A 54,463-nucleotide genomic window follows, 5' to 3' on the forward strand; every position below is an offset into this window, starting at 1 on the left:
CCCGGCTCCCCGATCCTCTGCGAAACGGGACGTCCCCGCGGACCCCGCCCCCCGATCCACCCCCACCGGAGTCCAGTCCGACACCCAGGCCATCCCCCTCCTCCGCCCCACGCTCCCCGCCCTGGTCCCCGGAGTCCTCCGCGCCGTGCGGGCCGAGTTCCGGCACGACTCCCCGGTCACCCGCCACGCGATCCGCGTCACCGCCGTGGCCTGTGCCGGCTACCTCCTTGGCCACTGGCTCCCCTTCGGGCACGGCTACTGGGCCCCCATGGCCTCGGTCATGGTGATGCGGCCGGACTTCTCCCAGACGTACTCCCGCGCCGTGGCCCGCTTCGGCGGCACCCTCGTGGGCGTCGCGCTCGCCACGGCTGTGGTCCAGCTCGCCGACCCCGGCACCGGCCTGTCCGCCGCGCTCGCCGTGCTCTGCGCCGGAATGATGTACCTGCTGATGCGCACCGGCCAGGTGGCAGCGCAGGCCTGCGTCGCCGCGTACGTCGTGTTCCTGCTCGGCATGGGCGGCCAGCAGTGGACGCAGACGGTCCCGGAACGCGTGGTCCTGACCCTGCTCGGCGGCGTCCTCGCGATGATCGCGTACGCGGTCTACCCCGCGTGGGAGACCCCGCGCCTGCGCACCCGCCTCGCCGACTGGCTGGCGGCGGACGGCCGTTACGCCGCCGCGGTCGTCGACCACTACGCCCACCCGGCGGGCAAGACCTGCCCCGACGTGCGCGAGGCCCTGCTCGAAGCCCGCGACGCCCGCATCGCCTGGCAGGAGGCGGCGAGCCGCGCCAAGAACGAACCGGTGCGCCACCGGGGCCTGTCCCGCGCCGCGGCCGCCGACGCCGAGGAGACGCTGGCCCAACTGGGCCGCGTCGCCATGCTGATGGAGGCCCACCTCCCCGACCGCGACGCGACCCCCGTGCCCGCGGCGGCCCGCCTGGCACAGGCCCTGCGCACGTCGACGGAGCAGGGCGCGAAGGCGGTACGGGAACGCCGCGTCCCGCGCTGGGACGCGGTCCGCAAGGCCCTGGAGGAGTGGGACGGCGAGGGCGTACCCGACCGCGTGGTCCGCAGGGGAGCGGGCCTGCTCCTGGAGACCCTGGACGAACTGTCCGACGCCCTGGACACGACACCGCCACCGATGCTGGTCGACGGCTCGGCCACGAAGAGCCCGGACGCGGACGGGCCGCGGAACCGGAAAGGTCCCGCGGCCCGCTGACGAAATACGCCCGAAGGCGATGCCCGAAGGCCCCCAAGGCCCGAAGGCTCCCAAGGCCCGAAGGCTCCCAAGGCCCCAAGGCCCCAAGGCCCCAAGGCCCGAAGGCGATGCCCGACGCCGAGGCTCAGGACTGCGGCAACCCCGCGGTCGGCAGCCCTTCGGGCAGCTTCCCGCCCTCGGTCTTCAGGAACTCGTCCTTGCCGGCCCCTTCCCAGGCGACCTTCATCGACTTGCCGTCCACGGACTCGACCCGCCCCATCGTGCGGTCCGAATTCCCCTTCGGGCACTTGAGGTTGATCATCTGCGAGCCCATCTCGTCCCCCGCGGTGCCATTGCACAGCACGTCCTCGCCGAGCAGCGTCGCCGTCTTGCCGGTGACGGCGAGGGCGAGCGGCTTCCCGTCGGCGGTGGCGACCCACGTGCCTTCGAGGCTGCCGCCCTTGGCGCCGGAGTCGGAGCCTCCGGTCGAGCCGCCCTCGTCCGACGCGTCGGAGCCACCGGACGCGGACCCGGAGGACCCGTCGGCCGACCCCCGGTCCTTCTTGCCGCCACCGTCCCCGTCACTGCTGCACCCGGTCAGCGCGAGCGCGGCGGCGAGCCCCACCACCGCGACACCGACCCGCACACGACGGACACTACGGACGTACGTACGCACTTGAAGTCCCCCTAAAAGGCCTGGCGTTGCCGGAGTCGCCCCAAGTCGACGCCCCGGCCAAATCGCGCGCCAAGCTACCAGGAGGACTTGCGCACACCCGGCAGGTATCCGGCGTGCGCTTGCTCACGCAACCGCACCCTCGACAACCCGAACGCCCCCACGTATCCGCGCGGACGCCCGTCCACGCCGTCCCGGTTCCGCACCCGCGTCGCACTGGCGTCACGCGGCTGCCGCGCCAACTCCCGCTGTGCGGCGAGCCGTTCGGCGTCACTGCTGCCGCCCCGTCGGATGATCTCCTTCAGCACGGCCCGTCGCGCGGCGTACCGCGCGACGACCAGGCGCCGCTTCTCGTTCTTGGCGATCTTGCTCTTCTTGGCCATTGTTTTCCCTTCGAGGCCTTCGGCCTCCCTTTGGTTTCCCCTTCAGACCTTCACGCCACGGGCACGGATCCTGGCGACGGCCGCCTCGATCCCGATGCTGTCGACGGTCCTGATCCCCTTCGTGCTCAGCCGCAGCCGCACGTACCGCCCCTCGCTCGGCAGCCAGTACCGCTTGCGCTGGACGTTGGGGTCGAAGCGGCGGGACGTCCGCCGGTGGGAGTGGGAGATGTGGTTGCCGAAGCCGGGCTTCGCGCCGGTCAGCTGGCAGTGGGCGGACAAGGTGACGCACCTCTCGGTCGTAGGGACGGCCCCCCAATTGAAAACGGGAGTCATTTTCATATACTAGCCACATGGCCCGCAACGAACTCCGCCCCGTCATCAAGCTCCGGTCCACGGCCGGCACCGGATTCACCTACGTCACCCGCAAGAACCGCCGCAACGACCCCGACCGCCTCACGCTGCGCAAGTACGACCCGGTCGCGGGCCGCCACGTCGACTTCCGAGAGGAGCGCTGACCCATGCGCAAGGACATCCACCCGCCGTACGGCCCCGTCGTCTTCCGCGACAAGGCCGCGGGCTTCGCCTTCCTCACCCGGTCCACCGCGAGCAGTGCCAGGACGATCGAGTGGGAGGACGGCCGCACGTACCCCGTCATCGACGTCGAGGTCTCGTCCGCGAGCCACCCCTTCTACACGGGCACCGCCCGCGTGATGGACACCGCAGGCCGCGTCGAGCGCTTCGAGCGCCGCTTCGGGAAGCGCCGATGAGCGAGGGGACCGCGCTGGACGTCGTGATCGTCGGCGGCCTCCACGCGGACGCCCGCAAGGCGGCCGTCGACGCCCTCCTGGCCACCACACCCGGCAGCGTGGCCCTCCACCACGACCTGTCGACCGCCGTGCGGGGCACCGTCGTGCGCACCGTGCGTGACGCCACCGAGGTGCTCTCCGCCGGCGAGGCCCCGCTGGTCGACGACTGCGCCTGCTGCGCGCTCCGCGAGGACCTGGTGCCCGAGCTGCGGCGCCTCGCGGACGCGGGCCTGGCCGGGCCGGCGGTCGTAGAGCTGTGGGACTCGGTCGAGCCCAAGGCCATGGCGGAGGTGATCGCCGCGCACGGCGGCGAAGGCATCCGGCTCTGCGGTGTCGTCACGGCCGTCGACCCCGCCCTGCTCCTGCCCTACCTCGGCAACGGCGACGACCTCATGGAGGCCGGGCTCGCCGCCGCCCCCACCGACCAGCGCACCGTCGCCGACACCTGGGCACGCCAGCTGGAGTACGCCCCCGTGCTCGCCGTCGCGGACTCGGCCGAGGCCGACGACGAGGACCGCGCCCTGCTCGCCCAGCTCCACCCGACGGCGCGCCAAGTCCCGATCGGCGGCGACGACTTGGCGGTGGCCGCGCGCGTCGGCTTCGACGTCGAGGCCGCGGCCGCCGCGCAGCACCCCGCCTGTGCGCTGCTGCCCGCGGAGGCCGACGCGTGCGGGGTCTCCACCCTCGTATGGCATCGGGAGCGGCCCTTCCACCCGGGGCGGCTCTACGACGCCCTGGAGGACCTGACCTGCGCGGCGGCCCGCAGCCGGGGCCGGTTCTGGCTGGCCGACCACCCGGACACGCTGCTCGGCTGGGACGCGGCGGGCGGCGCGCTCTGCGTCGAGAGCGCCGGGCCGTGGCTGGCCTCGCTGCCGGACGCCGCGTGGGAGATGGTCCCGCCGGTGCGCCGCGCGGCCGCCGCCCTGGACTGGCACCCGGAGCACGGCGACTGCTGCAACCACCTGGTGTTCACCTCGCCGGGCCTGGACCGCGAAGGGCTCGAACGGGTCCTGGAGTCCTGCCTGCTGACGGACGAGGAGTACGCCGCCGGGCGCGACGCCTGGAAACACCTGCCCCCTGCCTTCGACACCCTCCTGGAGGTCTGACCCGTGTCCCCGCGCAAGTCCGCCGCCCGCCCGCAGAAGCCGAAGCCCAACCCCCTGGACGCCGCAGGCATCACGTACATCGACTACAAGGACACCGATCTGCTGCGGAAGTTCATCTCGGACCGCGGCAAGATTCGCAGCCGCCGGGTCACGCGGGTGACCGTGCGCCAGCAGCGCAGGATCGCCGCGGCGATCAAGAACGCCAGGGAGATGGCCCTGCTGCCGTACGGAGCTTCTCGCTGACGGAACCCCTTCCTCCCTCCCCCTTAGCGCACCGCGCCCGTTTTTTCCGGCACTTGGACGGAACATAAACGGGGCGGTGCGCGTCTGTTCCTAGAGCACGGCGGATTCGGCCCGGACGGCGAACCGGACGTAATGACAGACCTGCAATCGACGTACTGACAGATCTGTAACCAAGGGAACACCCCGCGTGCACGTGCATCTGCCCATGCATCGGCATGTGAACACAGCTATGATCCGGGACAGTTGACCACTGCATCTAGAGCCACATCCAGAGCCACCGACGGCACTGCACCACCGGGGAGCGATCTGTGCACCACGCGTTTAACGGCATGGCGGCCACGGAGCTTCACGGGGTGGTCTGGCAGAAGAGCAGACACAGCAACTCGCAGGGCTCGTGCGTGGAGTTCGCGAAGCTGCCGGGCGGCGACGTCGCCGTGCGCAACTCGCGCTTCCCGGACGGTCCGGCGCTCGTCTATACGCGCGCGGAGATAGAAGCGATGCTGCTGGGGATGAAGGACGGCGAGTTCGACCACCTCATAGGCGGCTAGTCCGCCGGGTGGACTCGGCCCGCCCGCGGGCCACGTCGTACCGGCGGACTCAACCCAGGCGGAACAGCGCCCAGACCACCTTGCCGCGCAGCGTGCCGGCGAGCGGGTGCCAGCCCCAGCCGTCGCTGAAGGAGTCCACCAGGAACAGGCCCCTGCCCGACTCCGCCGAGAAGTCGTCGTCGGTGTCGCGCGCGACCGGACTCTCGTCGCTGGGGTCGCGCACCGCGCACACCAGACGAGAGGCCCAGCGCATCAAGTGCAGCCGCACGGGCGGGTCCTGGCGTTCGCGCGGGGTGTCCGCGGGCAGCGCGTGCCGCAGGGCGTTGGTGACGAGCTCGGAGACGACGAGGGCGATGTCGTCGAATCTCTCCTCGAGATCCCACTGATCCAGCGTCGTGCGGGTGAACTGCCGTGCGCTGCCCACCGCTTCGTAACGGGCGGGGAGGGCGACGGACGCCGCGCTGGAGACCGCGGAGGGGTCGAGTGGGGGTAGCCCCTGCCGTAACGGCTCGAGCATGGTCGATCCATTCGTCCCCATGCGAGGCACTCCCCGGTTTCGCGGTACGTAGCGATGGAGCGGTGGCGCGGTCGGTCGCCGATGGTGCGTACAGCGGTGGCGCGCGGACCATGGTTCCGAATGCGTACAGCAGATGCAAGGGCAGATGCACGTGCACGCGCCGGACTTGGTCGCTCCCGTGCGCTTCTTGCCCATTTCTTCCTACGACTTCTTGTGGAGAGCTTTCGGAGCCTTTCCATTTCTGTAACCGGACGTGTACGGCCCGAAGCGTTTAATGGCAGACTGCTGGCTTCCAGTCGATGGGGAGGATTGAGCGAAGTGACCGCAGGGGAGTCGAGCGGCTCGGTGGTACGGCGCATCCTGCTGGGGTCGCAGCTGAGGCGCCTCAGGGAATCCCGCGGCATCACCCGCGAAGCGGCCGGATACTCCATCCGCGCCTCCGAATCGAAGATCAGCCGCATGGAGTTGGGACGGGTGAGCTTCAAGTCCAGGGACGTCGAGGACCTCCTGACGCTCTACGGCGTCACGGACGAAGCCGAGCGCGGCGCGCTCCTCTCCCTCGCCAAGGAGGCCAACCTCACGGGCTGGTGGCACAGTTACTCGGACGTCCTGCCCGGCTGGTTCCAGACATATATCGGTCTGGAGGGCGCGGCCTCGCTCATCCGCGTCTATGAAGTCCAGTTCGTCAACGGCCTGTTGCAGACCGAGGCGTACGCCCACGCGGTCGTCGCGCGCGGTATGAAGGGCGCGAGCAAGGCGGAGATCGAACGGCGCGTCGCGCTGCGCCTGGAGCGCCAGAAGCTCCTCGCCTCCGAGCACGCGCCCCGCTTCCACTGCGTCCTGGACGAGGCGGCGCTCCGACGCCCTTACGGCGACCGGGAGGTGATGAGGGGTCAGATCCAGCACCTCATCGAGATCTCCGAGCGCCCGAACGTCACGCTCCAGGTGATGCCGTTCAGCTTCGGCGGCCACTCCGGCGAGAGCGGCGCCTTCACCATGCTGAGCTTCCCCGAGTCCGACCTCTCGGACGTCGTGTACGTGGAGCAGCTCACCGGCGCGCTCTATCTCGACAAGGCGGAGGAAGTCGCCCAGTACGAACGGGTGGTGGCCCAGCTGCACAAGGACAGCCCGGATCCCGCGGACAGCCGAGACCTTCTCCGTGGTCTACTCCAACTCACCTGAAACATAAGTACTATGACGTGAGATCAGGTGTCTGCTTCCGTTTGCTTCCGTCTGCTGCCGCGGCAAGGGGTCCGTCTCATGTCCTTCTTCACTGACCTGGCTCATCAGTACATCGACGGTGAGTGGAAGGCCGGGTCCGGTTCCTGGGACATCATCGACTTCAATCCGTACGACGGGGAGAAGCTGGCGTCCATCACCGTCGCCACCGCCGACGAGGTCGACCAGGCCTACCGCGCCGCCGAGCGCGCGCAGAAGGAGTGGGCCCAGACCAACCCCTATGCCAGGCGTGCCGTGTTCGAGCGCGCCCTGCGGATCATCGAGGACCGCGAGGAGGAGATCACCGAGGCGATCATCGCCGAGCTGGGCGGCACCCGGCTCAAGGCGGCCTTCGAGATCCACCTCACCAAGGAGTTCCTGCGCGAGGCGGTCCATCTGGCGCTGAGTCCGGAGGGGCGGATCCTGCCGTCACCGGACGACGGCAAGGAGAACCGGCTGTACCGCGTCCCGGTGGGCGTGGTCGGTGTCATCAGCCCCTTCAACTTCCCGTTCCTGCTGTCGATCAAGTCGGTCGCCCCGGCGCTCGCGCTCGGCAACGCGGTGGTGCTCAAGCCGCACCAGAACGCCCCGGTGCTCGGCGGCAGCCTGGTGGCCAGGGTGTTCGAGGACGCCGGCCTGCCCGCCGGGCTGCTGAACGTCGTGATCACGGACATAGCCGAGATCGGCGACGCGCTCATAGAGCACCCGGTGCCGAGCGTCATCTCCTTCACCGGCTCGGACGCGGTCGGCCGCCATGTCGCCACGGTCTGTGCCGCGCACTTCAAGCGGTCGATCCTCGAACTGGGCGGCAACAGCGCCCTGATCGTCCTCGACGACGCCGACATCGACTACGCCGTGGACGCGGCGGTCTTCAGCCGCTTCGTCCACCAGGGGCAGGTCTGCATGGCCGCCAACCGCATCCTGGTGGACCGCTCGGTGGAGGCGGAGTTCACCGAGAAGTTCGTCGCCAAGGTCGCGACGCTCAAGGTCGGCGACCCGGCCGACCCGGCCACCCAGATCGGCCCGCTCATCAACTCCTCCCAGGCGGAGGGTGTCGCGACGCTCGTCGAGCAGACGGTCGAGGCGGGCGCGACGGCGCTGCTGCACGGCCGCACCGACGGGAACCTCGTGGCGCCTTCGGTGCTGACGGGCCTGCCCGCCGACTCCCCGGTGCTGAACCAGGAGATCTTCGGTCCCGTGGCGCTCCTGCTGCCCTTCGACGGCGAGGACGAGGCCGTACGCATCGCCAACGCCACTCCCTACGGCCTGAGCGGCGCCCTGCACACCGGCGACGTCGAGCGCGGCGTACGGCTCGCGAAGCGCATCGACACCGGCATGATCCACATCAATGACGGCACGGTGCACGACGAGCCGATCGTGCCGTTCGGCGGCGAGAAGCACTCCGGTGTCGGGCGGCTGAACGGCGAGGCGACGGTGGACGCCTTCACCACGCAGAAGTGGATCTCGGTGCAGCACGGCAGGTCGCGCTTCCCGTTCTGAGGATCTTCGCGCTGAGGATCTTCGCGCCCCCGAGCCCTTGCGGACAGAAGCTGACCGCAAGGGCTCGTAGCTTGTGGGTGTCGGCGGGAGAACCCGGCGGACATCGACTCCCTTGGGGAAAGGCGGACACCATGGTCACGCACGTGAACGCGGAAGCCCGTGGCGACGAGCGCGGCGCCCTCATCGCTTTCGTGGAGGCCCAGCGCGGCGGCATCCGCCGCTCGGTCATCGGCCTGACCGACGAGCAGGCGAACGCCCGCCCCAGCGCCAGCGAGCTGACCCTCGGGGGCCTGGTGAAGCACGTCGCCGAGACGGAGCTGAACTGGCTGCGCATGGCCCAGCAGAAGCCCAACGAGAGGGCCCGCACCCAGGAGACCTGGGCGGACAGCTTCCGCCTCGTGGAGGGCGAGACCCTCGCCGAGACGCTCGCCTTCTGGGAGCAAGTGGCCCGGGAGACCGAGGAGTTCATCCGTGCGGTGCCGAGCCTCGACGACACCTTCCCGCTGCCCGATGCGCCCTGGTTCCCCAAGGACGGCGCGGTGTCGATGCGCTGGCTGATGCTGCACCTGGTCGAGGAGATCGGGCGGCACGCGGGCCACGCCGACATCGTCCGCGAGTCCCTGGACGGGAAGACGGCCTTCGAGCTGGTGGCGCTGGAGCAGGGATACCCTAGTCAAAGTTGATGACCAGGGGGCTGAGGGAAGGGCGCGGTACATGTCGGCGATCCGGCTTCTGGTTCTGGGGGCCGTGCGCATGCACGGCCGCGCCCACGGCTATCAGGTCCGCAACGACCTGGAGTACTGGGGCGCCCACGAGTGGTCCAACGCCAAGCCGGGCTCGATCTACCACGCGCTGAAGCAGCTGGCCAAGCAGGGTCTGCTGCACGCCCACGAGGTCGCCCCGTCCACGGCCGGCGGCCCGCCCCGCACGGAGTACGAACTCACGGAGCAGGGCACGGAGGAGTACCTCTCCCTGCTCCGCGAGGCGCTGACCAAGTACGACCAGCGGCCCGACATCCTCACGGCGGGGCTCGGCTTCATGGTGGACCTGCCGCGCGAGGAGGTCGTCGGCCTGCTCAAGGAGCGGGCGCGGCGCATGGAGGAGTGGCGGGCCTCCGTCACCGAGTACTACATCCCCGAGGACGGCCCCGAACAGCTGGGCCACATCGGCGAGATCATGAACTACTGGGTGCACACGGCCGACACAGGCGCGGAGTGGACCAAGAGCCTCGCGGCCCGCATCGAGGGCGGCGCGTACACCTTCTCGGGCGAGGGCGAGCCCTTCGTGGGCGTGCTCGCCGAGGACCAGGAGAACCCGTACGCGACGGGGGAGCGGCACGCGGGCGACGACCGCTGAGTCGGTCCCGGACGACCGCCGACCCGGTCCGGAGGGCATCGGCCCGGTCCGGAAGGGGCGCTAATCAAGTTTGACGAATGGCTTCGGCTTGGCTATCTTCGCCCATCTAGTCAAGTTTGACTAAGTGGTCAGCGAGGGGAGCCGGATGACGGACGCGATCGTCGTCGAGGGTGCGCACAAGGCGTACAAGGAGAAGAAGGCGCTGGACGGCCTCGACCTGAGGGTCGGCTGCGGCACGGTGCACGGCGTGCTCGGACCGAACGGCGCGGGCAAGACCACGGCGGTACGGGTGCTCGCCACCCTGCTGCGCGCCGACGAGGGGCGCGTGGAGGTCGCGGGCCACGACGTGCGCCGCAGGCCCGACGAGGTGCGCAGGCGCATCGGTCTGCTGGGCCAGCACGCCGCCGTGGACGAGGAGTTGAGCGGTCGCCAGAACCTGGACATGTTCGGGCGGCTGCATCATCTGGGCGCCCGCCACGCGCGCGTGCGGGCGGATGAGCTCCTGGAGCGCTTCGGCCTCACGGACACGGGCCGCAAGGCGGTCAAGCAGTACAGCGGCGGCATGCGGCGCCGCCTGGACCTCGCGGCCTCCCTCATCACCGACCCCGAGGTGCTGTTCCTGGACGAGCCCACCACGGGCCTGGACCCGCGGGGCCGCGCGGAGGTGTGGGAGTCGGTGCGCTCGCTGGTCGGCGGCGGCACCACCGTGCTCCTGACCACGCAGTACCTGGAGGAGGCCGATCAGCTGGCCGACCGCATCTCGGTGATCGACGGCGGCCGTGTCATCGCGGACGGCACGGCGGACGACCTCAAGGCGAAGCTGGGCGGCGACCGGATCGACGTGGTGGTGCGTGACGCCTCCCAACTCGCCCGCGCGGCCGAGCTGTTGCCGTACGGCGCCACGGTGGACGCGGACCGCCGCATGGCCTCCGCGCCCGTGACGGACCGCATGGAGGCCCTCACGGGCGTCGTACGGGCCCTGCAGGACGCCGGCATCGAGGCCGAGGACGTGGCGCTGCGCAGGCCCACGCTGGACGAGGTGTTCCTGAGCCTGACGGGACGCACGGACGAGGCCGCACCCCGCGAACGTACGAAGGAGGGCGTGTGAGTACGTCGATGAGCTGGGCCGTCACGGACTCCTGGACCATGACCCGGCGCGAACTGGCCCACTGGGCGCGCCAGCCGGTGCAGGTGGTCGTCGGGCTCGCCTTCCCGGTGATGTTGTTGCTGATGTTCAACTACCTGATCGGTGGCGGCAAGGGCATCGAGGGGAATTACGCCGAGTTCCTGGTGCCCGGCATGTTCGCGCTGACCATGGCCTTCGGTCTGGACGCGACGATGGTCGCGGTCACGCAGGACCTGAACAAGGGCGTGATCGACCGTTTCCGCTCGATGCCGATGACCAACGGCGCGGTCCTGGTGGGGCGTTCGGTCGCGGACATGCTGCAGTCCTTCGCCGCGCTCCTGGTCATGATCGGGGTCGGGCTCGCCATCGGCTGGCGCTGGCACGGCTCGTTCGGCGCGGCCCTCGGCGCGGTCGGGCTGCTCCTGCTGCTGCGCTTCGCGATGCTGTGGATCGGCATCCACCTCGCGATGGTCGTGGGCCGTCCCGAGCTGGTGACGGCCGTGCAGATCCTGGTCTGGCCGGTCGGCTTCTTCTCGAACGCCTTCACGGTGCCGCAGAACATGCCGGCCTGGCTGGGCGCCGCCGTCGAATGGAACCCGATGTCGGCGACGGCCACGGCCGTGCGTGACCTGTTCGGCAACGACCCCGGCGTGGTGAACACCTCCTGGGCGGCGGAACACGCGGGGCTCCTCGCGGTGCTGTGGCCCGTGGCGCTGGTGGCGGTATTCCTGCCGTTGGCGGTGCGCAGGTTCGGGGCGCTGAGCAAGTAGCGACAGCGGCCTCCGGGCACGGGCTTGCACCTCACGCAACGTGAGGACGCAGGCTGGGGCGCGTACGACGAAGAGAGGGCGGAAGCCATGAGCTACTCGGTGGGACAGGTCGCCGGTTTCGCCGGAGTGACGGTGCGCACCCTGCACCACTACGACGAGATCGGCCTGCTCGCCCCCGGCGGGCGCAGCCACGCGGGCCACCGGCGCTACAGCGAGGCCGACCTGGACCGGCTGCAGCAGATCCTGTTCTACCGGGAGCTCGGCTTCCCCCTCGACGAGGTGTCGGCCCTCCTGGACGACCCGGAAGCGGACCCGCGCGCGCACCTGCGCCGCCAGCACGAGCTGCTGACTGCCCGGATCGAGAAGCTCCAGAAGATGGCCGCCGCCGTCGAGACGGCCATGGAGGCGAGAAAGATGGGCATCAACCTCACGCCCGAGGAGAAGTTCGAGGTCTTCGGCGACCAGGACCCCGACCAGTACGCAGAAGAGGTCCAGGACCGCTGGGGCAACACCGAGGCGTACCGCGAGTCGCAGCGCAGGTCCGCCTCGTACACCAAGGACGACTGGAAGCGGATCAACGACGAGTTCTCCGCGATCCACGCCCACATGGGTGACCTGCTCGACCAGGGGGTCGCGGCCGACTCCCAGGAGGCGATGGACGGCGCCGAGGAGCACCGCCTGTTCATCTGCCGGAACCACTACGAGTGCGCGCACGAACTGCACACCTGCCTCGGCGAGATGTACGTCTCCGACGAGCGGTTCACGGCCTTCTACGAGGCCATCCGGCCGGGGCTCGCGGTGTTCATGAGGGACGCGATCCTGGCGAACGCGGCGCGCGTGGGCCAGGGGAGCGTTTAGGCGGCCGCGACCTCGTGACAGGACGGGGCGGCGGGCCGACACTGCGGGTACGCACCGATTCCATGCGGATGCGCACCGATTCCTGGAGGCGTCATGTCCGGACTGCTCTCCCGCGTCACGAAGTTCGCCCGTAGTCCCGAGGGGCGGCGGGCCGTGCGTGAGGCCCGCCGCGCGTCCGCCGACCCCAAGCGCCGGGCGGACACCAAGCGGCTCATCGGCCGGCTGCGGAGCGGAAAGCACGGCAGGAAGTAGCGGGCTCCTGCGGAAGTGGCGGGCTCCTGCGGAGGCGGTGGGCCCCTGAGGAGGTGGCGGGCCCCCGGGTGGCGCTAGGGCTGCTGCTCGATCACCGCCGCGGTCCCGTACGCGCAGACCTCCGCCGCCCCGTCCATCGCCTCCGTCACGTCGAAGCGGAACATCAGGACGGCGTTGGCGCCACGCGCGCGTGCCTGCTCGATGAGGCGCTCCATGGCCTGGTTCCTGGTCTCCACGAGCGTCTTGGTCAGACCCTTCAGCTCGCCGCCGATCATGGACTTCAGGCCCGCGCCGATCTGGCTGCCGAGGTGGCGGGAGCGGACGGTGAGGCCGAAGACCTCGCCGATCACACGTGTCACGCGGAACCCGGGCACATCGTTGGTGGTCACGACGAGGACGTCGGACTGAGGATTGAGGCCGCCGCCGAAATCTTCGATACCCATGCCTCACAGCTTTGTCCTGGTTGGCCGGGAGTGCACCCTGGGAAGTGTGCGGTGCTCCTCGCAGGCGGGAAGGTGGAACCTGCCCGGGGTACCTCGCGTTGATAACTTTGGGCGGCTGCACCCGCCGCCGCACCGCCCCCTCACCCTCAGGAGCCCGGAACCGTGACGACGCTTGCGCTCGGACCAAGCTGGCTGGATCCGGATTACCTGCTCAACCAGTTCGGTCTCTGGGGCCTGCTGCTGATCGTCTTCGCCGAGTCGGGCCTGCTCATCGGCTTCTTCCTGCCCGGTGACTCGCTGCTGTTCACCACCGGCCTGCTGATCACCACGAACAAGCTGGACACCCCGCTGTGGCTGGCCTGCGTGCTGATCTGCCTCGCCGCGATCCTCGGCGACCAGGCGGGCTATCTCTTCGGCAAGAAGGTCGGCCCCGCGCTCTTCAACCGCCCGGACTCCAAGCTCTTCAAGCAGGAGAACGTGGTCAAGGCCCACGACTTCTTCGAGAAGTACGGCCCGAAGTCCCTGGTCCTCGCCCGCTTCGTGCCGATCGTGCGCACCTTCACGCCGATCATCGCCGGCGTCTCCGGCATGCGGTACCGCTCGTTCATCACGTTCAACATCATCGGCGGCGTCCTGTGGGGCGCGGGCGTCACGCTGCTCGGTGCCTGGCTCGGCAACATCGAGTTCGTCCACAAGAACATCGAGGCGATCCTCATCCTGATCGTCCTCATCTCGGTGGTGCCGATCATCATCGAGTTCCTGCGGGCGCGCGGGAAGTCCAAGAAGGCCGCGGCCGAGGGCGGCGCCCCGGGCCCGGCCCCGGCCCAGCGCGGCCGCCACGCGAAGCGCTGACCCCGGCCTCGTACGCCTAGAAGCCGCGCGTCCGCTTGGCCGCGCGGCGGTTCGCTGCAGACGTCGCGCCCGGCACCTTCAGGATCAGCCGGGAGACCTCGCTCCCCAGGTTCACGCCGATCGCGATGGCCAGCGCCGTAGCGACGGCCTTGGTGAGCGAGTTGATGCCCGTGTTCAGGTCGTTCTGCGCCAGCGCGAGCAGCCCGAAGTACGTCGCGCTACCGGGCAGCAGCGGACCGATCGCCGCAGTCACGTACGGCAGTGAGGACGCGAACCGGTAGCGCGAGAAGAGCTGCCCGAAGAGCCCCACCAGACCGGCCGCGACGGCCGTCGCGGCCACGGGCGACAGCTCCAGCGGGGTGTGCGCCAGGGCACCGAACATCACCCAGGCGATGCCGCCGTTGAGGGTCACGATCAGTACGGTGTGACGTTCCTGCTGGAGCAGGATCGCGAAGGCCAGGCTCAGCGCCATGGACGCCAGGATCTGGATCACGGGACGCGTCGAGGAGACGCCGAACTTCGTCTCCGGAGTCAGGTTCGTGGCGTCGAGCATCACGCCGAGCGACAGCACGAGCAGCACGCCGCAGACGATGCCCACGATGAGGTACATGACCTCCAGGAGGCGCGCGGCCGCGGTGATGTAGTAGCCGGTCAGGCCGTCCTGCACGCCCGCCACCAGGGCCCGCCCGGGGATCAGCGCGAAGAGGCCACCGGTGATGACCGCGGAGGCCATCGACGCCTCGGTGTGGACGAAGCTGAGCGCCACGCCCATCAGGGCGGGCGGCATCGCGGCGCCCACGAACTGGTAGAACTCCGGCAGCCCGCGCCCCGCGCACAGCCAGGCGAGCCGGTCGCCGAGCATCGCGCCGACGGCGGCCACCAGGAAGACCAGCGCGCCACCGCCGACCAGCACGGACGCGGCGCCCGCGAGCAGCCCGCTGGCGGCCGTGAGGGCCCAGCCGGGGTAGGGGTGGCGGTTGCGTCGGATGCCCGCGAGACGGCGGTAGGCCTCCTCAAGGGAGACGTCGATCTCCGGGTCGCTGATGTCGTCCACCAGGTGGAAGACGGCCGCGAGACGCGTGTAGTCCGTGCCCCGGCGGCGCACCGTCCTGGAGGCCGTGACGGGGTCGTCCACCAGCGAGGGCTGGTGCGAGATCGACAGGAGCGTGAACGTCACGTTGGGCTCGCAGCGGTCGAGGCCGTACGAACGGCAGACCGCGAACATGGCCGCCTCGACGTCCTCGGCGCCCTCACCGCCCGCGAGCAGCAGCTCGCCGATACGCAGCGTCAGGTCGAGCACGCGGGGCACGGCGGGCCCGGACTCGTCCTCCTGCTTCTGCGCGGCCTCGGGCGCGGGCCGCTCGGCGACCGGCATGCGCAGCATCGTGCGCATCTGGTCCTGCCAGGGCACGTCCTTGGTGAGCCGCACCAGGGGGATGCCCTGGGCGGGCGTGAAGGCCTGCGGGGCGTTGCGCGCGCTGTAGGTGTGGGGGGTCGTGAACGCCGACTTCTCGGTCTCCTGGGTCGTCGACGACGGCGTCGCGAGCCCCGTGGGGATGGCGAACTCGGACGTGGTCGACGACTCGTCCTCAGGCGCCGGCGGCTGCGTGGCCACCCCGCTGGGCTGCGCGAACGCACTGCGGGCCTCGTCCGACTGCGGCTTGCGGTCCTCGGCCTCCTGCTCGGCCACTGATGCCCTCACTTCTCATACGACGCCTACGCACCCTCCGTATGGCCAGTATGGGCACAGATACACGAACGGGCCGCGTGACCCCCATGGGTCACGCGGCCCGCCCGGGGCGAGAGGCTCAGTGACCGCCCTCGTCCTTGAAGCGCTTGTACGAACGCTCGATCTCGGCCTCGGCGTCCGCGCGGCCGACCCAGTCGGCGCCCTCGACGGACTTGCCGGGCTCCAGGTCCTTGTAGACCTCGAAGAAGTGCTGGATCTCCAGGCGGTCGAACTCGGAGACGTGGTGGATGTCGCGCAGGTGCTCCACGCGCGGGTCCGAGGCCGGGACGCAGAGCAGCTTGTCGTCGCCGCCCGCCTCGTCGGTCATCCGGAACATGCCGATCGCGCGGCACTTGATGAGGCAGCCCGGGAAGGTCGGCTCGTCCAGGATGACGAGGGCGTCCAGCGGGTCACCGTCCTCGCCGAGGGTGTTCTCGACGAAGCCGTAGTCCGCGGGGTAGCTGGTCGACGTGAAGAGGCGACGGTCCAGACGGATCCGGCCGGTCTCGTGGTCCACCTCGTACTTGTTCCGCGAACCCTTCGGAATCTCGATGGTGACGTCGAACTCCACGGGTGGCTCCTCCATGATCAGCACATACTTCGGGTGATTAAGTGTCCCTCACGCAGATGTGTGATCGCGAAAGGGGCTGGTCGTCGTGCCGGAGCTCAAGCCTTGGCAGCGGCCTCGACAGCTGGTGAGACAGCTGTCCAAGCCTTCTGCCGCCAAGCTTCTCGGGGTATCCGCGAAGCTCGGGACCTGGCAACTCACGGCGGGTGCCGCCACCCTCGGCCTCGTTGTCGCGGCCGGGGCTGTGGCCGCGGCCGGCCCTTGGGACTCCTCCGGCCAGCGTACGGCCGAGCGGGAGTGGGCCGCTTCTCAGGAGGCCGAGGGTGGCGCAGATCACGGCGGGCGTACGCCGGGCGGCGTGCCCGAATCGGCCCCGAGCGCCCCTTCTGTGCTCGCGGGGCTCGGCGCACCCGCGGGGACGGCTCCGGCGCCCACCGACGGCGCCCTCGCGGACGTGCTCGACCCGCTCCTGAAGGACCCGGCGCTCGGCCCTGAGCGCTCGGCCGTCGTGCTGGACGCGGTGACCGGGAAGCGGCTCTACGGCAAGGGCGCGGGCGACGCGCTGACCCCGGCCTCCACGACCAAGATCGCCACAGCGGTCGCGGCGCTGTCCGCGGCGGGTCCCGACCACCGGATCGCCACGAAGACGGTCATCGAGCCCGACTCCGAGGACGTCGTCCTGGTCGGCGGCGGCGACCCCACGCTGACCGCCCGCAAGGAGGGCAGGTACGTCGACACCGCGGCGAGCCTGCGCACCCTGGCCGAGGAGACGGCCCGCGCCCTGAAGGCCCGTGGCGTGGACGAGGTGAGGCTCTCGTACGACACCTCGCTGTACTCGGGGCCGCCGCGGCACCCCATCGGGCGCAACGAGAACCTCACCCTGGTGAGCCCCCTGATGGCCGACGAGGGGCGCCTCGACGACTCCTCCAGCGGGACCGCCGACCGCACGGACGACCCGGCGGGCGACGCGGCGAGGAAGTTCGCGGGCTTCCTGAAGGACCACGGCGTCAAGACCAAGGCCAAGGGCGACCCGGGCCCCTCCAAGGCCTCGGACCGCGCGGAGTCGCTCGCGAAGGTCGAGTCGCCGCCGCTCTCGGCCCTGGTCGAGCGGATGCTGACGCACAGCGACAACGACATCGCCGAGGCCCTGGCCCGCCAGACGGCCATCGCCGCGAAGGAACCGGCGAGCTTCGACGGCGCCGACAAGGCGGTCCGTGACCAGCTCGCCGAGCTCGAACTCCCCCTCACCGGCGCGAAGTTCGCGGACGGCAGCGGCCTGGACCGCGCCGACCGCATCTCCGGCGAACTCCTCGCGGCCCTCCTGGACCGCGCCGCCGACCCGGCCCACCCCGAACTGCGCTCCGTGGTGACGGGCCTGCCCGTCGCGGGCTTCACCGGCACGCTCGTCGACCGCTACCCCAAGGACTCCCCGGGCACCGGCGTCGTACGTGCCAAGACCGGCACCCTGTCGGGCGTGAACACCCTGGCCGGCACGGTGGTGGACGCGGACGGCCGCCTCCTGGTCTTCGCCTTCATGACCACGGGTACGACGGACCCCGACGCGGCCCAGGCGGCCCTGGACCGTATGGCTTCGACAGTGGCGAACTGCGGCTGCCGCTGAGCACCATCTGCGACTCCGCCGCGTGGGCGCGACCGTTCACTGTTGGCGTGTACCTCCGTGCCCCGTTGAGGGGCGCGGGGAACTGCGCGACAAGCCACAGCGGACGCGCAGCCGAACAGCGACCAGCTCTGCCCCGTCCGCGTACCGGGCCCGCAGGGGCTGCGCCCCGTCAGGGGCGCGGGGAACTGCGCGAGCGGCCGCCTGCGGCCCGCAGCCGCATCGAGACCAGCCCCGCCCCACCCGCACAACAGGCCCCCTAGGGGCCGAGCTCCCGGGCAACGTCAGGGGTGCAAGCCCCTCCGCAGGAGGGAGCGACCACGTACCGTTGACGCATGACGAGCATCGGTGGTGCGGAGATGGTCGACTGGAATCTCGCGGTGGCGACCGCGACCCGGCTCGTGAGGCCGGGGCCAGAGGTGAGCCGGGACGAGGCGCGGGCCGTCGTCGCCGAGCTCCGTCGGCACGCCAAGTCCTCGGAGGAACACGTCCGTTCCTTCACGAAGATGGGCACGGAGGAGACCCACGACACCCCGGTCCTCGTGGTCGACAGAGCAGGCTGGGTCCGGGCCAACGTGGCGGGCTTCAGGGAGATCCTCAAGCCCCTCCTGGACAAGATGCAGGACCGCAGGGGCAGCGGTCCCGGCGGCGCCGTCCTCGGCGCGGTCGGCGGCAAGGTCACCGGCGTGGAGCTGGGCATGCTGCTCTCCTTCCTCGCCTCCCGCGTCCTCGGGCAGTACGAGACCTTCGCCCCGGCCACCCGCGACCTCCCCGCGGGGGCGAACGGCGGCGGCAGGCTCCTCCTCGTCGCCCCGAACATCGTGCACGTCGAGCGCGAACTGGACGTCGACCCCCACGACTTCAGGCTCTGGGTCTGCCTCCACGAGGAGACCCACCGCACCCAGTTCACCGCCGTGCCCTGGCTGCGCGACCACCTCGAAGGCGAGATCCAGTCGTTCCTCGGCGAGACCGAGGTCGACCCGATGACCGTCCTGGAGCGCGTCAGGGAGGCCGCCCAGTCGCTCGCGGGAGGCCGCCCCGAGGGCGAGGAGGACGACGGCGGCCGCTCCCTCGTCGAGATCGTCCAGACCCCCGCCCAGCGCGAGATCCTCGCCCGCCTGACAGCCGTGATGTCCCTCCTGGAAGGCCACGCGGACTTCGTGATGGACGGCGTGGGCCCGGCCGTGGTGCCCTCCGTGGGCGAGATCCGCGAGAAGTTCAAGGAGCGCAGGGCCCGCGGCGCGAGCCGCCTGGACCAGGCGCTGCGCAAGCTCCTGGGGCTCGACGCGAAATTGCGCCAATATCGCGACGGCGAGCGCTTCGTGCGCGCGGTGGTGGACGAGGTCGGCATGGACGGCTTCAACCGCGTCTGGACGTCCCCGAACACGCTGCCCACTAAGGCGGAGATCGCCAAACCGGCGGACTGGGTCGCGAGGGTGCACCGTAAGGGAGACTGAGGGACCGGATGCGGCCGACGGCAGGAGAACGCCCCCGCAATCACCCGTCCGAGGGACCGTAGGCGATGGGTAGGCGTGCAATGCTCGGGGAACGGCTCGGCTCTGTCACCATCGACACACTCTGAGTGACTGAAACTCGGGATTCCGAGGTCTGGCGAAGACCAGGCCCGGTCTCCGGAGTGGGTCCTGAGTGATTGGTCCGAGGCTCACCCCCCGAACTTCATGAAGGGAACCGGACATGGGTCCCCATCCTGCGGTCGCGGCGATACGCCTGGCGGTCCGCCGCGTACTCCACGACGTACTGACCGACGTACAGCGCAGCTCCGAGAACGACCCCCCACACGAGCAGGCCCCGCCGCCGCTCGTGCTCGTCGCATGCTCCGGCGGCGCCGACTCCATGGCGCTCGCCTCCGCCCTCGCCTTCGAGGCCCCCAAACTCGGTGTCCGCGCCGGCGGCATCACCGTCGACCACGGCCTGCAGCCCGGCTCGGACCTGCGCGCCGCCGAGGTCGTCGTGCGCCTCACGGCCCTCGGCCTGACCCCGGTCGAGTCCGTCGCCGTGGACGTGGGCCGCGACGGAGGCCCCGAGGCCGCCGCCCGCGACGCCCGCTACGCCGCCCTGGATGCCGCCGCCGAACGGCATTCAGCGGCCGCGGTCCTGCTCGGCCACACCCGCGACGACCAGGCCGAGACCGTCCTGCTCGGCCTCGCCCGCGGCTCCGGGATCCGCTCCCTCTCCGGAATGGCCGCGATCTCGGGGGTCGCGGGCCGTTACCGCCGTCCCTTCCTGCACATCGACCGGCAGACGGCCCGCAAGGCCTGCATGGTCCAGTCGCTGCCCGTCTGGGACGACCCGCACAACACCGACCCGGCGTACACCCGCTCCCGGCTGCGCCACGAGGGCCTGCCCGCCCTGGAGAAGGCGCTCGGCAAGGGTGTCGTCGAGGCGCTCGCCCGGACGGCCCAGCTGTCCCGTGACGACGCCGACGCCCTCGACTCGTGGGCCACCCAGGCCGAGGCGACCGTGCGCGACGCCGCGGGCCTCCTGGAGTGCGCCAAGCTCTACGCCCTGCCGCCCGCCGTGCGCCGCCGCATCGTGCGCAGGGCGGCCATCGACGCCGGGGCGCCCGCCGGATCGCTGTTCGCCCGGCACATCGAAGAGGTCGACCGTCTGATCACCGGCTGGCGCGGCCAGGGAGCCATCAATCTCCCGGGCAAAGTCGTGGCTCAGCGACAGGGTGGCAGACTGGTGATCCGGCAAGGCTGACGAGAGGCCACGTTCACCGTGGGCCCTGTGCGGCCGGTGGGACGACCGAAAGTGATGCGGGTGGACGCGAAAGACATGGGCACCGACCTCAAGTCGGTGCTCATCACCAAGGAAGAGATCGACGCGAAGCTGGCCGAGCTGGCCGCGAAGGTCGACGCGGAGTACGCGGGCAAGGACCTGCTGATCGTCGGTGTCCTCAAGGGCGCCGTGATGGTCATGGCGGACCTGGCGCGCGCGCTGTCCACCCCCGTCACGATGGACTGGATGGCCGTGTCCTCGTACGGCGCGGGCACCCAGTCCTCCGGCGTCGTACGGATCCTCAAGGACCTGGACACCGACATCAAGGGCAAGCACGTCCTGATCGTCGAGGACATCATCGACTCCGGTCTGACGCTGTCCTGGCTGCTCTCCAACCTCGGCTCGCGCGAGCCCGCCTCCCTCGAGGTGTGCACGCTCCTTCGCAAGCCGGAGGCGGCGAAGGTCGCGATCGACGTGAAGTGGATCGGCTTCGACATCCCGAACGAGTTCGTCGTGGGCTACGGCCTCGACTTCGCGGAGAAGTACCGCAACCTCCCGTTTGTCGGAACGCTCGCTCCGCACGTCTACGGAGGCTGACGCTCCGTAAGGCCGTGCACGGCGCCGGGGAACCCTCACCCGTTTCCCCGCGTTGGAGCATGCGAAGGCGGGATTGCCAGCCGTCCCGTGCGGCTTCGGGTCACAATGCTGGGGTACCGTCCGAAGAACAGTCTTTATCAAACTCACTATGGCAGGAGGGACGGGGCGTCATCGCTCCGTATGGATGGACGTGAAGCGATACTTCCGTGGGCCAGTCATGTGGATCGTGCTGGCCGTCCTTGCCGTGGTCGTGTTGATGCAGGTCGTCGGCTCGTCCGGTGGCTACAAGACGGTGGACACCGGCCAGGTCGTCCAGGCGATCAACGAGAACAAGGTCGAGTCGGCCAAGCTCACCACCGGTGACGAGCAGATCATCAAGGTCGAGCTCAAGGACGGCCAGAAGGTCAAGGACAGCAGCAAGATCCAGGCGAGCTACATCGGCGACCAGGGCGTCGAGCTGGCCAAGACCCTGCAGTCCAAGTACCAGACCAAGGACATCCCGGACGGTTATACCGTCTCGCCGTCGAAGCAGAACCCGTTCGTCGGCATCCTGCTCTCGCTGCTCCCCTTCGTCCTCATCGTCGTTGTCTTCCTGTTCCTGATGAATCAGATGCAGGGCGGCGGCTCCCGGGTCATGAACTTCGGGAAGTCCAAGGCCAAGCTGATCACCAAGGACACCCCGAAGACGACCTTCGCCGATGTGGCGGGGTCCGACGAGGCAGTCGAGGAGCTCCACGAGATCAAGGAGTTCCTGCAGGAGCCGGCGAAGTTCCAGGCCGTCGGCGCCAAGATCCCCAAGGGCGTGCTCCTCTACGGCCCGCCCGGTACCGGTAAGACGCTGCTCGCGCGTGCCGTCGCCGGTGAGGCCGGGGTTCCGTTCTACTCGATCTCCGGTTCCGACTTCGTCGAGATGTTCGTCGGTGTCGGTGCCTCCCGTGTGCGTGACCTCTTCGAGCAGGCCAAGGCGAACGCCCCGGCGATCGTCTTCGTCGACGAGATCGACGCGGTGGGCCGCCACCGTGGTGCCGGTCTCGGCGGTGGTCACGACGAGCGCGAGCAGACGCTGAACCAGCTGCTCGTCGAGATGGACGGCTTCGACGTGAAGGGCGGCGTCATCCTGATCGCCGCCACGAACCGGCCCGACATCCTCGACCCGGCGCTGCTGCGTCCCGGCCGCTTCGACCGGCAGATCGCCGTCGACCGCCCGGACATGCAGGGCCGTCTGGAGATCCTCAAGGTTCACCAGAAGGGCAAGCCGGTCGCTCCGGACGTCGACCTGTCGGCGGTCGCGCGGCGCACGCCGGGCTTCACCGGCGCGGACCTGAGCAACGTCCTCAACGAGGCCGCGCTCCTGACCGCCCGCAGCGACAAGAAGCTGATCGACAACCTCATGCTGGACGAGGCGATCGACCGTGTCGTGGCCGGCCCGCAGAAGCGGACCCGGATCATGTCCGACAAGGAGAAGAAGATCACCGCGTACCACGAGGGCGGACACGCCCTGGTCGCGGCGGCCTCGCCGAACTCGGACCCGGTCCACAAGGTCACGATCCTGTCGCGCGGCCGGGCCCTGGGTTACACCATGGTCCTGCCCGACGAGGACAAGTACTCCACCACGCGCAACGAAATGCTCGACCAGCTGGCATACATGCTGGGCGGGCGCGCGGCCGAGGAGCTCGTCTTCCACGACCCGACCACGGGCGCGGCGAACGACATCGAGAAGGCCACGGCCACCGCTCGCGCGATGGTCACGCAGTACGGCATGACCGAGCGTCTCGGCGCGATCAAGTTCGGCGGGGACAACACCGAGCCGTTCCTCGGGCGCGAGATGTCGCACCAGCGGGACTACTCGGAAGAGGTCGCCGCGCTGGTCGACGAAGAGGTCAAGAAGCTCATCGAGACCGCGCACAACGAAGCGTGGGAGATCCTCGTCGAGAACCGCGACATCCTCGACAACCTGGTTCTCCAGCTCCTCGAGAAGGAGACCCTCGGCAAGGAGCAGATCGCCGAGGTCTTCGCCGGAATCGTGAAGCGCCCGGCCCGCCCGGCGTGGACCGGCTCCTCGCGGCGTACGCCCTCGACCCGCCCGCCGGTGCTCTCCCCCAAGGAGCTGTCGCTGACGAACGGTGCGAACGGCGCCACCCCCGCGATCACCACGAGCAAGGAGCAGCCCATCGAGGTGGCCCCGGAGGACCGCCCCGAGAGCTGACCCCCTGCGCCTCATCAGGCCCGGAATGGATGCCGCGCCCCCCAGGTTCTAGCCTGGGGGGCGCGGCATTTTCGTACGCCCGCGCGAGACGCACAGGAACGAGGCAAGAGATGACCGACCCGGTGACGCTGGACGGCGAGGGCTCGATCGGTGAGTTCGACGAGAAGCGTGCCGAGAACGCCGTGCGTGAGCTGCTGATCGCCGTGGGGGAGGACCCCGACCGTGAGGGCCTCCTGGAGACCCCGGCGCGCGTCGCGCGGGCGTACCGGGAGATATTCGCGGGCCTGTGGCAGAAGCCCGAGGACGTCCTGACGACGACGTTCGACCTGGGGCACGACGAGATGGTCCTGGTGAAGGACATCGAGGTGATGAGCTCCTGCGAGCACCACCTGGTGCCGTTCGTGGGCGTCGCCCACGTCGGGTACATCCCGTCCTCCGACGGCAAGATCACCGGCCTGTCGAAGCTGGCCCGCCTCGTGGACGTGTACGCGCGCCGCCCCCAGGTCCAGGAGCGCCTGACCACGCAGATCGCCGACTCCCTGATGGAGATCCTGGAGCCGCGCGGCGTCATCGTGGTCGTGGAGTGCGAGCACATGTGCATGACGATGCGCGGCGTACGCAAGCCCGGCGCCAAGACGATCACCTCGGCGGTCCGCGGCCAGCTGAGGGACCCCGCGACGCGCAATGAGGCGATGAGCCTGATCATGGCCCGCTGACCGGGGTCGATTTCGGATCAGCGTCTCAACTTGCCGTCCGCGGTCGGTGGTTGAGGCGCCATGTGTGGGACACGGGCCCGAGCCGGGCTGAAGGCTGCGTGCACGGCACATGCGAGTGGGCAGTCCGGCGCGAGCACGCAGTCGAGCCGGAGCTGGGGACCACTTCGGCGCTCAAGTGCCAGGGGCCGGGACAGGGGAGTCAGTCGGCGCTGTAGGGGCCTGTGAGGCGCCGGGAGGGGCTCGGTGGCCCCTAGGCCGCCGAGGTCGCTCCGCCGCTCTCGTCGTCGTCCTCAGGGAGCTTGCAGACCCGCTCCATGAAGAAGGCGGCCGCTATCACCGCGATGCCCATCAGGACCGAGAGGCCGGCGTAGATCGCCTGGTCGCGGCGGGCCGGGACGTCGAGGAACTCGAGGAGGAAGGCGCCCGTGCCGCCGTACATCCCGGCGACGAGGGCCGCCACCAAGGCGCTGGCCTGGCCGAACACGACGGCGCGGGCCGCCATCATCGGCTCGACGCCCTTCGCGTCGGGGCGGCGCTCGCGCTGGGCGCGCAGGCGCGAGCGCAGCGAGAGCGCCGTCGAGAGCAGGACGACGGCGATCACCGCGAGCACGATCGGCGCGGCCAGCGGAACCCGCGGCAGCGTGCCGACGGAGTCCCACAGGCGGGCGCCCGACCAGGACAGCACTCCGGCCGCGAGGAAGAGGCCGACCAGCGTCCTGATACGCAGTTGCTTCACGGGTGACCCTTCATCGCTTGCTTTCCTCGACCGCCTTCTCCAACGACTACTCCGGCAGCCGGAGTTCCAGGTCCGCGCGGGGAGCGACGCCGTCACGGGTGACCGTGTCGAGCAGCTGCGCCACCGGGCCGCGGCCGGTCAGCTGGGCCTCGGGCTCGACGTCGTGCCAGGGGGCGAGGACGAAGGCGCGCTCGTGCGCGCGCGGGTGGGGCAGGGTGAGCGTCGGGTCGTCGGAGACCACGTCGGCGTACGCCACGATGTCCACGTCGATCGTGCGCGGGCCCCAGCGCTCGTCGCGGACGCGGTGGAAGGCTTCCTCCACTGCCTGTGCGCGCTCCAGGAGCGAGGAGGGCGGCAGGGTCGTCTTCACCACGACGACCGCGTTGAAGTACGAGGGCTGGGAACCGGGTTCCACGCCCCACGGCTCGGTCTCGTACACCGGAGAGACGGCCTTGACCCGCAGGCCGGGGGTGTCCTCAAGGGCGTCGATGGCGCCCTGCAGCGTCTCCAGGCGGTTGCCGAGATTGCTGCCGAGGGAGATCACGGCGCGCTTGGGGTTGGACAGGGTCGTGTCCGCGGCGTCGACCTGCTCGACCACGGAGGTGGGCACCGGCTGGACGGTCGGGTCGCTCTGACCCGCTTTGAAGGGCGCAGTCATACTCGGCTCCGGGTGATGGTGACGGTCACATCGTCGAAGGGGACGGTGATCGGGGCGTCCGGCTTGTGCACGCACACCTCGACCTCCAGGACTCCGTCGTGCTTCAGACACGTCTGGGCGATGCGCTCGGCGAGCGTCTCGATCAGGTCGACGGGCTCGCCCTCGACGACGCCCACGACCTCCTCGGCCACGATTCCGTAGTGCACGGTCTTCGCCAGGTCGTCGTCGGCCGCGGCCGCTCGCGTGTCCAGACCAAGCACCAGGTCCACGATGAAGGTCTGGCCCTCTTCGCGCTCCCGCGGATAGACACCGTGGTGCCCGCGGGCCTTGAGGCCGCGCAGCGCGACACGATCCACGCGAATCACTCCTGCAATCGTCGGTATCGGCAGGCCTGCACCGAGTGCGGTCGGCACACCAGCCTCAATCGAATCTACCTGCGAGCACTGACAGTGCTCGCCCGCGGGGCCTGTCGGCCGCCGCGGCGCACGCCGGTCGAACCGCGTTCGCGCTGCGGCTCCTGGCTGGTAGCCGCCCATACCCGGCGGCCAGTGATCCCAACCACTTCCCAGGGCCTACCCACTCAGGAGGGTGTCTCGTCGCCCTCGTCGTCGTCGGTTTCGGCAAGCACGGGTGACGCGTGGTGCGACCACAGCTTCCATCCGTCGGATGTGCGGCGGAACACATTCGTGGCGACCACGAGCTGGCCCACGAGCGGGCCCAGCTCGCCGCCGCCCTCCGGGGGCGGGCCGCCGCTGAGGATGTTCTCGGTGCACGTGACGAGGGCCGTGTCGCCGGCCACGCCGACCTTCAGGTCGGTCAGGAAGAACTGGATGTACTCCGTGTTCGCCATGATCAGCGCGTACGACCTGAGGACCTCGCCGCGGCCGGTGAGGACCGGCCAGCCGGGGTGGACGCAGGAGATCGCGTCGCCCGTGGTCTCCTCGCCCTCGTCGTCGCCGGCGGTGTCCTCGGAGTCCATCCACAGGTCGGACACCTGGTCGAAGTCACCGCGTTCCAGAGCTTCGTAGAAGGCGGTGTTGGCGAGCTCGACCTGCTCGACGTCGGTCCTGGCCTCGGTCACCGGTGGCCGCCCGCCGCGTCCGTCACGGCCTGGGCGACACGGACCGCGTCGGCCGTCGCCCGCACCTCGTGCACACGGACCGCCCAGGCGCCCTGGTGGGCGGCGATGGCGGAGACGGCGGCGGTGGCGGCGTCGCGCTCGCGGGCGGGCGGCGGGGCGCCCTCGGGGCCCGCGAGGACCCGGCCGAGGAACCTCTTGCGGGAGGCGGCGACCAGGATCGGGTGGCCCAGCTCGCGCAGCCGGTCGAGGCGGGCGAGGAGCGCCAGGTCGTGCTCGGCCTCCTTGGAGAAGCCGAGGCCGGGGTCGACGACGATGCGCTCGGGGGCGATGCCGCCCTCGATGGCGGCCCGCACGCGCGCGTGGAGCTCGTCGACGACTTCGGAGACCACGTCCTCGTAGTGCGGCTCGGCGTGGATGTCGGTGAGGAAGCCGCGCCAGTGCATGACCACGAAGGGAGCTCCGGCGGCGGCGACCGCCGGGACCATGCGCGGGTCGGCGAGGCCGCCGCTGACGTCGTTGACGAGGACGGCGCCGGCGGCCAGGGCCTGCTCGGCGACGGTGGCGCGCATGGTGTCCACGGAGACCGTGACGCCCTCGGCGGCCAGGCCCCGCACGACGGGCACGACGCGGCGGAGTTCCTCGCCCTCGTCCACGCGGGACGCGCCGGGGCGGGTGGACTCGCCGCCGACGTCGACGAGGTCGGCGCCCTGGGCGACCAGGTCGACGCCGTGCTTGACGGCGGCCGTCGTGTCGAACCAGCGGCCGCCGTCGGAGAAGGAGTCCGGCGTCACGTTCACGACGCCCATGACCGCACAGCGGTCCCACTCCGGCAGCCCCTGGACCGATCCCCGCCCGCGCAACGTACTCATGCCTCCAGCGTAGGCCTGAAAGAGGCGTCGTTACGCCGCCTGGACCTCGCGCTCCGCCGCCTGGTGCGGGCAGGGGCGGCGCTGGGGGGTGCCCCTGCGCAGGAAGCGCGGCAGCGCGAGCGTGACGAAGCCCTCGGCCTGCATGGCGGCGAAGCCGATGCGGGGCAGGTCCTTGCTGGAGCGGTAGACGACGAAGCGGGGCTCCCAGCGGGGGCGGAACTTCGCGTTGAACTTGTACAGGGACTCGATCTGGAACCAGCGGGACAGGAAGACAAGCAGGCCGCGCCAGGCGCGCAGGACCGGGCCCGCGCCGATCTTCTCGCCGCGGGCGAGGGCCGCGCGGAACATCGCGAAGTTGAGGGACACGCGCGCGATGCCGAGCTTCGGGGCGGCCTGCAGGGCGGCGACGATCAGCAGCTCGTTCATGCCGGGGTCGGCCGAGCGGTCGCGGCGCATGAGGTCCAGGGAGACGCCGTCCTTGCCCCAGGGGACGAAGTGCAGGACGGCCTTCAGGTCGCCGTAGGCACCCGGCTCCTCGTCGGCCTTGTGGGCGGTGGCGATCAGACAGTCGCCGTCGTTCGGGTCGCCGATGCGGCCGAGCGCCATGGAGAAGCCGCGCTCGGTGTCGGTGCCGCGCCAGTCGTCCGCGGCGCGCTGGATCTTGGCGAGCTCCTGCTCACCGAGGTCACGGATGCGCCGTACGCGCGTCTCGTAGCCATTGCGCTCGATCCGCTTGACCATCTGGCGTACGTTGCGCATCGCACGCCCGGACAGGGAGAAATCCGCGACGTCCACCACCGCCTCGTCGCCCAGTTCGAGGGCGTCGAGGCCGGTCTCGCGGGTCCAGACTTCGCCGCCCGTCTCGGAGCAGCCCATGACGGCGGGTGTCCAGGAGTGCAGCTTGGCCTCGTCCATGAAGCGCTCGATCGCGCCGGGCCAGGCCTCGACGTCGCCGATCGGGTCGCCGCTGGCGAGCATCACTCCGGAGACGACGCGGTAGGTGACGGCGGCCTTGCCGCTGGGGGAGAAGACGACGCCCTTGTCGCGGCGGAGCGCGAAGTGGCCCAGCGAGTCGCGGCCGCCGTGCTTGTCGAGCAGCGCGCGCAGCTTGGTCTCGTCGTCCTCGGTGAGGCGCGCGGCCGGGTGCTCGGGGCGGAAGGCCAGGTAAATGGTGGTGAGCGCGGTCAGCATGCCGAGGGCGCCGAGGGAGAAACCAACCGTCCAGGATGTGCGTCCGTAGTAGTCGACGGGCCCTTCGAAGCCGAAGAGTCCGTACAGGACGTGCTCCAGGCGCTCCGTGATGCTCGGGTCCCCGATGACCTTCCCGGGGTGGACGCTGACGATCACCAGGCCCAGGACGATCGAACCGGCTCCGAGGAGGACGAAGTTGGCCAGCGCGCGCCAGCGGCTGCGCGGATCGGGCAGCGCCGTGAACTCACTCCGATGGCGCAACAGCAGCGCCAGGAGCGCGAGGGAGATCACGACACCGATGACCGAGTGCCGGTACGCGAACTGCGCCACGGCACCCGCGGGGAGCAGCACCACGGCGGCCCGCCAGGCCCGCCGCTTGTTGCGGCGCAGGCCGTGCGCGAGCAGGAGCAGCAGGATGCCCGAGCTGAGCGCGAGGGCGGCCGCGAAGGGGCCGAGCGCGCCGGGCAGGACCTCGGCGATGGCGTGCATGCGGCTGTGCCGGAAGCGGGGGAAGACACCTGCCGCTACATTCAGCAGGCCGACGAGGGCGCAGGCTCTGGCGACGAGGGTCGGTACGGCCTCGGGGCGCGGACCGCGCAGTACCCGGCGGATCCGGCCACCGTGGCGGTCCTCACTGTCCGGAACCCCACCCGACATTTCCCCATCTATCCTGACAGACATCGCATCCCGTAGTTCTGCGAGAGAGCTTTAATCCGGTGCCAAAACGGCATCCGGCACCATTGCGCCCTCTAGGACGGTCCTTCAGGGGAACGGGTTCATTCCCGACCGGAAACGGCTGGAAAAGCTCAGGCAAGGCCGCCGACCCAGGCCGGCGAAGCTCCGGCTCGGTCCGGTCACGCCGCGGCAGACCCCGGCGAAGACAGGCGCCGCGGCGACCCCCGGCAAAGGCAGACGCCGCGGCAACCCCCGGCAAAGTGTAGAAAGCGCAGGCAGGAACACCCCATGGGACTCACGAGCAACAAGGTCCTCGCCCTTGCGGTCTTGCTGGCCGTACTGCTCTTCGTCGGCACCATCTGGCTCTGGCCGCGGCTCGCCCGACGCAGCTGGAAGGCGATCACGGGCCGTATCGGGCTGCTCATCGCCACCCAGATAGCCATCTTCGCCTCGGTGGGTCTCGCCACCAACCAGGCCTTCGGCTTCTACGCCACGTGGGCCGACCTCTTCGGCCAGGAGACCGCCCCCGGAGTGGTGGTGGACCACGATCCGGCCAAAGGAGGATCAGGGCCCGTCAAGGTCGTCGACACCCAGACCGTGAACGTGCCCGGCGGCGGTCGGCCCGCCACCGGCGGCCAGATCCAGAAGATCGAGGTCGGCGGAAAGGAGTCGAAAATAGGCAGCCCCGCCTACGTCTACCTGCCGCCCGAGTACTTCCAGCCCCAGTACAAGAACCGCAAGTTCCCCGCGTCCGTGGTCCTCACCGGCTACCCGGGCACCGCCGAGGCGCTCATCAAGGGCCTGCACTACCCGCAGACCGCCCACCGGCAGGCCGCCGACGGCACGATGCAGCCGATGATCCTGATCATGATGCGGCCGACCGTGGCGCCGCCGCGCGACACCGAGTGCGTGGACATCCCCGGCGGCCCGCAGACCGAGACCTTCTTCGCCAAGGACCTGCCGGGCGCGATATCGCAGCACTACAGGGTGGGCACCAAGGCCGAGAACTGGGGCATCATCGGCGACTCCACGGGCGGCTACTGCGCCCTGAAGCTCGCCGTGCACCACCCGGACAAGTACGGCGCGGGAGCGGGCCTTTCCGCGTACTACAAGGCGCCGATCGACGTCACCACCGGTGATCTCTTCCACGGCGACAAGGAGTTGGAGCGGCGCGCCGACCTGATGTGGTACCTCGACCACATGCCGGCGCCCAAGACGTCCCTCCTGGTGACCAGCAGCAAGCAGGGCGAGGACAACTACCACGACACCTTGAAGTTCATCGACAAGGTGAAGTCGCCCACGCGCGTCTCGTCCATCACGCTCGACAGCGGTGGGCACAACTTCAACACCTGGCGCAGGGAGATCCCCGCGACGCTGCAGTGGATCAGCGGGCGGCTGAGCGACAGCTGAGCACTGCTCGGCGGCGCGCGAAGGCTCAGGGCGTGCCGTTGGCCGCTCAGGGCGTGCCGATGGTCGCTCAGGGCGTGCCGATAGCTGCGACCGTCTCCAACTCGACCTCTTCGCGCGCGATGTCGCGCGCGTCCGCCGCCGTGGAGCGGCGCAGCGCCTCGTGCAGCCGGGCCGGGGTCAGCACGCCCAGGAAGCGGCCCTCGCTGTCCTTGTCGATGACCGCGATCCAACCCGCGTCGTGCTGCAGCATCGTCGCGAACGCCTGCTTGAGGCTCGCGCCGACCGGGAGCCACGCCTCCATGCGGCGGGCGTGCTCGCGGACCGTGCCGCTGCCCACGCGCGCGTGCTCGGCGGAGAGCCAGCCGTGCAGGTTGTTCTCGCCGTCCAGGACGACGGCCCAGCGGGCGTCGAGTTCCCTGGGCAGCGGGTCGTCGAGGTGCACCACGGGTGGCTGTTCCAGGTCGCCCTCCTCGATCGGGGTCACCGAGAGGCGCTTCAGGCCGCGGTCCGCGCCGACGAAGTCGGCCACGTAGTCGTTGGCGGGGGCGCCGAGGACCGTCGAGGGGGTGTCGAACTGCTCGATGCGGCCGTGGCCGTAGACGGCGATGCGGTCGCCGAGGCGGACGGCCTCCTCGATGTCGTGCGTGACGAAGAGCACGGTCTTGCGCACTGCCTGCTGGAGGCGGAGGAACTCGTTCTGGAGGTGCTCGCGCACGACCGGGTCGACCGCGCCGAACGGCTCGTCCATCAGGAGCACCGGCGGATCGGCCGCGAGGGCGCGGGCCACGCCGACGCGCTGGCGCTGGCCGCCGGAGAGCTGTTCGGGATAGCGGTCGCCGAAGACGGCGGGGTCGAGGCCGACCAGGTCGAGGAGTTCGGCGGCGCGCTCGCGGGCCTTGCCGCGTTTGACGCCGAGGAGATGCGGGACGGTCGCCGTGTTCTCGATCACTGTTTTGTGCGGGAAGAGGCCGACCTGCTGGATGACATAGCCGATGCGGCGCCGGAGTTGGACCGGATCGATTCCGGATATGTCGTCGCCGTCGACGAATATCCGTCCTTCGCTCGGCTCGATGAGCCGGTTCACCATTTTCATCGTCGTCGTCTTGCCGCAGCCCGACGGGCCGACGAGCGTGACCAGTTCACCCTCGGCGACCTCGAAGGACAGATCGTCGACGGCTGTGGTGCCGTCCGCGTAGCGCTTGGTGACGTGCTCGAACCGGATCATGGTTCCCCATTGTGGAGGGTGGCGGCGGGCTTTGCGTGAAGGCCATGTTGCGGCAATACAACGAGTCTCGGCGATTGTCAGTGCCGCGCGTTAGGGTCGCCAGACACGGGGGGACGTGTGTGCGGCATACGTCCGGGGATTCGGGGGAGGTGGGGCGCGTGGCCGAGCAGAACTGTCTGGTGACGAACGACTGGATCTGCGGGGAATATCTCCGCACCCGCAGCCAGGAGTTGATCGACGCGACCCTTCAGCATGTCGGGATCACGGTCGCCGCCGTGGCGATAGGCGTCGCCGTGTCCCTGCCGCTCGCGCTGCTCGCGCGGCGCTGGCGCTTCCTCGCGGGACCGATCCTCGGCGTGACGACCGTGCTCTACTCGGTCCCCTCGCTGGCGATGTTCTCGCTGCTCCTGCCCTTCTTCGGACTCTCGGTCTCCCTGGTCGTCACAGGCCTCGTGCTGTACTCCCTCACGGTCCTCGTGCGGAACATCCTGGCCGGCCTCCAGGCCGTCCCCGAAGAGGCCAGAGACGCCGCCAAGGGGATGGGGTACGGCCCGCTGAGACTCCTGTGGGAGGTGGAACTGCCGCTCGCGCTGCCCGCGTTGCTGGCCGGTGTCCGCATCACCACGGTCTCCACGGTCGCGCTGACCACCGTCGGCGCCATCGTGGACTACGGCGGCCTCGGCACCCTCATCCTCGACGGCCTCGACACGACCTTCCGGGCCCAGGTGCTCACGGCATCGGTCCTGTGCGTGCTCCTCGCCGTCGTCGCCGACCTGCTGCTCCTCGGCCTCCAGCGCTGGCTGACCCCATGGACGAGAGCCCATCGAATACGGACGAACCGTGCGTCGCGCAAGGCGGCCGTGGCCAAGGTGGCTGAACCTGCATGAACGCGATCACCGGTGCGTGGGAGTGGCTGACCACGAGTGCCAACTGGCAGGGCGAGAAGGGGGTGTGGCACCGCCTCGCCGAGCATCTGTACTTCAGCGGGGTCTGTCTGGCCATCGCCTGCGTGATCGCACTGCCCCTCGCGCTCTACCTCGGCCACATCGGCAAGGGCGGCGCTCTCGCGGTCAACATCTCCAACGTCGGTCGCGCGGTGCCCACCCTGGCCCTGCTGATCCTGCTCACGCTCACACCGCTCGGCGAGCAGGGCGACGCTCCGACGCTGATCGCCCTGGTGCTGTTCGCGGTGCCGCCGCTGCTGACCAACGCCTACCTCGGGATGCGCGAGGTGGACAGGGCGGTGGTGGAGGCCGCGCGCGGGATGGGCATGAGCGGCGGCCAGTTGTTCGCGCGGGTCGAGCTGCCGCTCGCGTACCCGCTGATCATGACGGGTGTCCGGTCCGCCGGTGTACAGGTCGTCGCGACGGCCACGCTCGCCGCGATGGCGGGCGAGGGCGGCCTCGGCCGGATCATCACGGCCGGGTTCAACCTGCAGAACACGCACCAAGTGGTCGCGGGCGCCGTCCTGGTGGCGCTGCTCGCGCTGCTCGTGGAGGGCGTGCTGGTGCTGGCGGGGCGGGTCTTCGACCCGATGAGGCGCCGGAGCGGCGCGGTCCGGTGAGCGCGGCGGTCGGCCGGGCGCGGTGCAGTGGGTCCGGCCGGGGGCGGCGCAGTGAGTTCTGATTCCTTCCTTTCGAAATGGTGGTTCACCGATGAACAGCACAACGCGTCGCGCGCGACGGATGGCAGGGGCGGCCGCGGCCGTCGTGGCGCTGACCGCGGGGCTCGCCGCGTGTGGCGGGGACAGCCTGGAGGACGACGGCAAGGGGTCGGACAAGGCGGGCGGCGACAAGAAGGGTTCGCTCGTGGTGGGTTCCGCGCGGTTCACCGAGCAGAAGGTTCTCGCCGAGCTCTATGCGGGCGTCCTGGAGGACGCCGGTTATGACGCGCAGGTCAAGACCGTGCAGAACCGCGAGATCTACAAGCCGGAGCTGAAGAAGGGCTCGATCGACATAGCGCCCGAATACGCGGCGACCCTCGCGGAATTCCTCAACCTGGAGAAGAACGGCCCGAAGGCGAAGCCGGTCGCCTCCAGTGATCTCGACGCCACGGTGAGCGCTCTGGAGAAGCTCGCGAAGCCGCAGGGTCTGAAGGTTCTCCCGGCGGGCAAGGCGGTCGACCAGAACGCGTTCGCGGTCTCCAAGGAATACGCCGAGGAGCACAAGCTCAAGACGCTCTCGGATCTCGGAAAGTCCGGTGAGAAGGTCAAGATCGCGGCGGGCGACGAATGCGAGACGCGGCCCTTCTGCGCGCCGGGTCTGAAGAAGAAGTACGGCATCGACGTCGCCGGAATCGACCCCAAGGGCGTCGGCACCACGCAGTCCAAGCAGGCCGTCAAGAACGGCACGGACCAATTGGTGCTGACCACGACGACCGACGCGACGCTGAAGAACTTCGACCTCGTGATCCTCGAGGACGACAAGAAGCTGCAGAACGCGGACAACATCCTCCCTGTGGTGAACGCCGATGAGGCGGGCGACAAGGAGATAGCCGACGCGCTCGGGAAGCTGACCGAGACGCTCACGACGGAAGACCTCATCGAACTCAACCGGAAGGTCGACGAGGAGCGTCAGAAGGAAGCGGATGTCGCGAGGGAGTATCTGGAGTCGAAGGGCCTGATCAAGAAGTAGGACACAAGCGGATCAGAGCCGGATCAGAGCCGGATCAGAGCCGGATCAGAGCCGGATCCGGCGGCGATCGGAAGTTGATCATGAAGTCCGGGAGAAGTTTCGCGGGCGAAGCGGAAGTTGAGCGCTGAAGCAAAGCGGAGGAGGGGTGGGGAGTTGTGGCGAGTTACGGTTGTGGCACCTGCTTTTTGGTGGGCGGGGCACCAGACTTCGCCTACGCGCGGTAAGTTTCTGGCCATGCCACGTGGACGTCACCGCCATTCCCCACCCCTGCACAGGCTGCTTCCCCCCTCGACGGTCGCAGGCGTCTCAGTTCTCTGCGCCGGCGGCGCCTGGATGTTTGCGGAACCGGTCGTGCTCCGCGGGCTCGTCGCGGCCGCGGCCGCCGCTGCCGTCGTCGGCTCGGTCGTCATGCGCCGCTGGGACCAGGCGGCCGGCAAGCGCGTCGCCGAGCTGGTCCGCGCCCGCGCGAGCGACGAGTGGCGCTTCGAGGAACGGATAGCCGAGGCCGAGTCCGACCTCGAGGAGTCCCGCGAGCTGCGGGGCAAGCTGGAGACGAAGCTGCGCGCCAAGCGGTCCGAGCTGGCCGCGCTGCGCAATGAACACGCAGCGCTCCTGCGGCGGTACGCCACCGCGGAGACCGAGCGGGCCAGCGCCCTCGAAGGGCGGCGGCTGCTCGCCATAGAGGCGTCGTCGACGGCGCCCGCGCTGCCGGCCGCGGACGCGGGTACCGGCGCCGAGGACCTGGTCCCCGCGGTGCGAGCCGGTGCCCCGGCGGGCAAGTCCCGTACGGAGAAGCCGCGTACGGAGAAGCCGCGTACGGAGGACTCGGGTACGGAGGACTCGCGTACGGAGAAGCCGCGCGCGGAGAAGCCCCGTACGGAGATGCCGGACAAGCCGGAGAACACGCAGAGCCCCGCGGGTGCCGAGACGCCCCGCCCCTCCGCGCGGCCGGGCGCGAGCCCCACGCCGTCGCTCTTCCTGCGGGCCAACGCGGCACTCGACCGCATGACCCCACAAGCCCCGTCGGCCCCGCGAGTTCCGCAGACCCGGCAAGCGGCGGTCGCGGCGGGGGCGGAAGCGGAGGACGAGTCGCGGGGGAAGCCCGGGGCGGCCGATGGGTACGGCGGGCACGAGCGCGCGGTCGCCGTCGCGCCGCCCGCGCAGGCACGACGCCCGGTGCCCCAGGGCGGCTTCGACTTCTTCGGCACGAAGAGCCTGGCGCCCGCGGCGCTGGAGTCCGTGCAGAACGAGGACCTCGCCGACGTGGTGGGCGAGGAGGCACTCGCCGTCCACAAGGCCGAGGCCGAGGCGGAGTTCAGGGACGCGTCCGAGGACGACGCGGCGCGGGGCGTGGGCCAGGTCATCGACCTGACGGCCCATGACGAGACGGAACAGATCGACGTGGCGGAGCTGCGGACGGCCCTGCGGGCGTAGCGCTCCGCTGGGTGGGGCGGTTCGGGGCCGTCTGGAACCTGCGGGTTCGCTGTGGCTGGTCGCGCGGTTCCCCGCGCCCCTTACGGGGCGCCTCCTCGTGCTCCGTAAGGGGCTACGAAGCCATCCACCGCTCCGGTACCGCCTCCCTGCGCCCCGTGCGGGAGCGGTCCGCCTGGGAGTGGAGCAGGGCCGCCGCCTCGTCCGCGGGGCGCAGGCGGGCCGTCACCGTCTTGTTGGCGCCCGTGTGCACGCGGACGTCGGCCACGTCCTTGTACCGCTCCCAGGGCCCCTGGGAGAGCTGCACGCTCTGTACCTTGGCGTGCGGCACCAGGGAGAGGCGGCGCTTGAGCCGGCCGTGGCGCGCGGCGAAGACCGCGTCCGTGACCGCGAGGCCGTACCCCTTCCACCAGAGCGGCACGCACCACGCCGCGCGCGCGGGCGGCCGCACCAGCTCGGCCGCGTCCGGCACGCGCACGCCCGGCAGGACCCGGCCGATCACCGCCTCCGCGTGCTCCCGGGGAGCGACCGGCACCAGGACGCTGTTGGAGGAGCCCGCCACGTCCAGCTCGACCCGCACCCAGCCGTGCCGCCGCCACAGCATCGGCTGGACGATGTGCACGGTCTGCACCCGGCCCGGCGGCACCGTCTCATGGGCCTTGTCGAGCAGCCCGTGGTCGATGCGGAGGCCGTCCGGGGATTCGCCCACCGTCCAGTCGTACTCCTTGATGAAGCGCCCGCCGCTGCTCGCGAACGCGCCGCCCAGCATGGGCAGGGCGGTCGCGAGGACCGTCCACAGGTTGTGCGTGGCGAACCACAGGAAGGTCGGCACCACGGTCGCGGCGACGAGCATCGCCCAGGGCGCGCCGGTCAGCATCAGGGAGACGGCGAGCATGCGCGGCTGTACGTGCAGCAGGTTCCGCACGGGGGCCTCGCCGACCTCGCGTGCCTCCTCGGGGGCGAAGCCGGCCGCCCGCGCGAGGAGTTCGGCCCGCAGCTCGGATGCCTCCCGCTCACCGAGGTAGGCCAGCTCGTCCTTGTCCTCCGTCCCGATGACGTCCAGCTTGAGCTTGGCGACGCCCACGATGCGGGCCAGCAGGGGCCGCGTCACGTCGACGGCCTGGAGCCGGTCGAGCCGGATGTGGGCGGTACGGCGGAAGAACAGGCCGGTGCGGATGCGCAGTTCGGTGTCGGTGACCGAGAAGTGCGTGAACCACCAGCTGAGGAAGCCGTAGAGGGCGCCGCCGATGATCACCGCCGCGCTGCCCAGGAGCAGGGTGGCGGCGGTCAGTTCGGAGAGGCGCTGCTGTGTGCCGTTCGGGTCGTGGACGGCCCAGCCCACCAGGATCGCAAAGGGCGCCCAGGCGCGGCGCAGGGGCGTGACGGGGTGCAGCCGCCGCTCGTGCGCCACGCCGCCGTCCGCCGTGCCGCTGCCGTCCGCCACGCTGCCGTCCGCCGTGCCGCTTCCGCCGCCCTCCACCGGGCCGCCGCCGTCGGAGATCTCGTGTACGTCGTCCACGGACCGCTCGCCGTTCACAGCCCCGCCGATCGTGCCTCGCCGAGTTCGGTCAGGCGGTCGCGCAGCCGCTCCGCCTCCTCGGGGAGCAGCCCGGGGATGCACGCGTCGGTCGCCGCCGCCGCGGTGTGCAGTTGCACGCTCGCAAGCCCGAAGTGCCGCTCCACGGGGCCCGATGTCACCTCGACGAGCTGCATGCGGCCGTACGGCACGACGGTCTCCTCGCGCCAGAGCACGCCCCGGCTGATGAGCAGGTCGTCGGCGCGCTCGGCATACCGCCACGAGCGCCAGTTGCGGCCCAGCATCGGCCAGCCCCACGCCACGAAGGCGAGCGGCACCGCGGCGAAGGCCGCCCAGGCGGGTCCCGCGAAGAGGCCGAGCAGCACGCCGACGGCCACCGCGAGCGGCACCAGCCAGACCACGAGAAGGAGCCGCCGCATCTTGAGCAGCCCTCGTGGCAGACCGGTCCACACCGGCTCCGTCCGTGCCCCCGCCGGTCCTGCGGGCCCCACCGTCCCCGATTCCATGCCTCAAGCCTACGTACGACCTCCGACAGCCGCGTACGGACGAGAGCGCGTGCGAGAGACTGTGCCCATGAGTCCCACGACGGAGACCACCACGGAGACCACGCTCGGCATCGGCGGAGCGGCCGAGAGCACCGACATGGTGCTCAACATCGGCCCTCAGCACCCGTCCACGCACGGCGTGCTCCGCCTGCGCCTCGTCCTGGACGGCGAGCGGATCCAGCACGCGGAGCCGGTCATCGGCTATATGCACCGCGGTGCGGAGAAGCTCTTCGAGGCGCGGGACTACCGGCAGATCGTGATGCTGGCCAACCGCCACGACTGGCTGTCGGCGTTCTCGAACGAGCTGGGCGTCGTGATGGCCGTGGAGCGGATGCTCGGCATGGAGGTCCCCGAGCGTGCCGTGTGGATGCGCACGCTGCTCGCCGAGCTGAACCGCGTACTCAACCACCTGATGTTCCTCGGGTCGTACCCCCTCGAACTGGGCGGAATCACCCCGGTGTTCCATGCGTTCCGCGAGCGCGAGGAACTCCAGAACGTGATGGAGGAGATCTCCGGCGGCCGCATGCACTACATGTTCAACCGCGTCGGCGGCCTCAAGGAGGACCTGCCCGCGGGATGGGCTTCACGCGCGCGTGCGGCGGTCGCCTCGGTGCGCTCGCGCATGGACGTGTACGACCGTCTGGTGCTCGGCAACGAGATCTTCCGGGGCCGCACACGCGGCGTCGGCGTCCTCACGCCCGAGGCGGTGCATGCCTACGGAGTGAGCGGTCCCATCGCCCGCGCCTCCGGAGTCGACTTCGACCTGCGCCGCGACGAGCCGTATCTCGCGTACGCCGAACTCCAGGACACCCTGAAGGTCGTCACGCGCGAGGAGGGCGACTGCCTGGCCCGCTTCGAGTGCCTCCTGGAGCAGACCCACAACGCCCTCGACCTCGCCGACGCCTGCCTGGACCGGCTCGCCGACCTGCCGCAGGGGCCGATCAACCAGCGCCTCCCGAAGGTCCTCAAGGCGCCCGAGGGGCACACGTACGCGTGGACCGAGAACCCCCTCGGCATCAACGGCTACTACCTGGTCAGCAAGGGCGAGAAGACCCCGTACCGCCTGAAGCTGCGCTCCGCCTCGTACAACAACATCCAGGCGCTGACCGAGCTGCTGCCCGGCCAGCTGGTCGCGGACATGGTGGCGATCCTGGGGTCACTGTTCTTCGTGGTCGGGGACATCGACAAGTAGGTCCGCGTCGAGGAGCAGGGCCGCGTCGAGGCCCGCGCCGACGGGCTGCAGCAGCCACCCGAAGTCCCCGAGCCCGCCGGGCGCGGTGAGTTCGGCGGCTTCTCCCGCGCGCGCGAGGGCGCGTACGTACGCCGTCGGGTCGCTGGAGGCCAGGGACAGCGGCGGGCGGCCGCCGCTCACGCCCAGCGCCCCGAGGGCCGCCCGCTGGGTGAGCAGCAGGGCGCCCTCCTGCGGGCAGGCGGCAGCGCAGGCGTCCAGCGCCACATGGGCCGTGATGTCACAGCTGCCGTCCGGCACCGGCGCCGTCTCGCGGCCCGCCCTGAAGCCCGTCAGCGTCCCGAACGGCGGGCGTCCTTCCCGGGAGTGGGCGTAGTCGACGGCGACCGCGAGGCCGCGCGTGAGGGACGCTGCGGCCGCCGCCCACGCCTCGTCCCGGGGGCGCCCGATCTCGGCGCGCAGCCCCGGCTCGGCGTCCGTCGGCCACCAGCGGGCCAGCCACTCGGCGTCCGGCCCTTCGACGGGACCGCCCGGCGACTCGGTGCCGTCCTCGCGTACGAGCACATGGCGCGGTGTTCCGTCGGCGGCCGCCTCGGCGATGTCCAAGGGGACGTTGTCCAGCCACTCGTTGGCGAAGAGCAGACCCGTGACGCCGCCCGGGGGCGTGGCCCGCCACTCGATGCGCGCGTCGAGGCCCGCGGGGCGCTCCGCGCGCTCGACCGCGTACGCACGCACGCGTGCCGCCACGTCGTGCGGGAGCGCGGCCAGGACGCCCGCGGTCAGCTCGCCGCGGCCCGCGCCCATGTCCACGAAGGCCAGTTCGGCGGGGTGGCCGAGCGCGGCGTCCAGGCGGCGCAGGAGCAGTGCCACCGCGCCCGCGTAGAGGGGCGAGGCGTGCACGGAAGTGCGGAAGTGCCCGGCAGGTCCCTCGGGGCTGCGGTAGAAGCCGTCAGGGCCGTACAGAGCGGTCTCCATGGCCTCGCGCCAGCCGCGCGGGGCGCCCCGTCGGGCCCTCTGATCGTCGTTCGTCACAGCCTGCAGGCTAAGCGGGCCTCCACCTTGGGGAGTACATGTGCTCGATACGGATCGCACCTCCGGTTGACCCCGGGGCACCGCGGGGCTGCCTACGCTGGGTTACGTGCAGCGCCTCTATGACTTCCTCCGCAGACACCCGACATGGGTCGACGGCTTCTGGGCCCTCGTCCTGCTCGGGATCTCCGGGCTCGGTCTGGTCGCCATGTCCGAGACGAACGGCTACGACCCGAAGATCGCGGCGGTCCCCGTCGCCATCGGACTCTCCCTGGTCGTCGCGCTGCGTCGGCGCTGGACCGAGCAGATGCTGGTGCTCGCCGCGGTCATCGGGCTCTTCCAGCTCGTCTTCGACGTGGAGACGATGCCGGCGAACTTCGCGATGCTGGTGGTCATCTACACCGCGGCGGCCGACGGGGAGAAGTGGGCCTCGCGGTTCGCGCTGATCGGCGGTCTGGCGGCGGCGCCGCTGTCGATGATGCGCTGGCCGACGGAGAACACCAGCGCCTTCGGCAACGTCCTCTTCACGATCTTCCAGATCGTGCCCTTCGCGCTCGCCTGGGTCCTCGGCGACTCCATCCGCACCCGCCGCGCCTACCTCGCACAGCTGGAGGAGCGCGCAGACCGCCTGGAGAAGGAGCGCGAGGCGCAGTCGAAGGTCGCGGTGGCGGCCGAGCGCGCCCGGATCGCCCGCGAGCTGCACGACGTGGTCGCGCACAACGTCTCGGTGATGGTGGTCCAGGCCGACGGCGCCGCGTACGTCCTGGACACCGCCCCCGACCAGGCCAAGAAGGCCCTGGAGACGATCTCGGGGACCGGCCGCCAGGCGCTTGCCGAGATGCGCCGCCTGCTCGGCGTGCTGCGCACCGGCGAGCCCGAGGAGAGCGGCGAGTACGTGCCGCAGCCCGACGTCGAGCAGCTCGACGACCTCATCGAGCAGGTGCGCACGGCAGGACTGCCCGTCGACTTCAAGGTCGAGGGCACCCCGCGTCCGCTGCCCAGCGGCGTGGAGCTCACCGCGTACCGCATCGTGCAGGAAGCGCTCACCAACACTCGCAAGCACGGCGGCGAGAACGCCGGTGCGAGCGTGCGCCTGGTCTACTTCGACGACGGCCTCGGGCTGCTCGTCGAGGACGACGGCAAGGGCGCTCCCCACGAGCTGTACGAGGACGGCGGCGCCGACGGCAGCGGGCACGGTCTGATCGGCATGCGCGAGCGCGTCGGCATGGTCGGCGGCACGCTGGACGCGGGGCCGCGCCCCGGCGGAGGATTCCGCATCAGCGCGCTGCTGCCGCTCAAGCCTGCACACTGACACCTGTCACTGAACTTCCCCGAAGGGACTCCTCGATGTCGATCCGCGTGATGCTCGTCGACGACCAGGTGCTGTTGCGCACCGGGTTCCGGATGGTGCTCGCCGCCCAGCCGGACATGGAGGTCGTCGCGGAGGCGGGCGACGGCGTCGAGGCCTTGGAGGTGCTGCGCTCGACCAAGGTCGACGTCGTGCTGATGGACGTCCGCATGCCGAAGCTGGACGGTGTGGAGACGACCCGGCGGGTCTGCCAGGAGGCGAACCCTCCGAAGGTGCTGATCCTGACGACCTTCGACCTCGACGAGTACGCCTTCTCGGGGCTGAAGGCCGGTGCGTCCGGCTTCATGCTCAAGGACGTGCCTCCGGGGGAGCTGCTCGCCGCGATCCGCTCCGTGCACAGCGGCGACGCGGTGGTCGCGCCGTCCACCACGCGGCGCCTCCTGGACCGCTTCGCGCCGATGCTGCCGAACGCCGGCGGGCAGCCGCAGCTCAAGGAGCTGGAGCGGCTGACCGAGCGCGAGCGCGAGGTCATGGTGCTGGTCGCGCAGGGCCTGTCGAACGGCGAGATCGCGGCGCGGCTCGTCCTTTCGGAGGCGACCGTGAAGACCCACGTGGGCCGCATCCTGACCAAGCTGGACCTGCGGGACCGGGTCCAAGTGGTCGTCCTCGCCTACGAGACGGGCCTCGTGCGGGCCGGGGGCGGCTCCTAGCTTCTTGGCCCGACGGTGCGGGGGCTAGCGCAGCACGCCCTCGATGAAGTCGCTGCCCAGGCGCGACACCACGCTGATGTCCAGCTGGTGCTGCACATAGCGGCCGCGGCGCCGGGTGGTGATCAGGCCCGCCTTCTTCAGGACGCTCAGGTGCCGGGATATCTCCGGCGCCGTCATGCCGTGCGCGTCCGCGAGCTCGCTCGTGGTGTACGCCCCGCGCGCGAGGTGGCGGCACAGGCGCATCCGCACCGGGTGGGCGAGCGCGGACATGCGGCGGGTCAGCTGCTCCACGGTGGGCGGCGCGGTCAGACCGGGGGCGCTGATCGGGTACGTGATCGACGCCTGCCAGCCCTTGCGGTGCAGCACCATGAGGTGCGGCCAGCCGAGGCTGGTCGGCACGAGCACCAGGCCTCCCGCCCCCGTGGTGGTGCGGCCCGAGGTGATCTTGTCGACGGTGATGAGGCTGCCGCTCTCGTCCAGGGACACCGCTCCGGAGATGGCCTTCAGGGTCTCCGCCAGGCCCTTGCGGCGCAGCAGCTCGGTCTTGTGCCGGGCGTCCGCGGCGAGCTGGTGGCTCAGGCGGGCCCAGGTGTCGGCGAAGAACGCCTCGTCGCAGTCCTGGAGGAGGTTGCGCAGCCAGGCGCGCACGACCGGCGGGTCGTCCAGGAGCCGCTTGGTGAACAGCACTTGATGCGGGCCGCGGGCGGCGGCCAGGTCCAGCGCGCGCTGCTGCACGGCGGGGTCGGACAGGAGCTGGCGGTTCGGCTCCGCGTACGTCGACTGGCAGGTGAACTCCAGGGCGGCGTCCACGAACTGCTCGTCGGTCAGCTTGTCCAGGAGGTCGAGCTCCTCGGCGAGCGTGGCCCCGGGGAGCGTGGTCTGTCCGGGGATGCCCGCGAACGGCGCGAACACGTCCGAGAACGTCGAGCGCCACAGGAAGTCGGCCTCGCACATGCGGTCGGCCAGGCACGGGTCCAGGCGCGTGGAGACGGCGGTCGCCCAGCCCTGGAGCCCCGGGTGGTGGCCCGGCTCGGACAGTGCGTGCAGCGCCATGCCGAGCTCGGCCAGGGGTGAGGGCACGACGTGGATCCGGTCCTGGGAAAGCCCGCTGATGTCGATGCTCACGCTCATGACCCCATGGTGCACCTCGCCACCGACAGCCGGGCCGTCGATTGACGGCGCTCGTCAATCGACGCGACGCGGGCGGGGCGGCGGGAGCAGTCTGTAGTCATCGCCGGAGCCGCCGAAGCCTCCGGATCCACTTCCCTCACCCTTCGCACCGTGCCCGGATCTCCGGGTTCCGGACCCCGGGTCCCCGTGACCCTGTCGTGTCCGTTACATACCATTTATTCCGAGAGGTGTTCCGTCATGAGCGTCACCCAGCAGTACCTGCTCGACACCTACCGCGCCGCCCAGCACGGCGAGCCGACGCCGCCCGCGCCCGGTCAGCACGACTGGCAGGTCGTCCGCGAGGTCCGCGATTACGGCCGCTTCCGCGCCGTCGTGGCCGAACGCCCCGCCCACGGCAGGTTCCGCGCCGCCCTGGCCCGGCTCGCACGCGGCGGTCGGCTCGGCGGGGGAGGCCTCAGCGGGCGAGGCGTCGCACGAACTCCGCGGCCGCTTCCTTGACGTCCTGGGCCGTCCACTTGAGGCCCTCCTCGGTCACGGTGACCTCCGTGACCGAGAGTCCGGGCGGCCCGTCGGGGAACCACCGCCCGAAGAGCAGGGTCCCGGTCTCCTCGGCCTGCCCCACGGAGGCCTCGTTCAGTACGTCGGGCGCGTACGGCAGCCACACCTGGAACTGATGGGTGTGCGGCCGCTCGGGGTGCACGCGCACCCAGGGGACCTCGGTGTCCGTGAGCCCCTCGTGCAGCGCCTCGGCGATCACGCGCGCGTGGGCGACGTACTCGGGCAGCCGGGGCAGGGTGTGCTTCAGGCCCAGCAGGGCGGAGACCGCGGTCGGGAACTGCTGGAACAGCTGGCCCCCGTAGCGGTGGCGCCACACCCTCGCCTCCTCGACGAGCGTGCGCGGACCGGCCAGCGCGGCGCCGCTGATCCCTTCAAGGGACTTGTAGAACGACACGTACACGGAGTCGGCGAGCCCCGCGATCTCCGCGAGGGAGCGGCCGAAGTGCGGCGTGCACTCCCACAGGCGGGCGCCGTCGAAGTGCACCACCGCGTCCCGTTCACGGGCCGCGTCCACCACCGCCTCCAGCTCCTCCCAGGTCGGCAGGACGTAACCGGCCTCGCGGAGCGGCAGTTCGAGCATCAGCGCGCCGAAGGGCTCCTCGAAGTCCCGCACTTCGTCGGCCGTGGGCAGGCGCGGCTCGTCCGTCGGGTGCACCGTGCGCAGCCCGCTGACCATGGGGAAGGCACTCCCCTCGTGGAGCTCGGGATGTGCCTTCGGATGCAGTGCGACCGTCGCGTTCCCCGTACGCCCCGCCCAGCAGCGCAGTGCGACCTGCTGGGCCATCGTGCCGGTGGGGAAGAAGACAGCGGCCTCCTTGCCGAGCAGACGCGCGACCTCCTCCTCCAGGGTGGCGACGACCGCGTCTCCGTAGATGTCGGTGGGGTCCTGCGGACCGACGACCTCGGGGGCGGCCGCCGCGAGGGCGGCGAAGCGCTCGACGAGCGGCACGAACAGGGGCGAGCGCTGCAGGGTCCGTGCGGCGCCCCGGGCCGCGGCACGGCGCCGGGCCGACTGGAGGGCGTAGTCGTCCGCCTCCCGCGGCTCCGCCCGCCCCTGTTCCCGAGGCTCCGGCTGTTCTTGCTCCCGGGATTCCGGCTGCTCTTGTGCTGCGCTGTTGGAGGCCATGCTCCGAGCATGGCCCGCCCTCCGCCACCAGTCATATGAATAACCACAGCCTGTGGACAGCGGAAGACGCGGCGCCAACCAATCGCGTTAGCATGACGAGAAATCGTCCGGTACCCCGAGCGGACTGGAACGGAAGGCGTCATCGCGTGAACGCATCGCATCAGCCAGACCCGCGGGACCGTCCCGCGAGGCTCACCGTGGGAGTGGTGGGAGCGGGCCGTGTGGGCCCCGCGCTCGCCGCGTCGCTGCAGCTCGCCGGGCACCGCCCGGTGGCCGCGTCCGGAGTGTCCGACACCTCCGTGCGCCGAGCCGCCGTCATGCTGCCCGACGTCCCCCTCGTCCCGCCCGCCCAGGTCCTGGAGCGCGCCGACCTGGTGCTCCTGACCGTCCCCGACGACGCCCTGCCGGGCCTGGTCGAGGGCCTCGCGGAGACCGGGGCCGTGCGCCCGGGCCAGCTCCTCGTGCACACCTCCGGGCGGTACGGCACCAAGGTCCTTGAGCCCGCCCTGCGGGCCGGAGCCCTGCCGCTCGCGCTGCACCCCGCGATGACGTTCACCGGCACCCCCGTCGACGTGCAGCGCCTGGCCGGGTGCTCCTTCGGCGTGACCGCGCCCGAGGAGCTGCGGCTCGCCGCCGAGGCCCTGGTCATCGAGATGGGCGGCGAGCCCGAGTGGATCGCCGAGGAGAACCGCCCGCTGTACCACGCGGCCCTCGCCCTCGGCGCGAACCACCTGGTCACGCTGGTCGCCGAGTCCATGGAGCTGCTGCGCGACGCGGGCGTCGAGGCACCGGACCGGATGCTCGGCCCGCTGCTCGGCGCTGCTCTGGACAACGCCCTGCGGTCGGGCGACGCGGCGCTCACGGGCCCCGTCGCGCGCGGGGACGCGGGCACCGTCGCCGCCCACGTCGCCGAGCTGCGCAAGCACGCCCCGCAGACCGTCGCCGGCTACCTCGCGATGGCCCGCGCCACCGCCGACCGCGCCCTCGCGCACGGCCTGCTCAAGCCGGAGCTCGCCGAGGACCTCCTGGGCGTGCTCGCCCACGGCGCGGGCGGGAACGGCGGAGCCGAAGGAGGCAGCCGATGACCACCACGCTCCTGCACACCGCCGAGTCACTGCGCACGCGCGCGCGTGAAGGCCGCCGGGCGGTCGTCATGACCATGGGCGCCCTGCACGACGGGCACGCCTCGCTGATCCGCGCCGCCCGCCGCATCGCCGGAGCCGAGGGCGAGGTCGTCGTCACGGTCTTCGTGAACCCCCTGCAGTTCGGCGCGGGCGAGGACTTGGACCGCTACCCCCGCACCCTCGAAGCCGACCTCAAGATCGCCGAACAGGCGGGCGCGGACGCCGTGTTCGCCCCCGCCGTCGACGAGGTCTACCCGGGCGGCGAGCCCCAGGTCCGCATCGGCGCGGGCCCCATGGGCACGGTCCTCGAAGGGGCCACGCGCCCCGGCCACTTCGACGGCATGCTCACCGTCGTCGCCAAGCTGCTGCACCTCACCCGGCCCGACGTGGCGCTGTTCGGGCAGAAGGACGCCCAACAGCTCGCCCTGATCCGCCGTATGGTGCGCGACCTGAACTTCGACGTGGAGATCGTCGGCGTCCCCACCGTCCGCGAGGACGACGGCCTGGCCCTCTCCAGCCGCAACCGCTACCTCTCGCCGGACGAGCGGCGCACCGCGCTCGCCCTCTCCCAGGCCCTGTTCGCGGGCCGCGACCGGCATGCCGCCCAGGAGGCCCTGCGCGCGCGTGCCGCCAGCGCCCCCGCCACGCGCGCGCGTGCCGTCGCCCTGAGCGCGATCGGCGAGTCCCGCGCGGCCGCCGACGCGCACGCCGTGGCGCACTCCGCGCCGCCCGCCACGACCGGCGGCCCCGCGGCCGTCGTCGCGGCGGCCCGCCTCGTCCTCGACGAGGCCGCGCGCATGCGGCCCCCGCTCCGGCTCGACTACGTGGCGCTGGTGGACCCGGCCGACTTCACCGAGGTCCGCCCCGGCCACACCGGCGACGCCGTCCTCGCCGTGGCCGCCAAGGTCGGCGCGACGCGGCTGATCGACAACATCCCGCTCACCTTCGGAGCCGCTGTATGAGTGCCACCGGAATACGGCTGCACGCCCCCGCCCCTGGCTGGTCCCTCGACGCCGACCTCGTGGTCGTCGGCTCCGGAGTGGCCGGACTGACCGCCGCCCTGCGCTGTGCGGCCGCCGGTCTGAAGACGGTCGTGGTGACCAAGGCCCGCCTGGACGACGGCTCCACGCGCTGGGCCCAGGGCGGCGTCGCCGCGGCGCTCGGCGAGGGCGACACCCCCGAACAGCACCTGGACGACACGCTGGTGGCGGGCGTCGGCCTGTGTGACGAGCCTGCCGTGCGCACCCTCGTCACCGAGGGCCCCGACGCCGTGCGCCGCCTCATCGAGACCGGCGCCCTCTTCGACACCGACGCCGAAGGCGTCATCGAGCTGGGCCGCGAGGGCGGCCACCACCGCCGCCGCATCGTGCACGCGGGCGGCGACGCGACCGGCGCGGAGATCTCCCGCGCCCTGGTCGATGCCGTCCGCGCGCGCGGCATACCGACCGTCGAGAACGCCCTGGTCCTGGACCTGTTGACCGATGCCGAAGGCCGCACCGCCGGTGTCTCCCTGCACGTCATGGGGGAGGGCCAGCACGACGGCGTGGGCGCCGTCCACGCCCCCGCGGTGGTCCTCGCCACCGGCGGCATGGGCCAGGTCTTCTCGGCGACCACCAACCCGTCCGTGTCCACGGGCGACGGCGTGGCGCTCGCCCTGCGCGCGGGCGCCGAGGTCTCCGACCTCGAATTCGTGCAGTTCCACCCCACGGTCCTCTTCCTCGGCGCGGACGCGGAGGGCCAGCAGCCGCTGGTCTCGGAGGCCGTCCGCGGCGAGGGCGCCCACCTCGTGGACGCCGACGGCGTGCGCTTCATGGTCGGCCAGCACGAGCTCGCCGAGCTCGCGCCCCGGGACATCGTCGCCAAGGGCATCACGCGCCGCATGCTGGAACAGGGCGCCGAGAACGTGTACTTGGATGCCCGGCACTTCGGCGCCGACACATGGGAGCACCGCTTCCCGACGATCCTCGCCGCCTGCCGCGCCCACGGCATCGACCCGGTCACCGAGCCCATCCCGGTGGCCCCCGCCGCGCACTACGCCTCCGGCGGCGTCCGCACCGACCTGCACGGCCGCACCACGGTCCCGGGTCTGTACGCCTGCGGCGAGGTCGCCTGCACCGGGGTGCACGGCGCCAACCGCCTCGCCTCCAACTCCCTTCTGGAAGGCCTGGTCTACGCCGAGCGCATCGCCGCCGACATCACGGCACGGCACGCGGAGAACGCCCTCCACGCGCGCGTGCCGGCCCCCGTCACACAGCCGGAGACCCCGACCCACCCCCTGCTGCCCCCCGAGGCCCGCTTCGCCATCCAGCGCGTCATGACCGAGGGCGCCGGGGTCCTGCGCTCCGCGGAGTCCCTCACCGAAGCGGCGGCCCGCCTCGCCCGTATCCACGCCGAGGCCGCGGGCGCGCTCGCGAACGAGGGCAAGACCGCCGAGCCCGGCGTCGACACCTGGGAGACCACCAACCTCCTGTGCGTCGCCCGCGTCCTGGTCGCCGCCGCCCAGCGCCGCGAGGAGACCCGCGGCTGCCACTGGCGCGAGGACCACGCCGACCGCGACGACGCGGCCTGGCGGCGCCACATCGTCGTACGCCTGAATCCGGACAGGACCCTCGCGGCGTACACGACCGAAACATCCGACTTCCCGCCGACCAGTCCCAGCCCCAGTCCCAGTCCCCAGGAGCAGTGACCGTGAGCACCCCCGACGACCTCCCCCTCGCCCCGACCGGTGGCGGCTGCGGCGATGCCTGCGGCTGTGGCGGGGACGACGCGTTCGACCCCACGGAGTGCGGTCTCGACCCCGCGCTCGCGCAGCTCCTGACCGAGGCGGGCCTCGACCCCGTGCAGATCGAGGACATCGCGCACATGGCCATCGAGGAGGACCTGGCCGGCGGCGTGGACGTCACCACGGTCGCCACCATCCCCGAAGACGCCGTCGCCACCGCCGACTTCGCCGCGCGCGAGGCGGGCACGGCCGCGGGCCTGCGCGTCGCCGAGGCGATCATCTCGGTGGTCTGCGAGGACGAGTTCGAGGTCGAGCGGCACGTCGAGGACGGCGACCGCGTCGAGGCGGGCGACGTCCTGCTGAGCGTCACCACCCGCACCCGCGACCTGCTCACCGCCGAGCGCAGCGCCCTGAACATCCTGTGCCGCCTCTCCGGCATCGCGACCGCCACGCGCGCGTGGGCGGACGTCCTGGACGGTACGACGACGAAGGTCCGCGACACCCGCAAGACGACGCCCGGCTACCGCGCCCTGGAGAAGTACGCGGTGCGCATGGGCGGCGGCGTCAACCACCGCATGTCGCTCTCCGACGCGGCCCTGGTCAAGGACAACCACGTGGTGGCGGCGGGCGGCGTCGCGCAGGCCTTCAAGGCCGTGCGCGAGCAGTTCCCGGGCCTGGCCATCGAGGTCGAGGTCGACACGCTCCACCAGCTGCGCGAAGTCGTGGACGCGGGCGCCGACTTGATCCTCCTGGACAACTTCACGCCGGGCGAGACCGAGGAGGCCGTCGCCGTCGTGGCCGGCCGCGCCTTCCTGGAGTCCTCGGGCCGCCTCACCCTGGAGAACGCCCGCGCGTACGCCGAGACGGGCGTCGACTACCTCGCGGTGGGCGCCCTGACCCACTCCTCCCCGATCCTCGACATCGGCCTCGACCTGCGGGAAGCGGTGCGGGACTGATGCTGCTGACGATCGACGTAGGAAACACCCACACCGTCCTCGGTCTCTTCGACGGCGAGGACATCGTCGAACACTGGCGCATCTCCACCGACGCCCGCCGCACGGCGGACGAACTCGCCGTCCTCCTCAACGGGTTGATGGGCATGCACCCTCTCCTCGGAGAGGAGCTGGGCGACGGCATCGACGGCATCGCGATCTGCTCGACGGTCCCCTCGGTCCTGCACGAACTGCGCGAGGTCACCCGCCGCTACTACGGCGACGTCCCTGCTGTCCTGGTCGAGCCGGGCATCAAGACCGGCGTCCCGATCCTCATGGACAACCCCAAGGAGGTCGGCGCGGACCGCATCATCAACGCGGTCGCGGCCGTCGAGCTCTACGGAGGCCCGGCGATCGTCGTCGACTTCGGTACGGCGACGACGTTCGACGCGGTCTCCGCGCGCGGGGAGTACGCGGGCGGCGTCATCGCCCCCGGCATCGAGATCTCCGTCGAGGCCCTCGGCGTACGCGGCGCCCAGCTCCGCAAGATCGAGCTGGCCCGCCCGCGCAGTGTCATCGGCAAGAACACCGTGGAGGCCATGCAGGCAGGCATCCTGTACGGATTCGCGGGCCAGGTCGACGGCGTCGTGAACCGCATGGCGCGCGAGTTGGCGGGCGCGGGCGGCGACCCGGACGACGTGACGGTGATCGCCACCGGCGGTCTCGCCCCCATGGTGCTCGGCGAGGCCTCGGTCATCGACGAGCACGAACCGTGGCTGACGCTGATCGGTCTCCGGCTCGTCTACGAGCGGAACGTCTCCCGCAGCTGACCTGTATCCGACGCTTGTCCGCCGCCGGGCGTGCACAACCCTCCATGTCCTGCAAGAGTCTGTGCAGGGACGGGACTTGAGTGTGCGTGGGGCGGACTGGGGAGCATGAGGCGCAAGGGACGACTTCGGGCCGTGGTGGTGGCCGCGGCGCTGGCGGGCATGATGTGCGGCCCGGCGACGACGGCCAGGGCGCTCCAGCCCCCCTCCCCGGCCATGGCGGGCGCGGGGGCGGGCATCCTCCCCTGGCTCGCGGTCGCGGCGGTGGCGGCGCTGGGCATCGGAGCCGTGGCCTACGCGATGGTCCGCCGCCGCGCGGACTAGCCGGGGCGGCGGCGCACGCCGAGCGATGCCCCCGCCGCGCCACGAATTGGCGTTAAGCCGATTTTGTCCGATTAGCGCGTATCGTCAGGCCATGCCCACGCCATACGGATCCCGGGGCGGCATGGCCTTCAGTGCGGAGGAGCTGCGTGTGCTCCGTCGCGCTCTGGCGCTCGCCCTGCACCCCAGCCCCGTCTGTGACGAGGATGTCCAGGACTGTCTCCGGCTCGCCGAATCGGTCGACGAGGCGGTGCGCGAGGGCGCCAGGCTGCGCGCCTTCCTGATGGCCGACCTCGCCCGCTACCGGGCGGCCCTGCCCGGCACCGCATCCGGCTACCTCGCGCTGCTCGAGGACGTGCTCGGCACCGGCTACCAGCCGGGCCCCGACGACCTCGCGGCCCTGCGGGCCCTGCGCGGCAACGCCACGGCGGCCGCCCTCCTCGACCGCTGCCGCACCCTCGCCGAACAGGCCGTACGCGCCCGCCTCGCGGGCCGTGCCGTCCCGGCGGCGGCCCCGGCCCCAACGGCGCGCCGCGCGGCCGTCCCCGCCTCGCGCACCCGCCTGCTCGCCCTGCCCGGCGGCCTCGCCGCCGCCGAGGGCCCGACCGCCCCCGAGCCCAAGGCGCCGCCCGAACGCCCGGCCACCCCGGAGCCGTCCCGTCCGGTCCCCACCCCGGCCGAGGTCTTCCCTCCCAAGCGCCGCCCCGCGGAGCCCACGACGCCGACGGACCCGCCGCATCAGCTCGCCGCGGGCTAGCTACCCTGGGGGCATGGACTACGTTTCCGCGCTCCTGCCCCCCGTAGTGATGGCCGTGTTCTTCACCGGTCTCATCGTGACGATCGTGAAGACCCAGGGCGGTGCCAACAAGGCCAAGGAGGACGCGGCCGTCGACGCCGCGATCTCCCGCGCCGAAGCCGTCCAGCAGGCCCCGAAGACCGGCAGCGCCTGATTCCAGGGCGTTCCACCCCCGGCCGGGCCTCCGTGTGACCTGCGAAGGTCACCCACGGTGCCCGGCCATGCACCACGGCGTACGACTCGCATACCTTTCGAGTCGTACGCCCTTTTTGTTGTAGTTGAGAGGAAATTAGGGGTACGCCACGTCCCTCACGCATCACGCCAATAGTGATGTCTCCCACTATTGTTCAGCTGTGCCTCGTCCATTGGGAGAACTCGAAGACTCAGTCATGACGCGGGTGTGGAAGTGGAACCGCCCCGTGACCGTTCGAGAAGTCCTGGAAGACCTACAGCAGGAACGGTCCATCGCCTACACGACCGTGATGACCGTTTTGGACAATCTCCATCAGAAGGGCTGGGTGCGTCGCGAAGCGGAAGGCCGCGCCTATCGTTATGAGGCGGTCTCCACTCGGGCCGCCTACGCCGCCGCACTGATGAACGAAGCCTGGTCGCAGAGCGACAACCCGGCCGCCGCTCTCGTCGCCTTCTTCGGCATGATGTCGCCGGAACAGCGGGAAGCGCTGAGTGACGCGATGCGTATCGTCCAAGGCCCGGAGAACCCCGGCGCGGCGGAGCGCGAGGCAGAGCGATAGCGTCCGCTCATGGCTCCAGAGGTCCCCGAACTCAGCGAACTCAGCGCAAAAGCGGTCTCGGTCCGCAGGGCGCGAACCTCCGATGTGCCGGCCGTGCGCCGGCTCCTCGACTCGTACGTCCGCGAGCGGATCCTCCTGGACAAAGCGACGGTGACGCTTTACGAGGACATCCAGGAGTTCTGGGTGGCTGAACGCGACGACAACGCCGAGTTGGTCGGCTGCGGCGCTCTGCATGTGATGTGGGAAGACCTCGCGGAAGTACGCACGCTCGCGGTGAACCCCGAGGTCAAGGGAGCCGGAGTGGGGCATCAGCTGTTGGACAAGTTGCTGCGGACCGCACGGTGGCTCGGCGTCCGCAAGGTTTTCTGTCTCACCTTCGAAGTCCACTTCTTCGCGAAGCACGGCTTCGTGGAGATCGGCGACACTCCGGTCGACGGAGATGTCTACAGCGAGCTCCTGCGTTCCTATGACGAGGGCGTCGCGGAGTTCCTCGGCCTCGAACGAGTGAAACCGAACACCTTGGGCAACAGTCGGATGCTTCTGCATCTGTGATCGCCGCTGTGGTATTCCGGGCCGCCTCCTGCCCCGGTGGCCTATGTCCGAAACGCGCACGTTTCCAGGCTTCTCAGGGTACCCAGTCTCTCCCAGGGGTTTGTGTTTTTCCAGCAAAAGCGGTTTGCTTTCCGACGTACTGCAGTACTGCATATAACAGGGGCCGGCGAATCGGCGGAGTGCGTCGTGTGGTCCGGCCTCGAAGTTATCGATGAAAGGAAATCCGGTGGCACAGAAGGTTCAGGTCCTTCTTGTCGACGACCTCGACGGTGGCGAGGCGGACGAGACCGTGACGTTTGCGCTGGACGGCAAGTCCTACGAGATCGACCTCACCACGGCCAACGCGGACAAGCTCCGTGGGGCCCTTGAGGACTTCGTCAAGGCCGGTCGGCGTACGGGAGGCCGCGGTTCGAGCGGCCGCGGCAAGGCGCGTGCGGCGGCGGCGAGCAGCGGTCAGGACACCGCGGCGATCCGGGCCTGGGCAAAGGAGAACGGTTTCGAGGTCAATGACCGCGGCCGTGTTCCCGCGTCCATTCGTGAGGCCTACGAGAAGGCCAACGGCTGACGGCTGCGACGTCGCAGCCGGACCCGGTGGCACTGCGTTGCCGCCGTGTCCACAAGTCGTACGAGATCGGAGCCCACGGCGGGGTCGCTGTGGGGCGCAGTCCCGCCTCCCCCCACATCGGGCAGGGACGGCAGCGCCGGCAGCGTCGGCTCCACCTCGCACCCGGGCTCCGGGGGTCGCAGCCACACGGCCGCCCCCCGGGAGCCGGACCACCCCGGCGGCGTGGGCGCGTCGATCCGCCCGCCCGCACCGACCGCGGTCAGATCGAGGGGGATGTCCCCCCACTCCAGCCAGTCGAGCAGCCCCGGCAGCTCGTCCGCGCTTCCCGCGCTCACCAGGAGCCGCATCGTTTCCCCGCGCAGCGCCACCGGAGCCTTCGGCCCGAGGTGACGCAGCGCCGCGAACCCCGCCTCCGCGGGCAGTTCGAGGACGTCGAAGCGCAGCCCCGTCACCAGACGCACCGGACCGGGCTCGGGCGCTGTCGCCCAGCCGAGTTCGTTCTCGTACCACTGACGCACCGGGTCGCTCTGCTCGACCGGTGTCCGGGGATGAGGAACCGTGGGGGCCATGTCCGAGCAACAGCCGGAAGGGCGCCGGGGTTACGCAGGGTCGCGATCCGACCGCGTACGGTGTCCGGAAAGGGGGCGTACGGGCGTGTTGAGCGGCGCAAGAGTGTTCGCCCGTAGCGGAGGGAACCGGGGCGCGCCGCATGGAGTGTCAGTCCTTACGGGTAAGACATCCCTAGTGGGGAGGGGCGACACGCAGGCTTTGGCGTCTCACGTTCGCCATCGGCGTAGTGATGGT

61 protein-coding genes are annotated in these 54,463 nt (G+C 70.9%); 41 read left to right on the plus strand and 20 right to left on the minus strand.

All coding sequences use genetic code 11. From position 1 onward, the window contains the following. Positions 1 to 1,219 (plus strand): FUSC family protein (locus AB0B50_RS14320; RefSeq protein ID WP_362330147.1); only part of this gene is annotated, 1,219 nt, incomplete at its 5' end. A 124-nt stretch (positions 1,220 to 1,343) separates the two neighbouring features. Here the strand turns inward: AB0B50_RS14320 and AB0B50_RS14325 are convergent. From AB0B50_RS14325 to rpmB, 3 genes are all read right to left on the minus strand, one after another. Then, complete coding sequence (locus AB0B50_RS14325; RefSeq protein ID WP_362330150.1) at positions 1,344 to 1,844, minus strand: hypothetical protein; 501 nt, start codon at positions 1,842 to 1,844, stop codon at positions 1,344 to 1,346. Between the two features lie 104 nt (positions 1,845 to 1,948). Then, on the minus strand, positions 1,949 to 2,254 hold the full coding sequence (gene rpsN / locus AB0B50_RS14330; RefSeq protein WP_362330153.1) for a 30S ribosomal protein S14: 306 nt from the start codon (positions 2,252 to 2,254) through the stop codon (positions 1,949 to 1,951). A gap of 42 nt (positions 2,255 to 2,296) precedes the next feature. Beyond that, positions 2,297 to 2,533 carry a 50S ribosomal protein L28 gene (gene rpmB / locus AB0B50_RS14335; protein ID WP_362330156.1) on the minus strand — a complete coding sequence of 79 codons (237 nt, stop codon included), beginning with the start codon at positions 2,531 to 2,533 and terminating at the stop codon, positions 2,297 to 2,299. Between the two features lie 71 nt (positions 2,534 to 2,604). Between rpmB and rpmG the strand changes: the two genes are divergently transcribed. The 5 genes from rpmG (at position 2,605) to AB0B50_RS14360 (ending at position 4,957) form a co-directional block, all read left to right on the plus strand. Then, a complete protein-coding gene (gene rpmG, locus AB0B50_RS14340) occupies positions 2,605 to 2,769 on the plus strand; it encodes a 50S ribosomal protein L33 (protein ID WP_044382365.1) in 165 nt (54 codons plus the stop codon). 3 nt (positions 2,770 to 2,772) lie between these two features. After that, complete coding sequence (locus AB0B50_RS14345) at positions 2,773 to 3,021, plus strand: type B 50S ribosomal protein L31 (RefSeq protein WP_362330159.1); 249 nt, start codon at positions 2,773 to 2,775, stop codon at positions 3,019 to 3,021. Continuing rightward, complete coding sequence (locus AB0B50_RS14350; RefSeq protein ID WP_362330162.1) at positions 3,018 to 4,166, plus strand: GTP-binding protein; 1,149 nt, start codon at positions 3,018 to 3,020, stop codon at positions 4,164 to 4,166. The genes AB0B50_RS14345 and AB0B50_RS14350 overlap by 4 nt, the downstream gene beginning before the upstream one ends. A 3-nt stretch (positions 4,167 to 4,169) precedes the next feature. Further along, positions 4,170 to 4,409, plus strand: a complete 240-nt coding sequence (gene rpsR / locus AB0B50_RS14355; protein WP_362330165.1) for a 30S ribosomal protein S18 — start codon at positions 4,170 to 4,172, stop codon at positions 4,407 to 4,409. Positions 4,410 to 4,717: 308 nt separating this feature from the next. Then, complete coding sequence (locus tag AB0B50_RS14360; protein WP_223775964.1) at positions 4,718 to 4,957, plus strand: DUF397 domain-containing protein; 240 nt, start codon at positions 4,718 to 4,720, stop codon at positions 4,955 to 4,957. A 49-nt stretch (positions 4,958 to 5,006) separates the two neighbouring features. Here AB0B50_RS14360 and AB0B50_RS14365 read toward each other — a convergent pair whose 3' ends face one another. Next, entirely contained in the window at positions 5,007 to 5,495 is a 489-nt protein-coding gene (locus AB0B50_RS14365) for an ATP-binding protein (protein ID WP_362330168.1), read from the minus strand. Between the two features lie 297 nt (positions 5,496 to 5,792). Between AB0B50_RS14365 and AB0B50_RS14370 the strand changes: the two genes are divergently transcribed. The 8 genes from AB0B50_RS14370 (at position 5,793) to AB0B50_RS14405 (ending at position 12,554) form a co-directional block, all read left to right on the plus strand. Next, positions 5,793 to 6,656 (plus strand): helix-turn-helix transcriptional regulator, encoded by an 864-nt coding sequence (locus AB0B50_RS14370; RefSeq protein ID WP_362330171.1) that lies wholly within the window; start codon positions 5,793 to 5,795, stop codon positions 6,654 to 6,656. Between the two features lie 78 nt (positions 6,657 to 6,734). Continuing rightward, a complete protein-coding gene (locus tag AB0B50_RS14375) occupies positions 6,735 to 8,192 on the plus strand; it encodes an aldehyde dehydrogenase family protein (RefSeq protein WP_362330174.1) in 1,458 nt (485 codons plus the stop codon). 131 nt (positions 8,193 to 8,323) lie between these two features. Next, positions 8,324 to 8,875, plus strand: a complete 552-nt coding sequence (locus tag AB0B50_RS14380; RefSeq protein WP_362330177.1) for a DinB family protein — start codon at positions 8,324 to 8,326, stop codon at positions 8,873 to 8,875. Between the two features lie 31 nt (positions 8,876 to 8,906). Beyond that, complete coding sequence (locus AB0B50_RS14385) at positions 8,907 to 9,548, plus strand: PadR family transcriptional regulator (protein ID WP_362330180.1); 642 nt, start codon at positions 8,907 to 8,909, stop codon at positions 9,546 to 9,548. A gap of 145 nt (positions 9,549 to 9,693) precedes the next feature. After that, positions 9,694 to 10,656, plus strand: coding sequence for an ATP-binding cassette domain-containing protein (locus AB0B50_RS14390; RefSeq protein WP_362330183.1), 963 nt, complete (start codon positions 9,694 to 9,696; stop codon positions 10,654 to 10,656). A gap of 8 nt (positions 10,657 to 10,664) precedes the next feature. After that, positions 10,665 to 11,444, plus strand: coding sequence for an ABC transporter permease (locus tag AB0B50_RS14395; RefSeq protein WP_362330437.1), 780 nt, complete (start codon positions 10,665 to 10,667; stop codon positions 11,442 to 11,444). 87 nt (positions 11,445 to 11,531) lie between these two features. After that, entirely contained in the window at positions 11,532 to 12,302 is a 771-nt protein-coding gene (locus tag AB0B50_RS14400) for a MerR family transcriptional regulator (RefSeq protein ID WP_362330186.1), read from the plus strand. Between the two features lie 93 nt (positions 12,303 to 12,395). Continuing rightward, positions 12,396 to 12,554, plus strand: a complete 159-nt coding sequence (locus tag AB0B50_RS14405; RefSeq protein ID WP_362330188.1) for a hypothetical protein — start codon at positions 12,396 to 12,398, stop codon at positions 12,552 to 12,554. Positions 12,555 to 12,628: 74 nt separating this feature from the next. Here AB0B50_RS14405 and AB0B50_RS14410 read toward each other — a convergent pair whose 3' ends face one another. Then, a complete protein-coding gene (locus AB0B50_RS14410) occupies positions 12,629 to 12,997 on the minus strand; it encodes a YbjQ family protein (RefSeq protein ID WP_362330190.1) in 369 nt (122 codons plus the stop codon). A gap of 162 nt (positions 12,998 to 13,159) precedes the next feature. Between AB0B50_RS14410 and AB0B50_RS14415 the strand changes: the two genes are divergently transcribed. After that, on the plus strand, positions 13,160 to 13,849 hold the full coding sequence (locus AB0B50_RS14415; RefSeq protein WP_362330193.1) for a VTT domain-containing protein: 690 nt from the start codon (positions 13,160 to 13,162) through the stop codon (positions 13,847 to 13,849). A 16-nt stretch (positions 13,850 to 13,865) separates the two neighbouring features. Here the strand turns inward: AB0B50_RS14415 and AB0B50_RS14420 are convergent, their stop codons facing one another. Both AB0B50_RS14420 and AB0B50_RS14425 read right to left on the minus strand, forming a co-directional pair. After that, a complete protein-coding gene (locus AB0B50_RS14420; protein WP_362330196.1) occupies positions 13,866 to 15,539 on the minus strand; it encodes a threonine/serine exporter family protein in 1,674 nt (557 codons plus the stop codon). Positions 15,540 to 15,657: 118 nt separating this feature from the next. After that, on the minus strand, positions 15,658 to 16,149 hold the full coding sequence (locus AB0B50_RS14425; RefSeq protein ID WP_055701044.1) for an inorganic diphosphatase: 492 nt from the start codon (positions 16,147 to 16,149) through the stop codon (positions 15,658 to 15,660). Between the two features lie 85 nt (positions 16,150 to 16,234). On the opposite strand from AB0B50_RS14425, the gene dacB reads away from it, so the two are divergent. The 6 genes from dacB (at position 16,235) to folE (ending at position 24,025) form a co-directional block, all read left to right on the plus strand. Beyond that, positions 16,235 to 17,767, plus strand: coding sequence for a D-alanyl-D-alanine carboxypeptidase/D-alanyl-D-alanine-endopeptidase (dacB, locus tag AB0B50_RS14430; RefSeq protein WP_362330199.1), 1,533 nt, complete (start codon positions 16,235 to 16,237; stop codon positions 17,765 to 17,767). Positions 17,768 to 18,099: 332 nt separating this feature from the next. Further along, positions 18,100 to 19,221: a zinc-dependent metalloprotease gene (locus AB0B50_RS14435; RefSeq protein ID WP_362330202.1), complete on the plus strand. Its 1,122-nt coding sequence runs from the start codon at positions 18,100 to 18,102 to the stop codon at positions 19,219 to 19,221. Between the two features lie 238 nt (positions 19,222 to 19,459). Next, complete coding sequence (gene tilS, locus AB0B50_RS14440) at positions 19,460 to 20,488, plus strand: tRNA lysidine(34) synthetase TilS (RefSeq protein WP_362330204.1); 1,029 nt, start codon at positions 19,460 to 19,462, stop codon at positions 20,486 to 20,488. A gap of 54 nt (positions 20,489 to 20,542) precedes the next feature. Continuing rightward, the gene (gene hpt, locus AB0B50_RS14445; RefSeq protein ID WP_055565725.1) at positions 20,543 to 21,103 is read left to right on the plus strand and encodes a hypoxanthine phosphoribosyltransferase; all 561 of its coding nucleotides are present in this window, start codon (positions 20,543 to 20,545) and stop codon (positions 21,101 to 21,103) included. A gap of 184 nt (positions 21,104 to 21,287) precedes the next feature. Further along, entirely contained in the window at positions 21,288 to 23,309 is a 2,022-nt protein-coding gene (gene ftsH / locus AB0B50_RS14450) for an ATP-dependent zinc metalloprotease FtsH (protein WP_362330207.1), read from the plus strand. A 110-nt stretch (positions 23,310 to 23,419) separates the two neighbouring features. Continuing rightward, positions 23,420 to 24,025, plus strand: coding sequence for a GTP cyclohydrolase I FolE (folE, locus tag AB0B50_RS14455; protein WP_361171138.1), 606 nt, complete (start codon positions 23,420 to 23,422; stop codon positions 24,023 to 24,025). A 250-nt stretch (positions 24,026 to 24,275) separates the two neighbouring features. Here folE and AB0B50_RS14460 read toward each other — a convergent pair whose 3' ends face one another. The 6 genes from AB0B50_RS14460 to AB0B50_RS14485 all read right to left on the minus strand — a co-directional run bounded on the left by AB0B50_RS14460 (position 24,276) and on the right by AB0B50_RS14485 (position 29,217). Further along, positions 24,276 to 24,761, minus strand: a complete 486-nt coding sequence (locus AB0B50_RS14460; protein ID WP_362330210.1) for a DUF3180 domain-containing protein — start codon at positions 24,759 to 24,761, stop codon at positions 24,276 to 24,278. 46 nt (positions 24,762 to 24,807) lie between these two features. Continuing rightward, positions 24,808 to 25,419 carry a 2-amino-4-hydroxy-6-hydroxymethyldihydropteridine diphosphokinase gene (folK, locus tag AB0B50_RS14465; protein WP_362330212.1) on the minus strand — a complete coding sequence of 204 codons (612 nt, stop codon included), beginning with the start codon at positions 25,417 to 25,419 and terminating at the stop codon, positions 24,808 to 24,810. After that, positions 25,416 to 25,775: a dihydroneopterin aldolase gene (folB, locus tag AB0B50_RS14470; RefSeq protein ID WP_362330215.1), complete on the minus strand. Its 360-nt coding sequence runs from the start codon at positions 25,773 to 25,775 to the stop codon at positions 25,416 to 25,418. Before folB ends, folK begins: the two co-directional genes overlap by 4 nt. 224 nt (positions 25,776 to 25,999) lie before the next feature. Then, on the minus strand, positions 26,000 to 26,500 hold the full coding sequence (locus AB0B50_RS14475; RefSeq protein WP_362330218.1) for a nuclear transport factor 2 family protein: 501 nt from the start codon (positions 26,498 to 26,500) through the stop codon (positions 26,000 to 26,002). Then, on the minus strand, positions 26,497 to 27,369 hold the full coding sequence (folP, locus tag AB0B50_RS14480) for a dihydropteroate synthase (RefSeq protein ID WP_362330221.1): 873 nt from the start codon (positions 27,367 to 27,369) through the stop codon (positions 26,497 to 26,499). The genes AB0B50_RS14475 and folP overlap by 4 nt, the downstream gene beginning before the upstream one ends. 30 nt (positions 27,370 to 27,399) lie before the next feature. Beyond that, positions 27,400 to 29,217, minus strand: coding sequence for a phosphatidylglycerol lysyltransferase domain-containing protein (locus AB0B50_RS14485; RefSeq protein WP_362330224.1), 1,818 nt, complete (start codon positions 29,215 to 29,217; stop codon positions 27,400 to 27,402). Between the two features lie 306 nt (positions 29,218 to 29,523). On the opposite strand from AB0B50_RS14485, the gene AB0B50_RS14490 reads away from it, so the two are divergent. Beyond that, positions 29,524 to 30,645, plus strand: a complete 1,122-nt coding sequence (locus AB0B50_RS14490) for an alpha/beta hydrolase-fold protein (RefSeq protein WP_362330227.1) — start codon at positions 29,524 to 29,526, stop codon at positions 30,643 to 30,645. Between the two features lie 67 nt (positions 30,646 to 30,712). Here AB0B50_RS14490 and AB0B50_RS14495 read toward each other — a convergent pair whose 3' ends face one another. Beyond that, entirely contained in the window at positions 30,713 to 31,870 is a 1,158-nt protein-coding gene (locus AB0B50_RS14495) for a betaine/proline/choline family ABC transporter ATP-binding protein (RefSeq protein WP_362330230.1), read from the minus strand. 158 nt (positions 31,871 to 32,028) lie between these two features. Here AB0B50_RS14495 and AB0B50_RS14500 point away from each other — a divergent pair, with 158 nt between their 5' ends. From AB0B50_RS14500 to AB0B50_RS14515, 4 genes are all read left to right on the plus strand, one after another. Further along, positions 32,029 to 32,757 carry an ABC transporter permease gene (locus AB0B50_RS14500; protein WP_362330233.1) on the plus strand — a complete coding sequence of 243 codons (729 nt, stop codon included), beginning with the start codon at positions 32,029 to 32,031 and terminating at the stop codon, positions 32,755 to 32,757. Next, positions 32,754 to 33,434 carry an ABC transporter permease gene (locus AB0B50_RS14505; RefSeq protein ID WP_362330238.1) on the plus strand — a complete coding sequence of 227 codons (681 nt, stop codon included), beginning with the start codon at positions 32,754 to 32,756 and terminating at the stop codon, positions 33,432 to 33,434. Before AB0B50_RS14500 ends, AB0B50_RS14505 begins: the two co-directional genes overlap by 4 nt. A gap of 91 nt (positions 33,435 to 33,525) precedes the next feature. Beyond that, complete coding sequence (locus AB0B50_RS14510; RefSeq protein WP_362330240.1) at positions 33,526 to 34,503, plus strand: ABC transporter substrate-binding protein; 978 nt, start codon at positions 33,526 to 33,528, stop codon at positions 34,501 to 34,503. Between the two features lie 234 nt (positions 34,504 to 34,737). Further along, on the plus strand, positions 34,738 to 35,937 hold the full coding sequence (locus AB0B50_RS14515; protein ID WP_362330243.1) for a hypothetical protein: 1,200 nt from the start codon (positions 34,738 to 34,740) through the stop codon (positions 35,935 to 35,937). Between the two features lie 112 nt (positions 35,938 to 36,049). Here AB0B50_RS14515 and AB0B50_RS14520 read toward each other — a convergent pair whose 3' ends face one another. Further along, complete coding sequence (locus AB0B50_RS14520) at positions 36,050 to 37,378, minus strand: PH domain-containing protein (protein WP_362330440.1); 1,329 nt, start codon at positions 37,376 to 37,378, stop codon at positions 36,050 to 36,052. An 89-nt stretch (positions 37,379 to 37,467) separates the two neighbouring features. Then, complete coding sequence (locus tag AB0B50_RS14525) at positions 37,468 to 37,977, minus strand: PH domain-containing protein (protein ID WP_362330245.1); 510 nt, start codon at positions 37,975 to 37,977, stop codon at positions 37,468 to 37,470. 67 nt (positions 37,978 to 38,044) lie between these two features. Here AB0B50_RS14525 and AB0B50_RS14530 point away from each other — a divergent pair, with 67 nt between their 5' ends. Beyond that, positions 38,045 to 39,208 carry an NADH-quinone oxidoreductase subunit D gene (locus AB0B50_RS14530; RefSeq protein WP_362330248.1) on the plus strand — a complete coding sequence of 388 codons (1,164 nt, stop codon included), beginning with the start codon at positions 38,045 to 38,047 and terminating at the stop codon, positions 39,206 to 39,208. On the opposite strand, the gene AB0B50_RS14535 is transcribed toward AB0B50_RS14530, so the two are convergent. Beyond that, positions 39,173 to 40,180, minus strand: coding sequence for an SAM-dependent methyltransferase (locus AB0B50_RS14535; RefSeq protein ID WP_362330442.1), 1,008 nt, complete (start codon positions 40,178 to 40,180; stop codon positions 39,173 to 39,175). The two genes, AB0B50_RS14530 and AB0B50_RS14535, sit on opposite strands and share 36 nt — an antisense overlap. A gap of 163 nt (positions 40,181 to 40,343) precedes the next feature. Here AB0B50_RS14535 and AB0B50_RS14540 point away from each other — a divergent pair, with 163 nt between their 5' ends. Together AB0B50_RS14540 and AB0B50_RS14545 are read left to right on the plus strand one after the other, a co-directional pair. Further along, positions 40,344 to 41,546: a sensor histidine kinase gene (locus AB0B50_RS14540; protein WP_362330251.1), complete on the plus strand. Its 1,203-nt coding sequence runs from the start codon at positions 40,344 to 40,346 to the stop codon at positions 41,544 to 41,546. 35 nt (positions 41,547 to 41,581) lie between these two features. After that, positions 41,582 to 42,253 (plus strand): response regulator transcription factor, encoded by a 672-nt coding sequence (locus AB0B50_RS14545; protein ID WP_362330254.1) that lies wholly within the window; start codon positions 41,582 to 41,584, stop codon positions 42,251 to 42,253. Between the two features lie 24 nt (positions 42,254 to 42,277). On the opposite strand, the gene AB0B50_RS14550 is transcribed toward AB0B50_RS14545, so the two are convergent. Next, positions 42,278 to 43,384: a DUF5937 family protein gene (locus AB0B50_RS14550; protein WP_362330257.1), complete on the minus strand. Its 1,107-nt coding sequence runs from the start codon at positions 43,382 to 43,384 to the stop codon at positions 42,278 to 42,280. 237 nt (positions 43,385 to 43,621) lie between these two features. On the opposite strand from AB0B50_RS14550, the gene AB0B50_RS14555 reads away from it, so the two are divergent. Continuing rightward, complete coding sequence (locus AB0B50_RS14555; protein ID WP_362330260.1) at positions 43,622 to 43,882, plus strand: hypothetical protein; 261 nt, start codon at positions 43,622 to 43,624, stop codon at positions 43,880 to 43,882. Here AB0B50_RS14555 and AB0B50_RS14560 read toward each other — a convergent pair. Next, positions 43,839 to 45,068, minus strand: coding sequence for a beta-eliminating lyase-related protein (locus AB0B50_RS14560; protein WP_362330263.1), 1,230 nt, complete (start codon positions 45,066 to 45,068; stop codon positions 43,839 to 43,841). The genes AB0B50_RS14555 and AB0B50_RS14560 overlap by 44 nt on opposite strands. A 146-nt stretch (positions 45,069 to 45,214) precedes the next feature. On the opposite strand from AB0B50_RS14560, the gene AB0B50_RS14565 reads away from it, so the two are divergent. The 11 genes from AB0B50_RS14565 (at position 45,215) to AB0B50_RS14615 (ending at position 53,659) form a co-directional block, all read left to right on the plus strand. After that, complete coding sequence (locus tag AB0B50_RS14565) at positions 45,215 to 46,153, plus strand: DUF2520 domain-containing protein (protein ID WP_362330266.1); 939 nt, start codon at positions 45,215 to 45,217, stop codon at positions 46,151 to 46,153. Continuing rightward, the gene (panC, locus tag AB0B50_RS14570; RefSeq protein WP_362330269.1) at positions 46,150 to 47,154 is read left to right on the plus strand and encodes a pantoate--beta-alanine ligase; all 1,005 of its coding nucleotides are present in this window, start codon (positions 46,150 to 46,152) and stop codon (positions 47,152 to 47,154) included. The genes AB0B50_RS14565 and panC overlap by 4 nt, the downstream gene beginning before the upstream one ends. Next, complete coding sequence (locus tag AB0B50_RS14575; protein ID WP_362330272.1) at positions 47,151 to 48,878, plus strand: L-aspartate oxidase; 1,728 nt, start codon at positions 47,151 to 47,153, stop codon at positions 48,876 to 48,878. Before panC ends, AB0B50_RS14575 begins: the two co-directional genes overlap by 4 nt. 2 nt (positions 48,879 to 48,880) lie before the next feature. Beyond that, positions 48,881 to 49,870, plus strand: a complete 990-nt coding sequence (nadC, locus tag AB0B50_RS14580) for a carboxylating nicotinate-nucleotide diphosphorylase (protein ID WP_362330275.1) — start codon at positions 48,881 to 48,883, stop codon at positions 49,868 to 49,870. Beyond that, the gene (locus tag AB0B50_RS14585) at positions 49,870 to 50,676 is read left to right on the plus strand and encodes a type III pantothenate kinase (protein WP_055701292.1); all 807 of its coding nucleotides are present in this window, start codon (positions 49,870 to 49,872) and stop codon (positions 50,674 to 50,676) included. Before nadC ends, AB0B50_RS14585 begins: the two co-directional genes overlap by 1 nt. A gap of 105 nt (positions 50,677 to 50,781) precedes the next feature. Continuing rightward, entirely contained in the window at positions 50,782 to 50,997 is a 216-nt protein-coding gene (locus AB0B50_RS14590) for a hypothetical protein (protein WP_362330278.1), read from the plus strand. Positions 50,998 to 51,118: 121 nt separating this feature from the next. After that, positions 51,119 to 51,751, plus strand: coding sequence for a hypothetical protein (locus AB0B50_RS14595; RefSeq protein WP_362330444.1), 633 nt, complete (start codon positions 51,119 to 51,121; stop codon positions 51,749 to 51,751). A 13-nt stretch (positions 51,752 to 51,764) separates the two neighbouring features. Then, on the plus strand, positions 51,765 to 51,944 hold the full coding sequence (locus AB0B50_RS14600) for a hypothetical protein (RefSeq protein WP_362330281.1): 180 nt from the start codon (positions 51,765 to 51,767) through the stop codon (positions 51,942 to 51,944). A 199-nt stretch (positions 51,945 to 52,143) separates the two neighbouring features. After that, the gene (locus AB0B50_RS14605; RefSeq protein ID WP_362330284.1) at positions 52,144 to 52,542 is read left to right on the plus strand and encodes a BlaI/MecI/CopY family transcriptional regulator; all 399 of its coding nucleotides are present in this window, start codon (positions 52,144 to 52,146) and stop codon (positions 52,540 to 52,542) included. 9 nt (positions 52,543 to 52,551) lie between these two features. After that, positions 52,552 to 53,094, plus strand: coding sequence for an amino-acid N-acetyltransferase (locus tag AB0B50_RS14610; RefSeq protein WP_362330287.1), 543 nt, complete (start codon positions 52,552 to 52,554; stop codon positions 53,092 to 53,094). A gap of 226 nt (positions 53,095 to 53,320) precedes the next feature. Further along, complete coding sequence (locus AB0B50_RS14615) at positions 53,321 to 53,659, plus strand: Lsr2 family protein (protein WP_362330289.1); 339 nt, start codon at positions 53,321 to 53,323, stop codon at positions 53,657 to 53,659. Here AB0B50_RS14615 and AB0B50_RS14620 read toward each other — a convergent pair. Continuing rightward, positions 53,638 to 54,228: an SCO3374 family protein gene (locus AB0B50_RS14620; protein ID WP_362330292.1), complete on the minus strand. Its 591-nt coding sequence runs from the start codon at positions 54,226 to 54,228 to the stop codon at positions 53,638 to 53,640. The genes AB0B50_RS14615 and AB0B50_RS14620 overlap by 22 nt on opposite strands. Between the last annotated feature and the right edge of the window lie 235 nt (positions 54,229 to 54,463).

This window comes from Streptomyces sp. NPDC041068, assembly GCF_040647455.1.
GTDB lineage: Bacteria > Actinomycetota > Actinomycetes > Streptomycetales > Streptomycetaceae > Streptomyces.

Excerpts from the sequence above, each read along its gene's own strand:
- AB0B50_RS14495 (WP_362330230.1), bottom strand. The coding sequence starts at position 31,870 with ATGATCCGGTTCGAGCACGTCACCAAGCGCTACGCGGACGGCACCACA.
- tilS (WP_362330204.1), top strand. The coding sequence starts at position 19,460 with ATGGGTCCCCATCCTGCGGTCGCGGCGATACGCCTGGCGGTCCGCCGC.
- AB0B50_RS14490 (WP_362330227.1), top strand. The coding sequence starts at position 29,524 with ATGGGACTCACGAGCAACAAGGTCCTCGCCCTTGCGGTCTTGCTGGCC.
- AB0B50_RS14550 (WP_362330257.1), bottom strand. The coding sequence starts at position 43,384 with ATGAGCGTGAGCATCGACATCAGCGGGCTTTCCCAGGACCGGATCCAC.
- AB0B50_RS14575 (WP_362330272.1), top strand. The coding sequence starts at position 47,151 with ATGAGTGCCACCGGAATACGGCTGCACGCCCCCGCCCCTGGCTGGTCC.
- rpsN (WP_362330153.1), bottom strand. The coding sequence starts at position 2,254 with ATGGCCAAGAAGAGCAAGATCGCCAAGAACGAGAAGCGGCGCCTGGTC.
- AB0B50_RS14485 (WP_362330224.1), bottom strand. The coding sequence starts at position 29,217 with ATGTCGGGTGGGGTTCCGGACAGTGAGGACCGCCACGGTGGCCGGATC.
- rpmG (WP_044382365.1), top strand. The coding sequence starts at position 2,605 with ATGGCCCGCAACGAACTCCGCCCCGTCATCAAGCTCCGGTCCACGGCC.
- AB0B50_RS14585 (WP_055701292.1), top strand. The coding sequence starts at position 49,870 with ATGCTGCTGACGATCGACGTAGGAAACACCCACACCGTCCTCGGTCTC.
- AB0B50_RS14530 (WP_362330248.1), top strand. The coding sequence starts at position 38,045 with ATGAGTCCCACGACGGAGACCACCACGGAGACCACGCTCGGCATCGGC.
- AB0B50_RS14505 (WP_362330238.1), top strand. The coding sequence starts at position 32,754 with ATGAACGCGATCACCGGTGCGTGGGAGTGGCTGACCACGAGTGCCAAC.
- folE (WP_361171138.1), top strand. The coding sequence starts at position 23,420 with ATGACCGACCCGGTGACGCTGGACGGCGAGGGCTCGATCGGTGAGTTC.
- hpt (WP_055565725.1), top strand. The coding sequence starts at position 20,543 with ATGCGGGTGGACGCGAAAGACATGGGCACCGACCTCAAGTCGGTGCTC.
- panC (WP_362330269.1), top strand. The coding sequence starts at position 46,150 with ATGACCACCACGCTCCTGCACACCGCCGAGTCACTGCGCACGCGCGCG.
- AB0B50_RS14400 (WP_362330186.1), top strand. The coding sequence starts at position 11,532 with ATGAGCTACTCGGTGGGACAGGTCGCCGGTTTCGCCGGAGTGACGGTG.
- AB0B50_RS14535 (WP_362330442.1), bottom strand. The coding sequence starts at position 40,180 with ATGGAGACCGCTCTGTACGGCCCTGACGGCTTCTACCGCAGCCCCGAG.
- AB0B50_RS14395 (WP_362330437.1), top strand. The coding sequence starts at position 10,665 with ATGAGCTGGGCCGTCACGGACTCCTGGACCATGACCCGGCGCGAACTG.
- AB0B50_RS14595 (WP_362330444.1), top strand. The coding sequence starts at position 51,119 with ATGGCCTTCAGTGCGGAGGAGCTGCGTGTGCTCCGTCGCGCTCTGGCG.
- AB0B50_RS14380 (WP_362330177.1), top strand. The coding sequence starts at position 8,324 with ATGGTCACGCACGTGAACGCGGAAGCCCGTGGCGACGAGCGCGGCGCC.
- ftsH (WP_362330207.1), top strand. The coding sequence starts at position 21,288 with ATGGACGTGAAGCGATACTTCCGTGGGCCAGTCATGTGGATCGTGCTG.
- AB0B50_RS14350 (WP_362330162.1), top strand. The coding sequence starts at position 3,018 with ATGAGCGAGGGGACCGCGCTGGACGTCGTGATCGTCGGCGGCCTCCAC.
- AB0B50_RS14345 (WP_362330159.1), top strand. The coding sequence starts at position 2,773 with ATGCGCAAGGACATCCACCCGCCGTACGGCCCCGTCGTCTTCCGCGAC.
- AB0B50_RS14375 (WP_362330174.1), top strand. The coding sequence starts at position 6,735 with ATGTCCTTCTTCACTGACCTGGCTCATCAGTACATCGACGGTGAGTGG.
- AB0B50_RS14560 (WP_362330263.1), bottom strand. The coding sequence starts at position 45,068 with ATGGCCTCCAACAGCGCAGCACAAGAGCAGCCGGAATCCCGGGAGCAA.
- AB0B50_RS14600 (WP_362330281.1), top strand. The coding sequence starts at position 51,765 with ATGGACTACGTTTCCGCGCTCCTGCCCCCCGTAGTGATGGCCGTGTTC.
- AB0B50_RS14365 (WP_362330168.1), bottom strand. The coding sequence starts at position 5,495 with ATGGGGACGAATGGATCGACCATGCTCGAGCCGTTACGGCAGGGGCTA.
- AB0B50_RS14620 (WP_362330292.1), bottom strand. The coding sequence starts at position 54,228 with ATGGCCCCCACGGTTCCTCATCCCCGGACACCGGTCGAGCAGAGCGAC.
- AB0B50_RS14510 (WP_362330240.1), top strand. The coding sequence starts at position 33,526 with ATGAACAGCACAACGCGTCGCGCGCGACGGATGGCAGGGGCGGCCGCG.
- AB0B50_RS14390 (WP_362330183.1), top strand. The coding sequence starts at position 9,694 with ATGACGGACGCGATCGTCGTCGAGGGTGCGCACAAGGCGTACAAGGAG.
- AB0B50_RS14590 (WP_362330278.1), top strand. The coding sequence starts at position 50,782 with ATGAGGCGCAAGGGACGACTTCGGGCCGTGGTGGTGGCCGCGGCGCTG.
- AB0B50_RS14410 (WP_362330190.1), bottom strand. The coding sequence starts at position 12,997 with ATGGGTATCGAAGATTTCGGCGGCGGCCTCAATCCTCAGTCCGACGTC.
- AB0B50_RS14545 (WP_362330254.1), top strand. The coding sequence starts at position 41,582 with ATGTCGATCCGCGTGATGCTCGTCGACGACCAGGTGCTGTTGCGCACC.
- AB0B50_RS14555 (WP_362330260.1), top strand. The coding sequence starts at position 43,622 with ATGAGCGTCACCCAGCAGTACCTGCTCGACACCTACCGCGCCGCCCAG.
- AB0B50_RS14515 (WP_362330243.1), top strand. The coding sequence starts at position 34,738 with ATGCCACGTGGACGTCACCGCCATTCCCCACCCCTGCACAGGCTGCTT.
- AB0B50_RS14525 (WP_362330245.1), bottom strand. The coding sequence starts at position 37,977 with ATGGAATCGGGGACGGTGGGGCCCGCAGGACCGGCGGGGGCACGGACG.
- folP (WP_362330221.1), bottom strand. The coding sequence starts at position 27,369 with ATGAGTACGTTGCGCGGGCGGGGATCGGTCCAGGGGCTGCCGGAGTGG.
- AB0B50_RS14610 (WP_362330287.1), top strand. The coding sequence starts at position 52,552 with ATGGCTCCAGAGGTCCCCGAACTCAGCGAACTCAGCGCAAAAGCGGTC.
- AB0B50_RS14385 (WP_362330180.1), top strand. The coding sequence starts at position 8,907 with ATGTCGGCGATCCGGCTTCTGGTTCTGGGGGCCGTGCGCATGCACGGC.
- AB0B50_RS14405 (WP_362330188.1), top strand. The coding sequence starts at position 12,396 with ATGTCCGGACTGCTCTCCCGCGTCACGAAGTTCGCCCGTAGTCCCGAG.
- folK (WP_362330212.1), bottom strand. The coding sequence starts at position 25,419 with ATGACTGCGCCCTTCAAAGCGGGTCAGAGCGACCCGACCGTCCAGCCG.
- AB0B50_RS14435 (WP_362330202.1), top strand. The coding sequence starts at position 18,100 with ATGACGAGCATCGGTGGTGCGGAGATGGTCGACTGGAATCTCGCGGTG.